This is a genomic window from Aquimarina spinulae, assembly GCF_943373825.1.
Classification (GTDB): Bacteria; Bacteroidota; Bacteroidia; order Flavobacteriales; family Flavobacteriaceae; genus Aquimarina; species Aquimarina spinulae.
In genome coordinates this window covers 1,211,101-1,268,771 of record NZ_CALSBP010000001.1, presented here as the reverse complement: position 1 = coordinate 1,268,771, position 57,671 = coordinate 1,211,101, and the positions used below count along the sequence as shown (strand labels likewise).

Sequence of the window (57,671 nt, the reverse complement as noted above, 5' to 3'; positions counted from 1 at the left end):
AATCACCTGTGTTTTCGTTTTCACGAAATAATTGACAATGGTACATAATCTTATCTACCAACGTAGTCTTACCGTGATCTACGTGAGCAATTATCGCAATATTTTTTATAGCTGTCATAAACGCCTCATTTTTAAGGGTGCAAAGGTACGAGATATTTTGACAGGTTGTATACGAAAGTTTTAATTATTAATAAATAGGGGAATATTATTCAAAAAAAACAAAAATAGCACTATAACTGGTTCACTATCTATTAATTAACATCTTTTCCGAATGTCCATCCTAATCTAAAACCAATTATAGGTCTTAAAAAACTCTCTTCATTATTAAACCCATATCCGAGCCCTAACTCTAATCCTAAATTAAGATTAGAATTATACGTACGCTGAAAACCCCAAACAGGACCTATTCTGGCATAATAATCAATATTAGTTTGTATGTCTCCAATAATAGGATCTCCGCTTGTAAAAAGCGTAGTTAAAGCAATATAATTTGCAGAATTTTTTGATGTGTTCTTGCCTTTTTGAGTTCTTCTTTTAAAATTATAATAATATCGATAAGCCCCCTCTACTGAAGGAAAAATACCATATCTACCATTTCCATTCCTAGACGCATAGGCAAAACCTGTCCCTAATCTAAAATCTAAAGTAGTGTTTTTACCTAATCCTACCTCATATTCTATACCTGGAGTGGTTAGTATATTTATTTTAAACATATGGTCTTTTACAGATACACTATTACTTTGAGCAGAAATAATAATTGTAATTAAAAGGAAAATAGCTGTGAGTGTTCTCTTCATAATTCTTTGTATTTTATTTGAAGGAAAGAATTATTATCAAACTTCTTGCCACTATTACTTTTATTAATAATTCTTTCCTTCAAATCCTAAAAGACTTATCTTTGCCTTCTTAAAAAATACATATGGATCTTTCTGAAATAAAAAATTTAAAAAACCTTGATTCAAATAACTTTTTTCTTCTGGCTGGGCCCTGTGCTATTGAAGGAGAAGAGATGGCATTACATATTGCAGAAAAAGTAGTTACTATTACTTCTAAGCTCAAAATTCCTTATGTGTTTAAAGGGTCATTTAAAAAAGCTAACCGTAGTCGTATTGATAGTTTTACAGGTATTGGTAATGAAAAAGCATTAAAAATCTTACGTAAAGTTGGAGAAACCTTCGAAATCCCAACGGTTACTGATATTCATGAAAATGAGGATGCAGCACTTGCAGCCGAATATGTAGATATTTTACAAATCCCGGCTTTTTTGGTACGCCAAACCGATCTTGTGGTTGCTGCTGCAAAAACAGGAAAAACGGTTAACCTAAAGAAAGGACAATTTATGAGTCCCGAAGCTATGCAACATGCCGTAAAAAAAGTAAAAGATAGCGGTAATGAAAATGCAATGATCACCGATCGTGGAACTATGTTTGGTTACCAGGATATGATTGTTGATTTCAGAGGGATCCCTACAATGAAACAGTACGGCACTACTGTACTTGATGTGACGCATTCATTACAGCAACCTAATCAATCTAGTGGTGTAACCGGAGGAAGACCCGATATGATCGAAACTATTGCACGTGCAGGAATAGTAACTGGCGTAGATGGTTTATTTATGGAAACACACTTCGATCCTGCAAATGCAAAAAGTGATGGTGCAAACATGTTACATCTTGATCATCTGGAAAAATTATTGAGCAATCTGGTTGCTATTAGACAAACCGTTAATCAGTTATAAATTTTTCATTCCTAAAGGTATACGCTTGTTCAAGAACTTCGATAAGTACTTGATCATCGATATCATCTATGCTTTGGTATCGAAGAGATTTTACATATTTTCTTTTATCAGACTCTAGCTTCTCCTGGTGTTTGGTAAAATACTGTGCGCTCCAAAATCCTACGTCTACATACCCTTTAGTTACATTTAGATAACAGATCGGGCTTTTATCCATATAATAAAAAGGAACTCTCCATTTAAACAACAACTCTACTTTGGGTAAAGTCGTCTCAATAATCACCTGTAGATGAAGTACGGTTGATTTAAAAGGCTCTGGTTGTCTTAAAATATATTCTTCTGCTGGATTCATACCATAAATATACTTCTTAATTATTCATGGAGAGCAAAAGTATTACCTCTTGATTCTCTTGAATACGGGCATGATCTAATGCTGTATTTCCTCTAATATCTCTGATGTCTATATTCGCATTATTTTTCACTAACTCCTTTACAATTTCTGCATGACCAAATGTAGCTGCGTAAATAAGAGCAGTTGCATCATTATAATTCTTCAGATTAACATTAGCCTTATATTCTATAAGTAATTGCACTATGTTTTCATACCCTTTAAAGCACGCCCCCATCAGTGCTGTATTCCCTGCACTATCTTGTATATCAGGATCAGCTCCTTGATTTAATAAAAAATGAGCTGTATCTATTTGTCCATAGTAAATAGCCAATATAAGGGGACTATACCCATTACGGTTGACCATATTAATTCCCGACTTATTTGTTTCTAGTATTTCAGCAATTGCATTTACATTTCCCTCTCTACTATATTCAAATATTTGTTCTTGCCCATATACCTCTATTCCCAATATTATGAAATAATATATCGCTATTTTTTTTATCATTGTTTATCATTTAAAAACGTTTTTAATCCTAAAATCAATAATATTATAATAAGCCCGAAACGAAAAATGGCACTAAATAATGACAAACACCACATTATTCAAGAACGTTTCGGGTATTTATTATAATACTAGAAAAACATAAATACAATTCCTTAACCTTACTAATCATCTTTAGCATAATCAAAAAGTACTAAAGAATTCATTTTTTAGATTAATTACTTTCCAAATTGCATAAAATCTTTTTGACTAAACCCAAGAGCTTTAGCTATTCGCATACCAAAATCTCTATCCGATCTATAGAAATAGGTAATCATTTTTTTTTGAATATGAATATTTTTTACCTGCCCTAAATCTCCTTTAAGATTCCTAATTAGATTCGTTTTATCTTTTTCTGATAAACTCCTGTAAAAACTACCTGGTTGGGCAAAATCATTGGTTTTGGAAATCTTTTTTTGTGTAATTTTTATATTATTTAGCTTAGTTTCGGATAATTTATAGCTAGAATTTTCCTTTAACGCAACTTTTGTACTAGGCTGGTAATTGATATCTGCATTTGGGAATTTGGAATTAGAAGCACTAGAATAACTATCAGAATTATAATTTACCACCTCTTTTTTAGGTTGATTTACTTTAATCTGCTGATTATTAGCCCCCAGCCTATGACGTTGGGTATCAAAATAGGAGAACAACCGCCCTTGTAACAGTTTATCCTCTGAAGGCTCTATACCCGGGATGAGATTTCCTGGTGACATCGCAATGGATTCTACTTCTTGAAAATAATTAACAGGATTTTTATTTAATGTCATCGTACCTATTTTTATTTTCTCAATCTTATCTGCCGGCCAATCTTTTGTAGCATCTAAAGGCCAGAAATCAAAACTACCTATATCTTTTGGTTTTATCAATTGAACATACAAATCCCATTGAGGGTAATTTTTATTATCAATATCCATTCGAAGACTAACTGTCGCATGTTGCCAATCCACGGATTGTTGTTTTGCTGCTTGTTCTAAATCCAAATTATGTTCTCCTTGTTTACTAATCCAAGAATATTTGACATAAGTAACTTCTCCATTTTCATTTACCCATTTAAACCCATGAACACTACTTCCGTTCATATACTGATACCCTTTAGGGATACCCAAATCTGTATATAGTCTGGTAATCATATGAGTGGCTTCTGGTACATTAGAAAAAAAATCAAAAAAACGATTGGGATCCTGTTTGTTTGTAACCGGTGAAGGTTTTAATGAATGTACCATATCAGGAAATTTTATTGCATCTCTGATAAAAAATATCGGAAGGTTATTTCCGACAATATCATAATTTCCTTGTTGCGTATAGAATTTTACCGCAAAACCTCTGGGATCTCTTGCAGTTTCCGGAGAACCTTTACCGTGTATAACAGTAGAAAAACGTACAGCTAGGTCAGTACGTTTATTATTCCCATTAAATAAAACTGCTTTTGTATAAGACGACATGTCCTTTGTACTTTCAAAATATCCAAATGCTCCTGCTCCTCTTGCATGAACGACACGTTCTGGAATTCGCTCCCTATCAAATGCCGCTAATTTCTCGATTAGATGTATGTCCTCTAACAATACAGGACCATACTCTCCTACTGTCTTCGAATTTTGGTTGTCCCCGATTGGAGCACCCCCATTAGTTGTCATAATTTGTTGCCCATAAAGAGTTGGCCACATACCAATGACAATTGCAATTAATACAATCTTTTTCATGTGTGAAATTTATTTAAGTTAATAACAAATACAAAGTACGTCGGTTACTCATCATTAATCAAATTAATAATATAAATGACTATATTTATATTATTAATAACTAAATCTTCTATGACACTTCAACAATTAAAATATATAGTAGCATTAGACCTTAAAAGACATTACACTAAAGCGGCAGAATTATGCTTTGTAACCCAGCCTACGTTAACAATTCAGGTAAAAAAATTAGAAGATGAGATTGGCACGGTTATATTTGATCGTAATACAACTCCTCTTACTCCAACTCCTATTGGAAAAATTTTAATTGCCAAGGCCAAAAGTACACTCCGAGAAGCTAATGAATTTAAAGAACTTGCGTATGACAATACATCTAGTATTTCGGGACAGTATACACTTGGTATTATACCAACAATCGCCCCCAACTTGCTTCCTTTATTCTTAGAGAGTTTCTTAAAAAGCAATCCGAAAATCAAATTGGTAATAAAAGAAATGCAAACCGATTTTATTATTGATGCTTTACATAACGGCACCTTAGATATTGGGATTGTTTCAACCCCTTTAGAGGATAAGACGATACGTGAAATAAATTTATATCAGGAACCATTTCTGGTGTATTGTAATGATAAAAATACTTTCGGCACATCAGAAATTGTAAAACAAGATGACCTTACTCCTGATGATCTTCTTATTTTAGAAGAAGGGCATTGTTTTAGAAATCAGGTTCTTAATATATGCCAAGACAATGATAAAAATAAAAACAAAGCTTTTTTATTTGAAAGCGGTTCGATACAAACAATAAAAAACCTAGTTAAAGCAGGTTTAGGATATACCTTGGTTCCTCAATTATCAGTAGTAGAAAACATAGAAAATAAACACATAAAATATTTTGAAAACCCAAAACCTACTAGGGAAATAAGTATAGTGGTAAACAAAAATTTCGCCAAAGAAAAGCTAATCGAGAACTTACTTTTTGAAATAAAAAAAAATATCCCAAGACAAGTTAAAGAGATAGATAATTATATTAAAGTCAGGTGGAAGTAAAAGATATAAAACTGTTTTTAACCAATAAATTAATATCATGTATACTATTAATAGATTTTATTAAATATAATTTTAAAGAGCAACCTATCAATCAAAAAATATAACACCTAGTAAAATTAAATTTGCACAATTCAATATTTTAATTTTACTTTGTATTTCAAAGTACTTTTTAATATGAGCACAGAAGAATACTTAAAAGACATTACAGAGATCAAGGATATGATGAACAAATCATCTCGTTTTTTCTCACTTAGTGGTTTATCAGGAATAATGGCTGGCATCTATGCACTAATTGGCGCTGCTGTTGCGTATTATCTAGTTAGTATTAGCGGAAGAAACTACCTTATCCTAGATGGTAAAATATTTAATTATATCCTATTAGATCTGGTTGTAGTTGCTTTTCTAAGCATTATTACAGCTATCATATTAAGTATTACAAAAGCAAAAAAAAATAACGAAACCTTATGGAATAGTGCTTCCAAACGATTACTTACCGCTTTTTTGATTCCATTAGTTACTGGTGGTATTTATATCATTATAAAAATATCCAGCGATCATTATGGTCTTACCGGTTCATTAATGCTTATTTTTTATGGTCTTGCCCTGGTAAATGCATCAAAATATACAATTGGTAATGTAAAATATTTGGGATATATAGAAATTGTATTAGGTTTGATCTGCGCAATTTATCCTGGATATGGTTTCTGGTTTTGGGTGCTGGGATTTGGTATAATGCATATTATATACGGAAGCCTGATATACTTTAATGAGACTTCAAATTCAAAATCTAAACCATAAAGTAGCAATCTTTATCATATAAATTAGTTTTTGATTTATATAGAAATGTAATTCAATCGGGTTAAACTAAGTATAAAATTTGAAAAGTTTTTTCCTTCACGGGAATAAAGAATGAAAAATATAATTAACAATATAAACAAAGCTTTTGATCATCGAATTCGATTAGGAATTATGTCGATATTGATTGTTAACGAATATGCCGATTTTAAAACGCTAAAAGAGCTTCTGGGAGCTACCGATGGTAACTTAGCTAGCCACACTAAAGCTTTGGAAAAAGAAGAATACATTATGGTAGAAAAATCATTTATAGGTAGAAAACCCAATACAAGGTACAGTGTTACCAAAAAAGGCCGAGAAGCTTTTAAAAAACACGTAGAAGCTATTGAAAAATTACTAAAACAATAGTCATATTTTTTTTATCATTTTACTTTGAAAAACAAAGTACTTTTAAAATAAAAAAATGAGAGCATTTATATTAGAAACAATCTATGAGTTAAGTAAAAGACCGTATCAGAAATGGTTTAAGAGACAACCACCCTGGGATATTTCGGTAAAAACACTTATTACATATCCTAAAGGGAGTCTTGGGTTTCATTTAGGTTGTTTTTTGCTACAACATGATTTTAACCCACAACCCAAATTAGAAAACCATGATGTTTTTCATGTATTAACCAATATTGGTATCTCTGTTTCTGAAGAGGTGGCTATGCAGTATTATCTTTTAGGAAATGGTAAACGCACAATATATCTAATCTCTGTTATAGGACTAGGCACCCTATTCTATCCAGACAAGATTAAACTTTTTAAAAAAGCATACCGAAAAGGCAAAACTGCTTATCCTTTTTACCAACTGGATTACAAAAAGCTTTTACATCAATCTGTACAAACCTTGAAAACCACATTTTTAATCTCATCATTATGAAAATCATACAACCAATTAACAAAAATGCGCTTATCGTAGCAACCATAAGCTTTCTTTTGGGAACTTTACTATTACTATTCTTTTTAATTTCTCAATCCAATATCGTATTAGACATAGGTCTTTTTTATGTGATCATAGCATCAGTTCTTAATGTAATCGTCTTTGTAGGGATCATAACTAATGCCATCATCAATCACCAGTACTACAAAGAGAATTTAACAACGATCATACTGGTCGTTCTCAATATCCCAATTACTATTGGATATATCATTATCGTAATGAACAACCCATTTCTAAAATATTTTTAATCTCATCATTATGAAAATAGCGCACCCTATTAATAAAATTGCGATTACTTTAGCCTTAGTTAGTTTTCTTATAGGAACTTCCCTACTGCTACTTTACATATGTTTTAAATGGAGTACACTATTGCATATAGGAATTAATTATGTTAGAATTGCTTTCCTTGTTAATGCAATTTTTCTGGCATTTCTAATTATTAATGCGCTTTTCTTTTCAAAAGACACCAAAGAGAATCTAATCACAATACTACTCTTTTTACTTAACATCCCTATTACACTTATCTATATCCAAATCGTATAAATATTAATTGTTATGAATATTATAGAAAAACAAATGCCTTTCATAAAACTATTTACGTTTTCAGTTACATTTAGCTTATTATTACTGGCAATCAGAATTTTAAAAACAGAATCTTCTTTTTATCTATTTCTGGTCTGGAATCTCTTTTTAGCATGCATTCCTTATGGCATTACAATGTTACTAAGCATACGCAAAACAAATCAACTCATTTTCTGGTTAGGTTTTGTGATATGGCTCTTATTTTTACCTAATTCTCCATATATCTTAACCGATTTACAACATATCAGATTAAGTAACCTACAATCAGTTTGGTTTGATGTTTTACTTATTCTATCCTTTGCCATTAATGGTTTAATTATTGGTTTTGCTTCTTTATGGATGATGCAAACATTACTTCTTGAAAAATTTTCAAAAAAAATCACAAATCTCTTCTCATACTGCATTCTATTATTGTGTGGTTTTGGGATATATCTGGGAAGAGTATTGAGATGGAACAGCTGGGATATACTTCAAAATCCATCAGGGATTTTATCAGATATCCTAAAAAGAGTTCTATTTCCCACTCAACATATTAACACCTGGGCATTTACGATAGGTTTTGGTGGTTTTCTAATCATCACATATCGAATGATTCAATATTATCAAGAAAAAAATAATTAAAAAAATACAATCACTATAAATATTATATCTATGGAAACCCAAAAACAAAAAAAGTCCTTTGGTCAATGGTTAAAGACCTCTATTACCGTTCGAATGCTAATGGTCGGAATACTAATTTTAGTATTATTAATCCCTTTGTCTTACATTAAAGATTTAATACGAGAACGTTCCTATAGACAAGAAGAAGTAGTTAAGGAGATTAATCAAAAATGGGGAAATGAAGTCCTGCTATACGGTCCGATTCTTAAAATCCCTTATCAGGTACATACCTTAAAAAAAACCTGGGATGACAAAACAAAATCGTATAACGAAGAAGATATTATTACGATAAAACATGCTTTTTTCTTTCCCAACACATTAGATATAAAATCCAATATAGAGTCTGAAACTCTGGGAAGAAGCATCTATGAATCTGTAGTATATACTGCCGATATGAAAATAACAGGTTCTTTTACTACTCCAAATTTCGAAACGCAGGATATCGCAGCAGCAGATATTTTATGGAATAAAGCTACTGTACAGGTGAACTCAACAAACTTAAAAGGGATACGAAGTAATCTGGAATTAAAACTAGGAACAGACCAATATCCTTTACGATCTCGATATGCGCAAAACTCATATACAAATACTCTCGAAACTAAATTTTTAAAAGAAAACTCTTTACCAAAAGAGAGTACTATCGATTTTAGCCTGGATCTCCTGATTAACGGAAGTGAACAGTTACGATTTATTCCTGTAGGCCGTGAAACCAATGTATCCATGACATCAAATTGGGCCTCCCCGAGTTTTAATGGTAATTATCTACCCAATACTAAGACCAAAGAAATCTCAGATCAAGGTTTTAAAGCCAATTGGAAAGTATTACAAATTAACAGAGAGTTTGAGCAAGAATTTTTTGGAGAACTGCCACATATTAATGCTTCTGCTTTTGGTGTAAAATTACTGATCCCAGTAGATGAGTATCAAAAAAGTGAACGTGCTGCCAAATATGGATATCTCGTGATCGCACTTACCTTTCTGGTGTTCTTCTTAATCCAGGCAATAAGTAAAATCCATATTCATCCTTTTCAATATTTGATGGTTGGATTAGCATTAACCATGTTTTATACATTATTGATTTCTATATCAGAACATTCGAGTTTTTTACAAGCATATGCTATAGCAGGTAGCGCAGTAGTTTTACTAATTTCTATGTATTCGAAAGCAATACTCAAAAGCTACAAATTTATGGGATTTATAGCCGCTTCTTTAGCAGCTTTATACGCATTCATATTTGTAATCATCCAATTAGAAAACTATGCATTATTAGTAGGAAGCATAGGGCTATTCCTAATTCTGGGAACTATAATGATGATATCACGTAAAATTGATTGGAAAAACGATTAAATAAGGCATATAAAATTAGCTGGTTAGTTAGTTGATAAAAGTCGTACTTCAGATTTTTGAAGTGCGGCTTTTTTATCTACTTTTAGTTCTTATAAAAAAACTGATGAAAAAAAGCATTTATATTTCAATTTTTGCGTGTGCAACACTAAGTATGTTTTCTTGTAAAACAGAATCTAAAAATGACAAGAATCTGACTAAGGAGATCACATTTACCAAGGAAGGTGAACTTTCTTTGTTTGACCTAAAGGATTCAATCCCTAATCCAATAACCAAATTAGATATCGAAATTGCCGACTCTGATTACGAAAGAGAAACAGGTTTGATGTATCGCAAATCTATGCAGAAGGATCGGGGTATGTTATTTATATTTTCTGAAGAAGCTCCGCATTCGTTTTATATGAAAAACACAAAGTTCCCTTTGGATATCATATTTATAGATGCAAAAAACAAGGTGGTAAGTATCCAAAAAAACGCACAGCCTCTTAATGAATCTTCATTACCATCTGAAGGGCCAGCACAATATGTGTTAGAAGTTAATGCTAAACTTACTGATACCTGGAATCTTAAAGCTGGTGATTCTATTTCTTTCACCAAGATGTAAAAAAACAATCAAACCTCACAGGTTTAGAAAACCTGTGAGGTTTGAAAATATACATAAACAAAAATCCTTTCTAATTGCTTAGAAAGGATTTTTATAATTATAACTTCAAAAGAGATTACTTCTTCTCTTCGGTTTCTTTTTCTTTAGTCTTTAAACCAACTTTACGCACTGTATCATACATTACCGGAGTTGCAATAAATAGTGACGAATAAGTACCTATAATCACACCAATAATTAACGAGAACATAAACCCTCTTAAAGGCACTGCGAATATAAAGATCGCGATCAGTACCAATAATGTAGTTAAAGATGTATTTAAAGTACGACTTAACGTACTATTTAAAGCTCCATTAACGTTTCTATCCAACGGTCTTCCAGTATGCTCGTTGAAGAATTCCCTAATTCTATCAAATACAACCACGGTATCATTTAACGAGTATCCGATTACCGTAAGTATAGCCGCAATAAACGCCTGATCAATTTCCATATTAAATGGCATAAATTTATAGGTTAGAGAGAATATCCCCAGTACTATCAATACATCATGGAATACCGCCGCAACTGCACCTAAACTAAACTGCCATCTTCTAAATCGCAGTAAGATATATAGGAATACAACTATAAGAGACGCAAGTACAGACCAAAATGCTGCTTGCTTAATATCATCGGCAATTGTTGGTCCTACTTTCATAGAATGCATAATACCTACTTGCTTATCGTCCCCGCCATTAGCAAATTGATCATAGGTTAATCCATCTGTTAAATACGGTTTTAAAGCTGTAAATAATTTGTTTGAAATTTCTGCATCTACTTCTTCTCCTGTTTCATCAACTTTATACTTTGTCGTAATTTTTAGTTGATTATTTGTTCCGTAAGTTTTTGCTTGTGCACTTTCAAAAGCAGCAACAAGATCTTTCTCTACTACAGCAGGAACAACATCTTTTGCAAAACGAACAGTATACGTTCTTCCTCCTACAAAATCTACACCTTGATCCAGTCCATTAGTAAATAAAGAACCAATACCAGCTACGATAATAATACCAGAAATGACATACGCAATTTTACGCTTCTTTAAGAAATTAACATTAACGTTCTTAAATAAGTTTTTGGTTGCTCCTGTAGAAAAAGCCAGCTCTTTACCATTTTTACCATAACCATCTATAAATAATCTGGTAACAAAAATCGCTGTAAACAATGAGGTTAAAATACCTATTAATAAGGTAGTCGCAAATCCTTTAATTGGTCCAGTACCAATAACTAATAAAATAAGACCTGTAAGACCTGTAGTTATATTTGCATCAAGTATTGATGATAATGCATTATTAAATCCATCTTTTATAGCATCTACCTGAGATTTACCTTTTGCCAGCTCTTCTTTAATTCGTTCAAATATTAATACGTTTGCATCAACCGACATACCAATCGTTAATACAATACCTGCAATACCAGGAAGCGTTAATACCGCTTTTAATCCTGCTAATACTCCAAAAATAAATAAGATATTAACCACCAAGGCCACATCTGCAAAAAGTCCAGCTTTACCATAGTAAAACACCATCCAGATCAGAATCAATACTAATGCTATTGCAAAAGACATGACACCACTATCAATAGCTTCTTGACCTAATGATGGTCCTACTACTTCACTTTGTATAATATCGGCAGAGGCTGGTAATTTACCTGCTCTTAATACATTTGCCAAATCCTGACCTTCTTCTATAGAAAAATCTCCAGTGATTTCACTTCTTCCTCCACTAATTGCTCCTGTTGTAACACCTGGAGCAGAATATACTATATCATCTAATACAACTGCTATCTGACTGCTTTGATTAAAAGCACGACCAGTCATTTCTTCCCATTTTTTAGCTCCTTTACCATCCATTTGCATGGTAACTGTTACTTTACCTAATTGGCTATATTCTTGTCTTGCATCTGTAATAACACCACCACTTAGTTCTGGCTCATTATCTCTATTTCCTTTTATAGCATATAAATCTAAAAACTCAGAATCTTTTTCTGGTTTTCCCCAGGCAAATTTCATAAAACGTTGCTCTACCGGCAATAAAGCTTTTACTTTAGGATCATTAAGATATGCCATAAATTGATCTGCATTCTTCTTCTCTACAGTAGCCACTACTGGCCCCCCTTGTCTTCCTTGTCCTACAATTAGATCAAACAATGGATTTACCTGCGCTTCAATATCTGTAGAATCTTCTGCATCTTCTAATAAGTTTTCGATAGCTGCGTCAGCATCAGTTGTTGTAGAATCAACTTTTGCCGTATCTACCTGAGTAGAATCTACTAACGTTTCACTAGTTTCTGCAACTTTTTCTTTTATTTCATCTACACCTTCAAGCTCTTCTTTAATCAAATTATTAGCAGCAATAAGATGATTAAAAACTTCTTCCATCTTATATACGTCCCAAAATTCTAATTGAGCTGTACTTGTTACCAAGCTTTTTACTCTCTCTATATCTTTTGCTCCAGGAAGTTCTACCAAAATACGACCAGATTCTCCTAAACGCTGGATATTAGGTTGTGTAACTCCAAACTTATCAATACGCTTACGTAATACTTCGAATGCAGATATTACAGACTCGTCAATCTTACGTTTCAGGATAGGTTTAACCTGCTCATTGGTCATATCATAAGTGATATCATCACTTAGATTTTTGTTTGCAAAAATATCTGGTGATGCTAACTTTGCATCCGGAATTTTTTCAAATTCGGTAAAGAAATCATCAATATAATTATTCTGACTATTTTTCTGTACCTCATCGGTAGCAAGCAAAGCTTGATTAAACGATGGGTCTTTAGATTTATTAGCTAGCCCACTTAAAATATCTTTTACAGAAATTTGCAGAATAACATTAATCCCTCCTTTAAGGTCAAGCCCTTTATTAAGTTCTTTATCCTTTGCATCATTATATGTAATACCGGCAAAAATTTCTTCTTTACCAATAGAATCTAAATAATTACGCTCTGCGGTCTCCCTTAATTTTGAATAGTCTTTTACGCTTTCGGGATACTTTTGCTGTGCATAAATTTCAGCTTCTGCCTCTTTTGTGTAGGCCATGTATGTATATGACAATTGGTAAATACATACCAAGCCAAATAAAATAGCAAATACCCTAACAAGTCCTTTATTTTGCATTATTTATTTATTTTGGTCAAACCTGTTAAAACGAGTAATTATATACTATACTCAAGGCTTGACAATTATTTTTAATTATTTAATACTGTGTGATTAAGCTTTATCAAACTATTGACAAAAGCTCTATTTTAAAATATGGTAGTTTTTAGGAATTTCTTAAAAGCTGTAAATTCCAATCAAGAGATTGGTCCAGCTCTTACTTCTGGAATGTTATGTGAAGTATTATCTATTGCAATTGCAATATTTGTATTTACTTTTTGGGCTATCTTTACAAGCCTATCAATATAATCGGTATCTATTTCTTTAACAAAACTATACGAGTTAGAACCAGAATAGCCATCGCGTTCATGTTTTACTTCTAAAACATACTTTCCATTAAAGTCAGCATCAAAATCTGTACTTTTTTGGATTTCATAAACATCGAGATTATAGTCTTTAGAATTTTTATTTAAAGGAAACTGGTTATCATCTTCATTTTGGTCGTAAAAAACATGATCCAGGGCTACATCATGTGCTTCAGAAAGTATTCTCTTTATGTACTCTACATCTGCATCACTATAGTAAGCAATTTTGAGCTTGCCATTTTTTAGCCCCTTTGATATCCTTGTATGTTGAACCCCTATAGATTGTAGTTGTTTTTTTACAAGTGTTATCGCATTTTGAGCTTCAACAGAAGTAATCTCATTATTAACAAACTCTAATACAATTTCCTGATTAGGTACTACGGTTTGCTGCTGAATAACAACAAGCGTTGCTAAAGCAGAAATTAAAATCCCGAAGTACCATTTTTTCTTCATGCGGCAAATATAAAAAAATTAAAACTGCATTTCTAAAGTCTTCAAATAAATATCTATTGCAATCTTTGAACATCAAAACGTATAAGTTTCAATTTTGGTATTTATCACTATTCAAAAAACATCAAAACCGAGGCTTGTTGTACTGTAAAGACTTCATTAATTAGAGAAAATCATATTTCTACACTATCGTAAAAACAATAAGAGCTGCATAAAGCAGCTCTTATTAAACTTATTTATAAGGATATATTATAACTCTAATAATCCATTTGTTTTCTTAACACCTTCAGCACTTTCTGCAAGTTTAGCTTTTTCTGCATCGTTAAGTTCTATTTCAACAATCTTTTCGATTCCGTTTCTACCTAATACAACTGGCGCACCGATACAAAGATCATTTAATCCATATTCTCCTTCTAACAAAGTAGAACAAGGGAAAATTTTCTTTTGATCACAAGCGATTGCTTGTACTAAACCAGATACTGCTGCTCCCGGAGCATACCATGCCGATGTACCTAATAATTTGGTTAATGTAGCTCCACCAACTTTAGTATCTGCAGCTACTTGCTCTATTCTTTCTTCTGAAATAAATTCTGAAACAGGCACACTATTTCTCGTAGCCAATCTTGTTAATGGCACCATACCTTTATCGCTATGACCACCAATTACCATTCCGTCAACATCAGAAATAGGAGCACCTAATGCTTCTGCTAATCTATACTTAAAACGAGCACTATCTAAAGCACCACCCATACCGATAATTCTATTTTTAGGAAGATTGGTTGTTTTATGTACCAAATAGGTCATTGTATCCATAGGATTACTAACCACAATAATAATAGCATTAGGAGAGTGTTCTATCAAACTTGAAGATACTGTTTTAACAATCCCTGCATTAATACCAATTAATTCTTCTCTTGTCATTCCTGGTTTACGAGGAATTCCTGAAGTAATTACAGCAATATCACTTCCTGCAGTTTTAGAATAATCTCCTGTAGTACCAGTGATTTTGGTATCAAACCCGTTTAAAGAAGCGGTTTGCATGAGATCCATTGCTTTTCCTTCTGCATATCCTTCTTTAATATCTAACACTACTACTTCTGAAGCAAAATTCTTTATTGCTATATATTCAGCGCAACTAGCACCTACTGCACCAGCTCCTACTACTGTAACTTTCATGGTATATTTTTTTGAATGTAATTAAACTTATTTATTTCGCGAAAATACGAATTCTTTGATGAATTAATTAACAAATAGAGTGTTAATTACCAGCCAAAATTAAGTCCTAAAGAAAGGTTATTATAGTTTTGCAATGTATAATCCAGATTCGCTCTAAAAATACCAAACTGTACTTTTGCGCCAATTGATGCTTTAACTCCTTTTGTTCTGTTTTTCACACTTATTGGATCTATTACCGTTTGTGATGTTAGCGGTCCATTCTGGATTTGATAGGTTCCCAATAAATCTGCATCACTCGAGCCAAAATAATATCCTAGCCCCCCATAAAAGTTTAAAACCGGTAATTTGGTAGATACAATACCTGTGATCAACCATGAATTAGTATTTAAGCGCACTTCCTGATCTGCACCTTCTATCCCACTACTGGCATTAATATCATAAAAACCTTTTACATTGGTATATCCTAATAAAGCAGATAGTCTAACGGGCCATCTCTTTAACGGAAAAACCCAATCGGTAAACTCATGCTGAAAAGCAACACCATACAGTTGTATTTCTGCATCTTGTACCGCTTTGATCCTTGGCAAAAATCTAAGTTTTATTTCTGTACTTTTTATTAATCCCATTGATCCTTGAATAAATCCGCTTGGTAAAGAACCAATTTCAGAATCACCTATCCCATTTGGTAAAATAACTTCTAATTCTGTAGCTTGGCCTCGATTTATCACTACTGCTATTTCTTCTCGGTTTACACCTAATGCATTTGCAACAGTCTGACTGGTTTGCCCATTTCTAAATGTTAAATCTGTATAATTCTGCACATTTAGAACAAAGGATTGTTTTTCTTCTCTTACAAAGGAAAGGTTACCTACAATCCCAGCTTCGAAGTGCCACAATTTCTTTGTTTCTGCTGTATTATACCAACCATTTGACATAGCATTTACTAAGGACTCTCCTGCAGATGCAAAATAATCTTCACTAAATCTCTGGGCATTTTCAATTCCTATTTCAAGAATTTGATCGATATCTGTTTGCGAAAACGTAACATGACCTAGAAGTAATGCCAACAGCAAAGTACATTTTTTCATAAGATTTGGGTTTAATAGGCATTGCAATATAAAAAAAATCCGCTATACCTATTATATAGCGGATCTTAAATATACTTCTAAGCTATTGTTTATGCATCAATATTTGCATACACAGCATTCTTTTCTATAAATTCTCTACGAGGTGGCACTTCATCTCCCATTAACATAGAGAATATGCGATCTGCTTCTGTAAGGTTGTCAATTGTAACCTGACGCATGGTTCTAAATTCTGGGTTCATAGTAGTATCCCAAAGCTGTTCTGCATTCATCTCTCCAAGACCTTTATATCGTTGTATTTTCGAATTTTCTCCAAACTCTTTTACAATCATATCTCGCTGATCATCGTTCCATGCATATTGTTTTTTGGCTCCTTTTTTCACCAAATATAATGGTGGAGCTGCTATATAGATATGTCCAGCTTCAATGAGTTCCTTCATATAACGGAAAAAGAATGTCAGGATTAATGTCGAAATATGACTACCATCGACATCGGCATCACACATAATTACAATTTTATGATAGCGTAATTTTGACAGGTTTAGCGCTTTACTATCTTCTTCGGTTCCGATAGTAACACCAAGAGCAGTAAAGATATTTTTGATTTCTTCATTTTCAAAAACTTTATGATGCATTGCTTTTTCTACATTCAATATCTTACCGCGTAACGGAAGAATTGCCTGAAACATACGATCACGCCCTTGTTTTGCTGTTCCACCTGCAGAATCTCCCTCGACTAGAAATACTTCACATAATGCAGGGTCTTGTTCTGAGCAATCAGAAAGTTTACCTGGCAAACCACCAATACTCATTACTGATTTACGTTGTACCATTTCACGTGCTTTTTTAGCAGCGTGACGTGCCTGAGCAGCAAGGATTACTTTCTGAACAATAGTTTTAGCATCATTTGGATTCTCCTCAAGATAATTCTCCAGCATTTCAGAAACAGCTTGTGATACCGCAGAAGTAACTTCTCTATTTCCTAATTTAGTTTTGGTCTGTCCTTCAAATTGTGGCTCCTGAACTTTTACTGAAATAATAGCTGTTAATCCTTCTCGGAAATCATCTCCAGCAATTTCGAATTTCAATTTATCTAACATCCCTGAAGCGTCTGCATACTTTTTAAGTGTAGCAGTTAAACCTCTTCTAAAACCTGAAAGATGTGTTCCTCCTTCATGGGTATTAATATTGTTCACATAAGAATGTAAATTCTCTGCATAAGAGTCATTATAGATCATCGCCACTTCTACAGGAATATTGTTTTTTTCGCCTTCCATAGAAATCACATCTGCTATAATAGCACTACGACTTGCATCAAGAAATCGAACAAATTCTTTTAATCCTTCTTCAGAATGGAAAGTTTCAGTAACATCATTACCTTCATCATCCTGATGACGTTTATCTGTTAATGTAATTTTTATTCCTTTATTAAGATATGCCAATTCACGCATACGACTTGCCAAAGTATCATAATTATATTCCAGAGTCTGCTGAAAAATTGTGGGGTCTGGTCTAAAAGTAACTATAGTACCATTAAAATCTGTATCTCCTGTAGATTTAACAGGATATAATGGTTTACCCTTTTCATATTCCTGCTCCCATACTTTACCTTCTTTATGAACAAAAGCATGCAAGTGAGCTGATAATGCATTCACACAAGATACTCCTACCCCGTGAAGACCACCAGAAACCTTATAAGAATCTTTATCGAATTTTCCTCCTGCACCTATTTTGGTCATTACAACCTCTAAAGCAGAAACACCTTCCTTTTTATGTATACCTACAGGAATCCCTCTACCATTATCACGAGTAGTAACAGAATTATCTTCATTGATAGTTACTTGTATAGCATCACAATGCCCTGCCAGTGCTTCATCAATTGAATTATCTACTACCTCATACACCAAATGATGTAACCCTCGAGATCCAACATCACCAATATACATCGATGGACGCATACGTACGTGCTCCATCCCTTCGAGTGCCTGAATACTATCGGCGGAGTAATTTTTCTTATTAGCTTCTTCGCTCATAAAATCCCTTAATTAATTATTTTATTTTTTGACAACAAACAAAGATAAAAAAAGAGTAAAAGGATCAAAGAGTTTTATCAAGAAGGATTTAACGAGTTATCAACAATTAGTTATAAATAGTACTAGAAAAATAAAAAACGCTCTTAAAAACGATAAAAATGCCCTTAAAATGAATTTAAGATTTATTTATATTCTAGAAAGGATGATTTCAATTTGCAAAATCTGTAGTATTTATAACAGTAAATTATAAGTATTAAAAATCATGTCCCGAGTATGCATACACGCCAAAAATAAGTAGTTTTTGCACAAATCTTATCGGTTTATACCCAATAAATAACATTTTGTTTACTAAAACGACATGTTTATGTAAAAGAAATTAATCTTTAGAATGTTGCATCTATATTTGATAATAACATTTTTACACAAACTTAATATAACAATTATGAAAACTAAAAAAATTAATGCACTTAAGACTCTGGTACTAGGTGTGGTATTACTTTTTGCTTCTTGTCAAAAAGAAAACATTGATGAGAGCATAAATACAAACTCATTATTAACAACTGGAAAAACTATTGAAAAATATTTTCAGGGAGATTTGGTAACTGTCGAAGATATAGGCAATGGAGAATTTCTCTACAACTCAGATATCATTCTTTCTGAAGAAATATTATCAGACACTCCTCCTGCTCCTTTTGATCCAAAAGCTGCCCCGAGTGCTGCTGAAGCTGATCAAAAACTAGCTTTATGGGGTTCTACTAATAAATGGCCAAACAATACCATAGTTTATGTTCTTGGAAACTTAAATAGTAATTTACGTAGTAATCTTACCGAGGCTTTTAGACGATGGACCAGTAAAACTAATATTAAATTCAAAAAAAGAACCAATGAGTCTTACTATGTAACAATTTATGAATCTACCAATGTTTGTTCAGGATGTGGCAGAGCATCCTTTGGTGTACAAGGAACCAGAGGAACTGTACAATTAGGAAATAGAGCTAGCGCCAGTCTTATTGCACATGAATTGGGGCATACTCTTGGGTTTGTTCATGAACAAACAAGATCTGACAGAGATGACTATGTTATTATAAAGTGGAATAATATCCGGTCGGGTATGGAAGGTAATTTCAGAAAAAGTTCAAGTGCACAATTATTAACTAGAAAATTCGATATTAACTCTATAATGATGTATCATCCTTATGGTTTTTCTAAAAATGGTCAACCAACAATTACCTTACTTAATGGGCAAACGTATAATGGAGCTCAAAAAACTATTTCCCCATTAGATATTGAAGGGACCAACAAAGCATATCCATCCCACTCTAGCGACCCATGTGCAGGTGTAAGTCCATGGTCTTCGGGACAATCGTATGCTATAGGAGATAGAGTAACCTACTCTGGTTATTTATACACGTTACAAAGTAATAATAGATGGCTTCGGGGAGAAAGATGTAGCAACTAAATTAGCTCATATTACCTAAAAGTAAAGAAGGCTACAATTAATTTTGTAGCTTTCTTTTGTTTTAATTTTCGACATAAGATATATTACAAAACCCTAAGAAAATATTCTTAGGGTTCTAATCTCAATTAACTCAACTTTCAGCTAGAATAAACTGTAATTTTTATCATATAGTAACATCATCATAAGCTTCTTCGTGTACATTGGCAATAGCTCTTCCACTTGGGTCATTCATATTTTTAAAAGCTTCATCCCATTCTAAAGCAATTTTTGTACTACATGCTACCGATGGTTCTTGAGGAACACTTAATGCTGCAGTATCACTAGGAAAATGTCCTTCAAAAATAGTTCTATAATAAAATTCTTCTTTGTTTTGAGGTGTTTGTATTGGGAACCTAAAATGTGCATTCGCCATTTGCTCATCTGTAACTTCGACCTCAACAATTTCTTTTAATGTATCGATCCAACTGTACCCTACTCCATCAGAGAATTGTTCTTTTTGTCTCCAGACAACGCTTTCTGGCAAATAAGATTCAAAAGCCTTTCGAATAACCCATTTTTCCATTCTCTCCCCGTTGATCATTTTATCTTTTGGGTTAATTCTCATTGCAACATCCATAAACTCTTTGTCCAAAAACGGAACTCGCCCTTCAATTCCCCATGCGGCAAGCGATTTATTTGCTCGTAAACAATCATACATATGTAATTTGTTGAGTTTACGCACAGTTTCCTCATGAAATTCTTTTGCATTTGGTGCTTTATGAAAATATAAATACCCTCCAAAAATCTCATCGGCTCCTTCTCCCGACAGTACCATCTTTACCCCCATAGATTTAATAACTCTAGCCATCAAATACATTGGAGTCGAAGCTCTTATGGTAGTAATATCATAGGTCTCTAAATTATAGATCACATCTTTTATCGCATCAAGACCTTCTCTAATAGTAAATTTTATTTCGTGATGTATGGTCCCTATATGATCGGCTACTTTTTGTGCAGCTTCCAAATCTGGTGAACCTTCTAATCCAACAGAAAACGAGTGCAATTTTGGCCACCATGCATCTTTGGTGTCACCAGATTCTATTCGTTTTTCTGAATATTTTTTTGCTATAGCAGAGGTTACTGAAGAATCTAATCCACCAGATAGCAAAACACCGTAAGGAACATCAGACATTAATTGTCTATGAACAGCGGCCTCTAAAGCATCTCTTAGTTCATCAATACTCGTTTGATTTTCCTGCACTGCTCTATACTCAGACCAATCTCTAACATACCACTTCTTTGGCTCCTCTTCTTCACTTGATAAATAATGTCCTGGAGGAAACAATTCTATTTTGGTACAAACTCCTTCAAGAGCTTTTAACTCAGATGCCACATAGAAAGTACCGTTTTGATCCCACCCCATATAAAGAGGAATAATCCCCATATGATCTCTAGCAATAAAATATGTATTCTTTTCTACATCATATAGTGCAAAAGCAAAAATACCATTAAGATCATCTAAGAAATCTACACCTTTTTGCTTATATAGTGCCAAAATTATCTCACAATCAGATTCTGTTTGAAAATCATAAGTTCCTTCAAATTGTTTACGAAGCTCCCTGTGATTATAAATTTCTCCATTAGCGGCTAGCACCAATTTATTATCTGCACTAAACAATGGTTGTTTACCAGAAACCGGATCTACTATAGCCAATCTTTCATGGGCTAGTATTGCATTTTTGCTGGAGTATATCCCACTCCAATCCGGGCCTCTATGTCTAATTTTTCTTGACATCTCAAGTAATTGAGGTCGTAACATCTCTGAGTCTTGCTTTATATCAAAAGCACAAACAATTCCACACATATTCTTCTTTTTCTATTATTTTGAAAGGTCAAAGGTTGATTTATAGTTACAAAATAAAAACAATAAACCCAATACAGCTTACATATTAAAACAAAAAACACAACAAACTATAACAAAAAGAAACTATAAAAAGGGTGTATTCTTATATATACTATCAAATTGTCATCTCAAACATTTAACACAACTTATAGACTCGATTAACATTTCAATTGTAAGTTCAACAATATCTTTACGTCTGTCATAAAAATTAAAATCAAATTATGAAAAAATCACTCGTATTAGTTGTTATTATGTTTTTGGGTACATTATCAAGTGTAAACGCTCAAAAATTTGCAGGATTACAGAAAAGTCCAACCGATATTTCTTATGCTAAGAAAGATAGAAATGCCAAACCAGAGATTAAAGTTGTTTATAGTCGTCCACAAAAGAAAGGGCGTAAAATTTTTGGTAGTTTAGCGGCTTATGATAAAGTATGGAGAACTGGCGCTGATGAGGCCACCGAAATTAGATTCTCTCAGGATGTAAAAATGGGAGATAAAACTATTAAAGCAGGAACATATTCATTATTCACTATTCCTGGTGAAAAAGAATGGACTATTATTATAAATTCTGATCTAGATAGCTGGGGAGCCTACTCTTATGATAAAAGTAAAGATGTGGCTAGAATTAATGTTCCGGTTGGAAATGGTGATGAATTAGAAGTGTTTTCTATAGCTTTCAAAAAAGTAGACAAAGGATATCACATGGTAATGGGATGGGATACTACTCGTGTAGAAGTACCTTTTTATTTATAGCAAACAAAGAATTTACAATTTAATTCATAAAAAAATAGCTTGAAAATAAATTTTCAAGCTATTTTTTTCCTCAACCTTTGTATTTGTTCTTATCTCTAACAGAGATAATAAGTTCTTGTGTTATCTGTGAATAGCATGACCAGATGCCCCAGGTAACTCTTTTAGAAAATCCATTACAATTCTAAAAGTTAATCTAAATTTTGTGTAAAATAGCCCCATATGTTACGTTTAAAAATTAATGTAATTATTATTCAAATATAATACCGATATAACTCGATGTCAATAAATTTATATATATTTTAGACATAAATCAAGATTTTATCGATAATAAGCACGAAAATCTTAATTCTAATAAGTCTACCCCTAATGCTTTGTTATTTTATACAAGGATAATGGGGTGATTTCCCTCAATTCCTTAACATAAATTTTTCAAAAGCTTATTCTTTTTAGTTTCATTTTGTTTTCAAAATTGTCCCTCAACAATTTCAAAAAATCTTATCTATGGATTGCATTACTGCAAGCCGATGGTAGTTGTCTTAAAAAGGTTTTTAAAGCCTTTATATCAACAAAAAAAATACCGTAAAATAGCTTCATAATCTTTTGATTTAAAATTGTTATACAAAGATAATGTCTATCCCTTTTGACCAATAAAAATTAACATCGACAAAACAAAATTTTAGACATAAAACATTTTAAAACGCCATAACATCAAAAACTAAACTATCCGTGTTAATTTTTGAAGTTTTTTCCTACGAAATAAAGTGGTATTTTAGGGGTTTTCTCCCCCTTTTTTCTTTCATATCCTTTCAATCAAGTTTTCTTAAAACATACAAAACAACCAAAAAGCATAATTATATCTATATAGTATTCTAGAAATACTATTATCCATTCTTTGTTAGAAATGTAAAAAAGAGATTATACTAAATGTAGTATACCCATTTTTTATATTTTTTTTGAATATTGTTTTCTTCGATTGAATGTTATGTTATGAAAAATTAAAGAAAATAATGAAGTCTATTGATCAAAATGATTATAACGTTTATTCGTATAAAAACTTAAAAGTTAATTGATCACTAAATGTAACGAAGAATTTATAAGGAATTGTTAATTATACGGAGAATATGAAGTGTTTTTGTTTAACTTAAATCAAAAAAAGCGATCTTCTAAAAAGGAGTATTTATCCTAAACCAGATATAGTCCTTTTCTTATACACCATATCATCTTTTTCTTACTTATGAAAATTAGTAAGAGACTGTTTCTCAAAACAATCTCTTACTAAGGGTCTAAAAAATAAAATAATCGTTGATAATAAACTAGTGCATTCATCATTATTATTTATTGATTGCATATTGAGATGCTCCTGGAAGATCTTTTAAAAAATTAATTACTACGTTAAAACTTAATCCGAAAATAGAGGTAAAATATTTCATAACTGTTTGGTTTTTAATTACAGTTACAAATTTATCTCATATTTACATTTGTAAGTACAAAAAATCGTTAACTGGTCTAAAAGAATAATTAAAACGACATTTACATTCGACGAAAGGTAAATTTGCGTTCAAAATCAAAAAGTTTATATAATACTTTATGCGATATTTATCTACGCATAGCATATAGAGATGCTCCCGGTAATTCTTTCACAAAACTGATAAAAGCTCTAAAAGTTAATCCAAATGTAGCGTATAAATTTTTCATAAGAAACTGATTTTAAATTGTTCACATAAATTTAAACACTACTAAAATAAGTAGTAAAACAAAAATGATAATTTCGATATAAATACTTAAAGAGCTGGGTAAAAAGTATACAAAATATTGAAAAACCATAAATATCGTAGTCTTTTTCCTTCAAAATAAAAAATGAAATATGGGGAATTATCCCCTAAATTATGGAAAAACCATAATGTATTAATGATTAAATACTTGTATTTTTATTCAAAAAGACTTAATAATCAATACAATAGATCTTTTTAAGGAATATTTAAGTATTTATGAGTTTGAAGAGAAACTTTCCATTTTGGATTTTTCATAACATAATCGACAATCAGAGGAATAATTTTTTCGCGAACACTCCATTCGGGTTGGAGATACAATACACAATTATCGGAAACCTTGTCTGCTTGCTTCTCGGCAAATTCAAAATCACTTTTGTTATAAACAATACATTTTAACTCATTAGCTTTTTTATAAACTTCTTCTTTTGGAAGTTTTACTTTTTTGGGAGAAAGACAAATCCAGTCCCATTCACCTGTTAGAGGATAAGCACCAGATGTTTCAATATGAGTTTTAGCTCCCCTACCCTTAAGTCCCTGGGTTAACAGTGTCATATCCCAGGTAAGAGGTTCTCCTCCCGTAACTACAATTACATCACTATACTTTAGTGCATTTTCTACAATAACATTTGTATCTGTTGGAGGATGCAAATCTGCATTCCAACTTTCTTTTACATCACACCAATGGCACCCAACATCACAGCCGCCGATTCTAACAAAATATGCCGCTGTTCCTTTGTGATAACCTTCTCCCTGAATGGTATAAAATTCTTCCATCAAAGGAAGCATCTTACCATCATTCACCAATTTCTGTATACTCTTCTGCATAAGGCTGCAAATGTAAATAATATTAAATTACGATTTCAGAATAATTACATCTTAAAAAATTCTTCTAATCAAAATTATGAAATACAAACAAAAATGACTTAATCTACCATCTCATAGTAATAGCATATTAGACTATTACCTCTACTCAGACTTAACAGCGATACATTCTATTTCGATCTTAGCACCAACCGCTAATCCTTTTGCGGCAAAGGTAGTTCGTGCCGGTTTTTGAGGGAAATAAGTTTTATACACTTCGTTAAAAGCAGAAAAATCTTCTATATCAGCTAAAATTACGGTACACTTTACCACATCTCCCATATTCATACCATGGTGTTGTAAAACTGCTTTGATATTTTCCAGGGTTTGTTTTGTTTCAGGTTGTATTCCACCTGGCACCAATTTTCTCACACTATGATCCATTCCTACCTGACCAGACAGAAAATATAGATTCCCTACCTGTACGGCATCAGAAAAAGGAGCGGTTGATTTTTTAGGTTCGTGAGTTTTATGAAAAACCACCTCATCTACAGGCTTTATAGTATCTGTTTTACAGCTCATTAAAAAAGTGAAGAGACAAACTATTAGTGTTATTTTTTTCATGGATCCCGAATAATAAAAAATTAGTATTGTGATTTACTTTATATTAAAAGTAACTTATAATTTCTATAGAAAAGTTAAGATTCCTATTTTTATGCAAAATTATATTGAATTATGAGTGATAACCAGGCATTTCTTGAACATATTAACGAAGGTTATAAAACTAAAGGTGATTTCCTAACTATGGGAGCAGCCATGTACAATGGCGAAACAGTAACCGATGCTCATGTAAAAATCCCTTTAAAAACATTAAATCGCCACGGGTTAATTGCTGGCGCTACGGGTACAGGTAAAACCAAGACTCTACAAGTACTAGCAGAAAACTTAAGCGATCAAGGAATACCTGTACTTTTAATGGATATAAAAGGAGACCTCAGTGGGATTGCAGCTGCCAGTCCTGGTCATCCTAAAATTGATGAACGTCACGAAAAAATAGGCATCCCATTCGAAGCCAAAGATTTTCCGGTAGAGATTTTATCTCTTTCTGATCAGGATGGTGTTCGGCTTAGAGCTACAGTAAGTGAGTTTGGACCAGTTTTACTATCCAGAATTCTTGATGTTACTACTACACAAGCTGGGATTATCTCTATCATATTTAAATATTGCGATGATAATAAATTGCCGCTATTAGATTTAAAAGATCTAAAGAAAGTCTTACAATTTTCCACTCAAGAAGGTAAAAAGGAGCTAGAAAAGGATTACGGACGTATTTCTACAGCATCTACGGGTTCTATTTTACGTAAAATAGTCGAATTAGAACAACAAGGAGCGGATCTCTTTTTTGGCGAAAAATCTTTCGAGGTTCAGGATTTATGTAGAATTGATGAAAACGGTAGAGGTATCATCAATATCATTAGATTAACAGATATACAAGATAAGCCAAAGTTGTTTTCTACATTTATGCTTAGCCTTCTTGCCGAAATATATGGTACTTTCCCAGAACAAGGAGACAGCGGGAGACCAGAATTAGTGATCTTTCTTGATGAGGCCCATCTCATTTTTAAAGAAGCTTCTAATGCACTTATGGGCCAGATCGAAAGTATCGTAAAACTAATACGATCCAAAGGTGTCGGTCTTTATTTTGTAACTCAAAACCCAACCGATGTTCCTGATGGAGTTTTAAGTCAATTAGGACTCAAAGTTCAGCATGCCCTTAGAGCATTCACTGCCAAAGACAGAAAAGCGATTAAACTTACTGCAGAGAATTATCCAATTTCTGAATACTATGACACCAAAGAAATACTTACTTCCTTGGGAATTGGTGAAGCTTTGGTATCTGCCCTTGATGAAAAAGGACGTCCTACACCATTGGCAGCAACTATGCTAAGGGCTCCTATGAGTCGAATGGATATACTAAATGATAGTGAATTAAAAACTTTACTTAAAAAATCCAAGCTTATCCCTAAGTATAATGACGAAATAGATAGAGAAAGTGCTTATGAGCTTTTAAATGAAAAAATTGAGAAAGCAGAAGCAGAAGAAGCAAAAGCAGCCGCCAAAAAGGAAAGAGAAAAGCTAAATAGAAGCTCATCTAGTTCTCGATCGAGAAGCAGAAGAACCAGTGCTACAGAAAAAGCAGTAATCAAAGTACTAACTAGTGCCACTTTTATTCGAGGAGCTTTAGGAGTACTTAATAAGTTATTGAAATAATTTACGTTTATAATTTAACAAATCACTAAATCATCTAGTTATGGCAAAGAGAATGTTAAAAATTCTTCTTATTTCACTATTAATGTATAGCTGTCAGAAAGAAAAAAAACAAAACCCTTTTGAGATTACCAATAATAGAATAGGGCTATTAACCAGCGAAATAGAAATCAAAGAATTAGATTCTATCTATGCCAATGATTCTATTGCAAAAAGAACCGCTGGAGATCAGTTCCTTAATGATGTAAATGAAATAGTAATTTATGAAAAAGGAGGAACAAAGCTATTAGTTTTAGAAGCTCATAAAGAATCAGATCCAATGTCTACTATAGAAAATATTCAAATTGTAGATCCCAGATATAAAACTGCTTCAGGTTTATCTTCTAATGGTGTTTTTAAAGATATCAAAGACCATTACAATATCTCAAAAATTAATAATACACTAAGTACAGCTGTAATATTTGTAGATAGCATTCAGGCATATTTCACTATCGATAAAAAAGAATTATCAAAAAAATTTCAATCTACTACCGATATAGAAATAACAGCAACAGATATACCTGATTCTGCAAAAATCAAACATTTCTGGATAAGCTGGGATACAGCTAATTAAAAAACAAAAAAATGAGTAAACAATATCAGATCCAAAAGTCCCCTTTTATTGTTCCGACTACCGATGGAAAACTAATAGAAGAGCATTTTGGTATGGCAACTGATCAAAATTCTCAAATTAGTATCGCACATATGATTGTGCCACCTCACTGGAGCGAACCTTTTCAAACTCCAGAGTTTGATGAATACACCTATATTATTAGAGGTAAAAAACAGTTTATCATTGATGGAGAAAAAATAATATTAGAATCGGGACAATCTATTAAAATTAAAAAACACACGAGAATTCAATATACTAACCCATTTGATGAAGAATGTGAGTATCTTGCCATTTGCCTCCCTGCATTTACTATGGAAGCAGTACATCGTGAAGATGAATGAAAGAAAAATATAAAAAATACTTGCCTCTTATCATTGGAAAATACATCCAGTTTCTTTTCTTTTTTTATCCAAAAAAGGCAATCAATAAAGCATACATCTTATTCTGTACCCCAAGAAAAGGTAAAATATTACCCGAACAAGAAGATTTTCTAGAAGAGGCAGAAGATGAAATGGTTCTTATTGATACTATCTACATTCAGACTTATAGATGGTCTAGTATGGGAGAAACGATTTTATTAGTTCATGGATGGGAGAGCAATACGCATCGATGGAAGGTACTTATACAAAAATTACACAAAAAAGGATTTAATGTAATTGCTTTTGATGCACCGGCACATGGTAATTCTACAGGAAAAATATTAAACGTTCCTTTATACACCAAGTGCCTTCAAAAAATAGTTGAACTCTATCGACCTAATCATATGATTGGGCATTCTGTAGGTGGTATGACAACTATATTTCATCAATATACCTACCCAAATAAAGAAATAGAGAAATTAATAGTACTGGCACCTCCTTCAGAATTGTCCAGGATCATGAAAGGATATCAGGAAATATTAAAGCTTTCTCCAAAATTCATGAAGGCATTAAATCAATATTTCAAAGAAAAACATGGTTTCTATTTTGAAGAATTCTCGATGACAAGTTTTGCTAAAAACCTAGCACTTAATGGGCTTTTAATTCATGATAAAAATGATGATATCGCTCCTTATAGCGAAGCCGAAGGTATTAGCAAAAATTGGAACAATGCCCTATTTATTACTACAGAAGATTATGGTCACTCTCTGTTTTTTGATGAAGTTGATAATATGATTATTGATTTTTTGAAAGTATAGGGACTTAAACAAATTCTAATAGCCTCTTTTTTTAGAAAAAAAGCACTTCCCTCATTTAAAAGCACCGTTTACTCATTACTGTTTTCCTAAAACCCATCTTCAACATAGATTTACGATAAATCTATATCATGAAAAATTTAATTTATATCTTCTTAGTATTCTCTAATTCTTTCGCCTTTGCTCAAATTAAAGGAAACGCAACAATTATTTCCAGACAAAATATAATCGCTCCTGCAGAATTGGCAAATGCTGATATTTATGGAAATCAAATACAACAATTCAGACAAAAGGATTTAATACCAAATCCAGTAATAACAATCGATGCTAAAGTGTTAAACAATATTGTTGCCGATTCGTATACCGCAATTTTTAATATCGTTCAAATTGGAAGAACATCTCAAGAAACCTATACATTAATGAAAGAGAGGGTAGCAAAAGTAAAAGATGGGTTGCGCACTAAAGGTATTTTAGAGGGAGATATTATTATAGATGTCATATCATTTGTTCCTGTATACGAAACTGTAGTAGAAAAAAAATTGTTTAGCAAAAAATACAATGAAGTTCCTAAAGGTTTTGAATTACAACAAAATATCCATGTAAAATTCACTAATGTAAATCAATTTGAAAAAATACTTGCTACCTGCGCAAATAATGAAATTTATAATCTTGTTAAAGTAGATTATTTCATAAACGATATACAAACCGTATACAAACAACTACGTACAGAAATATTGAAAACCCTAAAAGAGAAACAACAATTCTATACAGATTTAGGTTTTGACTTAACATCATATCGTCCAACAATTGCTGACACCAAATATTGTCATTTTCCAAAAGAATTTTATAAAAACTACCAGGCTTTTCATAGCACCTCTTTAGAAACACTTAATAAAAAACAAGGGGTTGTAACTGCAAAAAAACAAACCACATATTATTATGATCCTATCACTTATAAAGATTATGATATGGTTATAAATACGTCAATAGTTGAACCTGTTGTGCAAATAGGTATGGAAATAAAACTACAGTACACACCTATACTAAAAGAGCAAAAACCAATTGAAAAAGAAATTACAAATCCGAAATATTTCTTAATCTCACCAGATGGAAACATTGATATTAAAGAATTAAAATTAAACTAATACCATTTATCATTTTGTTATAACCGTTATCTTTAAATGTTATCTTTGTACACTATTTATATTTTATGCTTGAAAAAACTTTCACAAGACTTAATAAATATCTAAGCGAAGTTGGCTATTGCTCACGTCGTGAGGCAGATAAATTAATCGACCAGGGGCGCGTTACCATTAATGGTAAAGTGCCAGAAATGGGGACCAAAGTTACTCCCGATGATATTGTTCGGGTAGATGGTGAATTAATAAACAAACCTAAAGAAAAACACGTATATCTTGCTTTTAATAAACCTGTTGGCATAGTTTGCACAACAGCACAAAATGAAAAAGATAACATTGTAAATTATATTAATTATCCTAAACGTATTTTTCCTATTGGTCGATTAGACAAACCTAGTGAAGGACTTATTTTTTTAACTAGTGATGGGGATATCGTTAATAAAATTCTTAGAGCGAGAAATAATCATGAAAAAGAATATGTAGTAACAGTAAATAAATTGATTAGTCCGTTATTTATAAAGCGAATGAGTAATGGAATCCCAATTCTCGATACTATAACCCGTAAATGCGAAGTAGAACAAATTAGTAAATATGATTTTAAAATCGTGTTGACTCAGGGGCTTAATCGTCAAATTCGTAGAATGTGCGAATACCTTGGGTATGAAGTGATAAAATTAAAACGAATTAGAATCATGAATGTACCTCTTGATGTTCCTGTAGGAGAATGGAGGTATTTAACAGAAAAAGAATTAGGAGTTCTTAATGCTGATGTTGACGATTCTAGTAAAACAGAAGAGGCTTCTATACTAGATGATACTAAACCCAAAAAAAACACGAATAATTCAAGACGACTTACCTCTAAAAACGATAAAAAAAGGAATTCTGATAAAAGAAGTTCTCGTGGATCAAGAGATAAAAAACGGAGAGATCGAAGAAACTAATCTTTTTTTCGTTGTTAATTATATCTTAATTCCTCCTTTATTAAGTTTTTCCCTTTTCTAAAATACCTAAATTGTCTTACTAATCAATTCTCAATCCCATGATTCGAATACTGTCTTCTTTATTTTTATTGGTAAGTATTGTAGCTTGGAGTCAGTCAGAATACGAACCTTCAGAAGCACATCCTTTTGGACAACCAAATCCTAAAGCACCAAAAGAAATTCTGGATTTTGCACCTCTTATAGGGAAATGCAATTGTATATCACAAACCAGAAATCAGGATCGAACCTGGGGGGAACCAAATAAAATGACCTGGGAATTTAAGTATATCATGAACGGAATGGCTATTCAGGATCAAACCTTAAAAGCAGATGGTCGACACTCTGGTAGTATAAGACAATTTAATGTAGATAGTAGTCAATGGTATGTACATTATTATTCATCTGTAAGAGCCAACCCTGCGCTTTCTTCCTGGAAAGGAAATCAGAAAGACGGAAAAATCATTTTATATCGTAAACAAAAAGCTCCTAATGGTATGGATGGTTTTTCTAAACTTAGTTTTTATGATATTAATGACAATGGATTTAAATGGCTTGGTGAATGGGTAGATACAAATAAGTCTATTTCTTTTCCGACCTGGAAAATTGAATGTGTTAGAGAAGAAAATACAGAACAACTCTTTGATGAAGAACTAATAAGAGCAGAGGCAAAAGCTTTTTCTAATGCTTATCTAAGGCAAGATTATGAAGCTATCGCGAAGATTTATACGGATAATGCAAAAATATTTCCAACCAATGCACCTATCATTAAAGGATATGAAGCTATTAAAAAAAGATGGGAAGGATCTAGTGGCTATACTCCTATCGAGCATGAAATTATTCCTGAAGAAATTATAATTCTCGGAGATACTGCTCATGATTATGGAATCTATAAAGGAAAAAACAAAAATGACGATGGTACAGAGGTAACATATCAAGGAAAATATGTCGTTATCTGGAAAAAAGTTAATGATCAATGGAAAATGTATTTGGACATTTGGAATAGAATAAAAAAATAACCCTAATAATTTTATTAGAAAATGAATACTTTATCTCCTTTTCATCTGGCAATCCCTGTCCATGATTTAGAAAATGCCAGAAATTTTTATAAGGATATTCTAGAACTTGAAGAAGGTCGAAGTAGTGAGCACTGGGTTGATTTTAATTTTTTTGGTCATCAATTGGTAATTCATTACAAATCAAAAACAGATATAGAAGATAATCATAACAATTTGGTAGATGGTAAAGATGTTCCTGTTCCTCATTTCGGGATTATTCTAGAATGGAGTATATGGCAAGATCTTGCAAAAAAACTATCGAATAAAAATATTCAATTCGTTATAGAACCCTATATCAGGTTTGAGGGAGAAGTTGGAGAACAAGCAACTATGTTCTTTTATGATCCTTGTGGTAACGCATTAGAGTTTAAGTCATTTAAAGATACTTCTCAAATTTTTGCAAAATAAACACCTCTTACCTCCTATTATTAAATAAAAAAGTAGCATTTTACAAATAAATTGTAAGTATAATCTTACCTTTTCCTTAAGATCAAAGCTTAAATTACGTATTTTAAAGGATTTTTACTATATTAGGGCTATAAGCAAATTTTTTACTGTTTTTTAACACATTTAACCTAATAATAATTTTGTTTTAAACAATTAATAACCATAATCTCAAAAAGTTTAGTAATGAGAAGAATTATACTTTTTAATATTTTAATGACTTTGATTCTAGTTAGCTGTGGTATTCCTCAGGCTGACTTTGATAAATTAAAGGAAGAAAATGATAAATTAAAAAAAGAAATCGCAGAATGCCAGCTAACTCCTAGTCAAATACTTGAGCAAGCGCAGGAGTATCATGATGCCTTAGACTATACCAGAAGTAAAGAACGACTCGAAACTCTGGTTGATAAATACCCTAACTCTAGCGAAACCAAGAAAGGAAAAAGCTTACTGAAAAAGGTTAAGAAAGAGATTCTTCAAGCTGAAAAAGCACTAAATAAAGATGAGTTAACAGAAAAAAATAATTCTAAAGAGTATCAAAAAGCGATTGCTAAAATGCGGAAGAAGTATGATGCTGTTAATGAAGTGACCTGGTATTCAGACAAATCTTCTATCCAGGTAAATACTAAAAGCTATTTTCAGATTTATATTGGCAAAAAAGATAATCGTAAACCATGGTTAGGATTTTCTATAAACTATTTCACTAAAAAAGATTGGTTATTTGTTCAAAGAATCGAAATAGATGTGGATGGTAAAATTTATGATGTAGAAGAAGACACCCCTGGAGAGTTTAATTCGAAAGAAGAATCTGGAGGTAAAAGAGAATGGATTGATCGTGTTGTAAAACAACTTGAGATGCCTATGATAAAAGCAATTGCTTCAGGAAAAAAAGTTAAAATAACATTTTTCGGTAAAGAAAACGTTGACTCAAGAATTGTAAGTAAGGCAGAAAAGAAATCTATGAAAAATGTCTTGGCAGCCTTTGAGCTACTTAGAGAGCTTCATTAAATCATAAAACAACCTAAAATAAGCGGTTTGAAAAATAGATTGACTAATATGTTCATTTATTTTTCAAACCGTTTCTTTTATACAAACTAATACTAAAATAGGGTTCGTAATCGAATACTTCAATTTTGTGGATGATATCCTAAAAATTCTCCCTATATTCCGCCACTATGGAATAAAACAGAAAAAGAAAAATGGAATTTATTAAACCCTTGACCTATGGAGTGCCTCTTTTTTTGGCACTAATTTTATTAGAGCTCACCTACAGTAAAACTCACAATCACAAGGACTTATATAACTGGAAAGATTTAACTGCTAGCTTAACTATGGGTGTGGGATCTGCAATCTTAGGGCCATTGATCAAAACTATTTTTTCTATTGTACTCTTTCATTTTGTATACGAACTTTTTAACCCAGAAATCGATGGGGTACGAACTAATATTATGGGTTGGAAATCCTTTGGATTTGCATGGTATGTTTGGCTTTTATGTCAACTCGCAGATGACTATACCTATTATTGGTTTCATAGACAAAATCATATGGTAAGAGCTTTATGGGCTGCACATATTGTACATCATTCTTCGGATAATTTTAACTTGGGTACTGCAGTAAGAAATGGATGGTTTACTCTTCTTTACAAACCATTGTTTTATATGTGGTTACCCGCAATAGGATTCCCTCCTGGGATGGTAATAGTTTGCCTGGGTATTGAAGCCCTATGGCAATTTCAACTTCACTCGGTATATATTCCTAAAATGGGAATAATTGAAAAAATATTCAATACACATACCATGCATCAGGTACATCATGCCAAAAACATAGAGTACATGGATAAAAATCATGGAGGATTTCTTAATATTTTTGATAAAATATTTGGAACCTGGAAAGAACTAGACGAAGATATAGAAATAAAATATGGTGTTACACATGCTCCTAATTCATATAATCCATGGGTGATCCTCACTCATGAATACAAGGACATATGGAATGACACCAAAAAATCAAAAAACTGGTATCATAAATTCATGTATATTTTTGGCCCTCCAGGGTGGAGTCATGACGGTAGTACTTTGACTGTAAAACAGATGCAACGAGAACTTAAGCTTAAAAAGTAAAAAGCTTAATAAAAATCCTTATTTTTAAGATTCTCAAGAATATTTATCATTATGGATTACCAAGGTGTCATAGATCAACAACGTCTATTTTTTAATACAAATACGACAAAAGACATCTCTTTTAGAATTAGAGAACTAAAGAAGCTAAAAAATGTTTTACAAAAAAATGAGAAGCTACTTTATATGTCTATCTATACAGATTTTAAAAAGTCTGAATTCGAAACTTATGTTACCGAGTTATCCATAATCTATCACGAAATTGATCTTGCTTTAGTAAAAATTAAAAAATGGGCTCGAAAAAGAAAAGCTTCTACAGGATTAGCAAATCTTCCTGGGAGAAGCTACATTATCCCAGAACCATATGGGAGTATTCTTGTAATCGGAGCATGGAATTACCCATATCAATTATCACTTTGCCCGGCAATAGCAGCAATTGCCGCTGGGTGTACTGTTATTCTTAAACCAAGTGAGATCCCATCTCATACCTCTAAGGCAATCGCTTCGCTTATCAATCAAAATTTTGATCCTGCTTTTTTTAAAGTTATCGAAGGCGGGGTACAAGAAACGTCTGATCTTTTAAAAGTTAAATTCGATAAAATATTTTTTACAGGAAGTGTATCGGTAGGAAAAATAATCTACCAGGCAGCCGCAAAACACCTTACTCCGGTTACCCTGGAATTAGGAGGTAAAAGTCCTGCAATTGTTACTAAAGATATACATATCAATATGGCAGCCAAAAGATTGGTTTGGGCCAAATTTCTTAATGCCGGACAAACTTGTATTGCCCCGGATTATGTCTTGGTCGAATCCTCTATATACGATCAATTTTTGGCAGCGATGCGAAATCACATTAATAAAGCTAATTACAAAGTAACTCACCATAATTATACGCAGATCATTAATGATAAGAATTTTGATCGACTTAATAGCTTAATAGATCCTGATAAAATATATGTAGGTGGCCCGGGTGATCCAGAAGAGCGAGTAATACCACCAACAATTCTAAAAGATATTTCTTTTTCTGATAAAGTAATGCAAGAAGAAATCTTTGGCCCTATTTTACCAGTGCTTTCATTTGATTCTATCGAAGAAGCTATCACAAAAATCAAAACACTATCCAAACCTCTCTCTTGCTATGTTTTTACCAAAAACAAAGCGGTAAAAAACAAAATTCTAAACGAAATATCCTTTGGAGGTGGCGCTGTAAATGATGCTGTAATGCATTTTGCAGAACAATCTCTTCCTTTTGGAGGTGTTGGTGATAGTGGCATCGGAAATTATCATGGAAAATATGGATTTGATACTTTTTCCCACTTCAAGAGTATTCTTCAAAAACCATTTTGGATAGAGCTTAATTTAAAATATGCTCCGTATAGTGCAAAAAAATTGAAATGGTTAAAACGAATTATCGGGTAAATACATCTTAATTAGTCAGAATGATTTTCAACAATTTGATAAAAAAGTTGTTCTAATGCATAAAATCGCTTACCATCAATATCTTCTTTTATCAACTTTTGGCTATTAGTTTTTATATTTATTTGAGCCTCTTCACCATTTAGGTTAATAGTTCCTTTAATTCTTTCACTATACCCATATTTATTTAAATATTTGTCCTTTAACTCCTTATCAATTGTCTGGGTCAGTTTATTTTTTGAAAGAAAATTTGAGATTTTTTTAATCTCCTTTTCTGTAAGGTCAATACTATTTGTGTATTGTTTATCGTGTGCATCTATCCAATACTCTAGAAATTTTCCTTTCAAGTTCCAAACACGTTCTTTAGTATCAAATTTTCGCTCAGCGTGATCATTGATATAAATACCATATACAAGATTAATCTCAAGTTTCTGTTGGGCAATTATTACACTGGGAAAAAGAATAATAAAAATAATTTTATTCATAACTAACATAGTGAAGTGTTTTTCATAAAAAGCAATTAAATCTATAGTTGGGCTTTGATCGCGAAGATTAGTGGATATAATTTCTCTTTTGTAGCAAACATCTTGTTTTCATCCTTAATTAAACCAGGGAAAACCTCATAAGGCGATCCGTCATATTCATTTAAGTATTCTATAGTTAATCCAGCTTCTGTAAGAGATGACACCACTTCTCCTAATCCATGATTCCACCCGTACTCTTTACTAATCATATTAGATTCTGGATTAGCATATGTTCCTTGATATTCTTCATAGATGACATCTTTTTGATGATATCCATATTTCATTATAGGCTTCTCTTCTAAATAATCAAACATCCATACTATAGGATGAAACTCAACTATATAAAAAACACCGCCAGGTTTTAGTCGCTGAGCTATCATTTTGCCCCAGGGTTTTAGATCAGGTAACCATCCGATGACTCCATAACTGGTAAAAACAATATCAAACTTATCATTAATATATTCTGAAGTATCCAACACATTACAACATACAAACTTTGCGTCCAGATCCAATTCTGTATTTAAGCTTTTGGCCAATTCGATTCCTTTTTCTGATAGATCAACACCAGTACATTTTGCTCCTAACCTACTCCAGCTTAAAGTATCCTGTCCAAAGTGACACTGAAGATGTAATAATGACTTACCAGACACATCTCCTAGCGCTTCTAGTTCATATTGTTTCAATGAAGTTTTTCCCTTTTTAAAAGCTTCTATATCATAAAAATCACTTCTGGCATGAATATCAACTTTTTTATTCCAGGTCTGTTTATTGGTTTCAAAATAATTGTGTAGTTCTTTAGACATTATGAGATTAAATTAACCAAGTATACTTATTTTTCATAAATATAATAAAGTCAATTCTATTAAGGTATATGATAAAAAAAACAATGGGATATATTAAACAAATACAAAACCGTAACTTTGAAAAATCAGTTTTCAACCTATTACTATGAATAATTTCTCTACTACATTTTTTGTTTTTTTTGTATGTATTTCATTTTCAGGAAAATCGCAATCTTTTAATAGTCCAGAAAGTATAACATTTGATGAGGCAACAGATTCTTACTACGTTTCAAATATTGGTAATGGAGAAATCCTTAAAATAGATAAAACAGGTGCAAAAACATCTTTTGTATCGGGATACACTTCGTTTCTTGGTGTAAAACTACACAACGGAGTTATTTATAGCGCAGAAGACAATAAATCTGGAGATGATTTTATTAGAGGATTTGACATATCGACAGCTGAGTTAGTATTTTCATTACGAATACCAAACACTAAACAACTTAATGATATCGAGTTTGATGATACAGGAAATTTATACATTTCGGATCGTGAAGGAAACACAATCTTTAAAGTATCGATCAACAATAAATCTTATGAAATTCTAGATAATACTATTAATACTCCGAACGGACTTTATTTTGATATTAAAAAAAATAGGCTATTAGTCTGTAATACGATAGACAAAAGTGCAGTATACGAAATAGATTTAGAAAGCAAAAAAACCACATTAGTTGTCAAAACCAATTACCCACATTTAGATGGGGTTACAATGGATAAAAGTGGATCAATTTATCTTACTAGTTGGTCTATTGATTGGAAAAAAAGTGTCCTTTTAAAATATGACAGTAAAGAATTTATCGAAATTGTAACGAATAGCAATGGGATGGCTGACATAGAATATAATCAAAAAACGAATGCAATAGATGTTGCGCAATTATTTGACAACTCTATACTACACTTTAATCTTTCGAATAAAAAATAGTATAATTTATATATATAATCCTCTAACCTGATTTTTATTTACAAAATAAGCACACCTCGCATAAATAAGAGATTTTGTACAATTCAAAAGTTGTTTACATCCATAATTCAATTCAAAAAATAAGATTTTTTCTGTTTTTTTTTGATAGGTTGAGGTTTCCCGTAAGAATTCTAAAAAAATCTGTACTAAATTAGTAATAGAGAAAAAATAGCACAAAATACACTTCTCATTATACGTCAGTTTACCGATCAATAATTGCTTATACTTACTATAACTAACTATGAATGACTTAATTTTAAAAGACACAAATATGAGTTTAAATAGAATAGCTAGAAAAAGTGGTGTAACATTAAACACACTTAGAGATCTTACTGAAGGAAATGTAAGATCTGGCATAGCAAATAAACTTGGGGTTACAACCTCTTCATTACAAACATTTATAGATGGAGGTACGAGTAATGCACTTGCTACTAAAATAGAAATAACCTCATCGAGCTTACAAGAACTTAGAAATATGATTGGACAACGAGGTGCAATTGGATTAATCGTTAGATTATTATTAGTTTGAACCTCTAGCTACCATAATTCATTATAGTCGATCTTCTTTATACGAATATCGATAACTCCCATATTGTTTCTCTGTTTCGAGAAAAACACATTCTACAAATTTCCAATACTCTAAAAAGCTTACCAATAAGGTAAAAACCACGAGCTTAAATCTTTTACATTAATTTGTAATACAATCATATAAACAACGACCTATCCTATATGATAAAAGAATTTAAAGAATTTTCGACCGGTGCTGTATTAAAAATTGCCAACGAAGAATTATTACAGTCCTATGCAACATCAAAACTTGTAGGATTATATACTTTTATCTGGGTTAGAGGTACTGATATTAGTATAGAGATTGATGGAATTTCTACAACAGTCAAAAAAAATAAAATTATAGTGTTAACTCCTAATCAATATTTTAAATTTATTGATGGATCAGATATCTTAGTATATCAGTTTAACAGGGATTTTTATTGTATCAAAGATCATGATAAAGAAGTAAGCTGTGTCGGAGTACTTTTTTATGGTAACACCACTATCTCTATTGTAGAATTAAATGTAAAAGAACAAAATAAATTAGATCAATTACATAAGGTTTTTCTGGATGAATTAGATACAGTAGATACAATACAGGCAGAAATGTTACGCATGCTAATGGCAAGATTTATAATAACGACTACACGTCTTATCAAACAACAAAGCAATTATAATAATCTTGGAGATCAGGTAGATTTGATCAGAAATTTCAACATCCTGGTTGATACCCATTTTAGAAAAGAACATGCAGTTGGTTTTTATGCTCAACAACTATTTAAATCCCCTAAAACGTTATCAAATAATTTCGCGAAATTTGAGAAAAGTCCTCTGCAAATTATTCATGATCGAATAATCTTAGAAGCCAAACGCCTACTTATCTATACTGATAAATCTGCTAAAGAGATTGCATATGAAATCGGTTTTGAAGATGCATCTCATCTTAGCAGAATGTTTAAAAGACATACATCTCTTTCTCCTTCAGAGTTTAAAAAACAATTAAAACCAGAATCCGAAGGGAAATATTGACAAGAATATGGGAAAAAAATCCATATATTAGTATTCGTTTTTGCCCCAACTTTGTATCCTAAAAATAAAACAACTTACCGAAGTGTTTTCGGATAAAGTATATTAGATATGAAAAGTTCAATTCGCGCAATCAAAACAGCAATATTTAGCATTTTATTTCTCTCTCTCTCGATAAGTAATGCTCAAATAATATATGAAGACCAATTAGAGACTGTATACCTCAATAAAAATGCAGAAGAAGTTGTGTATACAAATAGCTTTAGCAATTTTAATAATGATCTTATTGCTACAAACGAAATTAGTTTCAAGAATCAAATTCAAAAAGCAAACCAAAACAACGATCATTTATTGTTTCTTTCAGAGAGAAGCAACCTGCAAATTCTAACTTCAACTTACTTAAAAACTATACGTAGAGGAGCCAATCAAAGCAATGATCCTAAGTCTTTTAAAGCTTTTCTTAATGAGAAGTTACCAGAGTTAATTCATCAATTTAGAAAAGATAATAATCTAGAAGAATTGTATATTATCTCAAGAAAGAATACTTTTAATGGGAAAATCGACGCTTTACCCGGTGTTTTGTAACGTGTTTACCACACTATGAAGCTAACAAATAACAACCTAACATGAAAAAGATTCTACCCCTCTTGTTACGAATCGTCGTAGCATTGATCTTAATTCAAACACTAAGATTTAAATTTACTGCTCATCCAGATAGTGTGTACATATTCACAAAAGTCGGATTAGAACCTTATGGACGAATAGGAACAGGGATAACCGAACTAATCGCCGGAGTTTTATTATTAATACCCAAAACAGCGTGGATTGGCGCAATGTTAACCCTTGGTATTATAGGAGGAGCCATCATGATGCATTTAACCAAACTAGGCATTGAAATTAATAATGATGGCGGAATTCTCTTCATTACGGCTGTAGTGACTTTTGTATTAAGTGCTGTTATTCTTTGGATGAGAAGAAAAGAAGTCAAGTTTTTTTAACTCTAAAGTGATTAGATACTAATCTATAGTATTCAAAAAAAAGTACCCAACACCTCTTTATAATAGAGGTGTTTTTTTATGTCCGGGAAAAATCGACAAGTCTCAGGGAAAAACTACCATTTCTTTCCCTTCTTCTATGGCGCATCTTTGCATTGTTAATTTAAAACACTATAAAAATGACAGTACAACATAAATCAATTTTCAATTTAATTGAAATTTTTAGCCAAGGAAGAAAAAAAATAGCCGCTGCTATTCATCCAAAAACACATTGTGAGCAAAAAGCTATTCATGATTTTTATTGTGATACCAAAAAATCTTTCGCGAAAAGATAAGTATTAAAATAGATCGGGAAAATTTGACAAGCAATCGGGAAAAACCACTATTCTATCCCGCTTATTTCAACACGATCTTTGCCTCAGTAATTTAAAACAAAACAACAGAAACCCAAAAAGGTTTCAATTTCAATAAAATAACTTAAAACAATTATATTATGAGCACATTTAATGTACCAACAAGAGAAGAAGTAAATGCTGGTAATCAAGCAATATTTGATAATCTAAATAAAGCACTAGGATTCGTACCAAATCTATATGCCACTTATGCCCATAGTGATACAGCACTAGAAAATTACCTAAACTTTTCAAATGCAAAAACATCACTCTCTGCTAAAGAAAAAGAAGTAGTGAATTTAGCCGTAAGCCAGGTAAATGATTGTATTTATTGTTTATCTGCCCATACAGCTATAGGAAAAATGAACGGATTTACCGATGAGCAAATTTTAGAACTTAGAGCTGGTCGTGCTTCTTTCGACACTAAACTGAATGCATTAGCTGGATTAGCCAAAAATATTACAGAAAATAGAGGTAGAGCTAATCAGGGTGTTGTAAATAATTTTTTAAATGCTGGATATTCTAAAGGAAACTTAATAGATACTATCGTATTAGTAGGAGATAAAACAATTTCTAATTATATACATAGCACAACCCAGGTTCCTGTAGATTTTCCAGTTGCACAACCACTAGAAACTACCGAAGTCTAATTACCCCCGATTGAACCTCACAGATCGATATCAAACTCGATCGGTATCTCTGTGGGGTTTAAAAAAATAATTTCAAAACAATTTAAATTCAAGTATCAAAATCATGAAAAAGTTAATTACAGTATTCTCATTTATTTTAGCAATCACCTTTAGTGCACAAGCACAAAAAGTAAAAAATGTTTCTTTAGAGCAGACTAAAGGGGAATTCACTCAAAAAGAAATAAAACTATCAGAAGGAAGCTATGTATTCAATATTACCAACAACCAAGCAGGAACAGATGTTGGTTTTGTACTAGTTCCAGAAGGAAAGGATGCTTCTAATGCCGAAAATCATATCAAAACAGCATATGTAACTAAAGTAGTAGCCGAAGGAAAAACTGAAAGTTCTCAAACAGTTGCATTACAAAAAGGAACTTACAAATATTTTTGTCCTTTAAACAAAACCCCTCAATACACTTTGGTTGTAGAGTAATTTTCTCTATCTTTTTAAAACCTAAAACCTTGTTAATCTCGATTAGCAAGGTTTTTCTTTTTATATTTTAGCCAAAAATAACCCACAATGAAAAAAGCCTTAATAGTATTATCATCTATTTTATTATGTGTCGCATGTAACAACAACACTAAAAAAGAAAATACATACGAAGAGGATATAGAAGTTAGAGACCCAGAGCCTGTGGTAAATAAGAATAAAAAGAAAATACCAACAACGGCAGAAGCAATTGCTAATGCCAATGGTTTACAGCATTGGGATAAGGTAAAAGAAATTAAATTCACCTTTAATGTTGATCGAGACAGTAGTCATTATCATAGATCCTGGAGTTGGAAACCCAAAAATGATATAGTGACCTTAACCTCTGAGCAGGACACCATAACCTATAACAGAACTCAATTAGACAGCACTTCTGCTAAAGCAGATCAAAGATTTATTAATGATAAATACTGGTTATTAGCTCCTTTCAATCTTGTTTGGGATGCAGCAAGTTTTACTTCAAAACATGAAGTAAAAGCCATCGCTCCTATAAGTAATATCGAAATGCAAAAATTAACCATAGTGTATAACAAAGGAGGATATACCCCTGGGGATGCTTATGATTTTTATTTTGAAGGAGATTTTAGCATCAAAGAATGGGTATTTCGAAAAAATAACCAACCAGAACCTTCTATGATCACGACCTGGGAAAATTATCAGAATTTTAATGGTATTAAAATTGCTAAAACTCATAAGCTGCATGAAGGAAATCGAAAACTTTATTTCACAGAAATTGAAGTAATTGCCGACTAAAAACCGTAAGTAATCATCACGCCTCTTCGAAGTCTTTTGTAATACTTCGCATACCTTATTTTAATATTTCTTTTACAGAGTTTAATTCTAATTGAAGAATACATAGTATTTCTTCTAATTTGATCTTATACATATCAAAATTAAATTTATTGCTTTTAGTATCATTTTATTTTTGTAAATTAGTGAAACACTGTTTCAATTATTAAAACACTCAAAATGACCATAGCATCAAAAGCTAGTTTAGTATACGCAAAAGAGCTTGATCAAAAAGATAAAATAGCACAATACAGAGATCAGTTTCATATTCCAAAAGACGATAACGGAAACGATTGGATATACATGTGCGGTAACTCTTTGGGGTTACAACCAAAAACTACAAAAAAGTACATTGAGCAAGAACTTGAGGATTGGGCTAATTATGGTGTAGAAGGCCATTTTGAGGCCAAAAACCCCTGGATGCCATATCATGAGTTTTTAACAGATACTATGGCAAAAGTGGTCGGTGCAAAACCTCTAGAAGTAGTTATCATGAATACGTTAACTACCAATTTACATTTGTTAATGGTATCTTTTTATCAACCTAATAAAACTAAATATAAAATTGTAATAGAGAGTGATGCATTTCCTTCCGATCGATATGCAGTAGAGTCTCAATTACGATTTCATGGTTTTGATCCCAAAGAAGGATTAGTAGAATGGAAACCACGCCTTGGTGAAGAATTATTGAGACTAGAGGACTTAGAAACTATTCTTGATCAACAAGGCGACGAAATTGCTTTATTATTAATTGGAGGCGTTAATTATTATACCGGTCAATATTTGGATCTCAAGAAAATTGCCAATCTAGGACATGCCAAAAACTGTATGGTTGGTATTGATCTGGCACATGGTGTTGGCAATATCCAACCAGAATTACATGATTCTGGAGTTGATTTTGCTGCATGGTGCACCTATAAATATTTAAATTCTGGTCCTGGAAGCCTTGGAGGTTTATTTGTTCATGAAAAACATGCATATAATAAAGATCTAAAACGTTTTTCCGGTTGGTGGAGTCACAATAAAAACACTCGTTTTAACATGCGTCAGGAATTTGATGTTATGCCTGGCGCAGAAGGATATCAATTAAGCAACCCTCCTATTCTATCTATGGCAGCGATTAAAGCTTCTCTAGATATTTTTAATGAGGTAGGAATGGATGCTTTAAGAGAAAAGTCCAAAGCACTAACAGCTTATTTCGAATTCTTAATTAACGAGATAGATACCCATAGAATCAGAATCATTACTCCCACTAATCCAGAGGAAAGAGGATGCCAATTATCTATTCAGGTTAAAAATGCAGATAAAAGTTTACATCAACAACTTACTGATCATCATATTATTACAGATTGGCGAGAACCCGATGTTATTCGTTGTGCTCCCACACCGCTATACAATAGTTTTGAAGATGTATATCGAATGACCGAAATATTAAAAACATTGGTATGACGCAAAAAGAAGAAAATATACTCATCATTGGTGCAGGTCTATGCGGCTCTCTCTTAGCATTAAGAATGGCACAAAGAGGATACAGGGTAACTGTATATGAAAGCAGGCCTGATTTAAGAACTACCGATATCTCTGCAGGGCGTTCTATCAATCTCGCATTATCTGATCGAGGTTTAAAAGCCATGAAAATGGTTGGTATTGAAGATAAAGTAACTCCGTTTTGCATCCCGATGTATGGTAGATTAATTCACGATATTGAAGGAAATACATTTGCCTCTAACTATTCTGGAAGAAAAGGAAAATACATCAATTCTATTTCTAGAGGAGGTTTAAACGGGTTACTGCTAACTGAAGCAGAAAAATACGAGAATGTAACTATACATTTTAACAAAAAATGCACTGGTGTCGACATCGAAAATACAGTTGCAAAATTTAAATGTTATACGACCAAAGAAAAGTCTGAAGTACATGCAGATATTATCTTTGGAGCAGACGGTGCAGGTTCTGCTCTTAGAAAGAGTTATTATCTCGAAAAAAAATTCCTGTTCAGTTACTCTCAGAATTATCTAACACATGGTTATAAAGAATTAGAAATTCCCGCAGGCAAGATAGGAAACCATCAAATAAGTAAGGATCATTTGCATATCTGGCCCCGTGGTGAATATATGCTTATAGCTTTACCAAATTTAGATGGCAGTTTTACGGTAACCCTATTTTTATCTTATGATGAAGGTGAATACAATTTCAATAATCTAACCAATATTGAAAAAGTTACCGAATTCTTTAAAACACAATTCCCTGATGCTCTTGATTTAATTCCAGATATTGACCACGAGTTTTTTAACAACCCAACAGGAGCATTAGGCACTGTAAAATGCTCTCCGTGGTGCTACAAAGGGAAAACACTATTAATTGGGGATGCTGCCCATGCAATTGTACCATTTTATGGTCAGGGAATGAACGCTTCTTTTGAAGATGTTGTGGTTTTTGATGAAATTTTAGAACAACATCAGGGAGATTGGAGTGCTACTTTTAAAGCATATCAAAAAGCACGAAAAGAAGATACAGATGCTATTGCAGATTTAGCAATCGATAATTACTTCGAGATGCGAGATCATGTAGCTAATCCCTTGTTTAAAGAAAAAAGAAAATTAGAAATGGATTTAGAAAAAACATTTCCCGACATCTATTTCTCAAAATATTCTATGGTCACTTTTGATGAAAATATTGGGTATGCCAAAGCCATGAAAATAGGGAGAGCACAAGACAAAGCTTTACTAAATCTAATTGCAGATCATGAAATTAACACTTCAAAAGATTTAAAAAGCATATTTGATCAAGTACAACAAGAAACTAGTGAAATACTTGAAGAAGATAAAATTGCAGGATTAAAATAAGTATGATACTTAAAACAAGAACCGGAAAACGTAAGTTTTTCTAAACAAAAAACGAAAATTATAGATGCACTATACGCAACATTAATATTTCAATACTATTAACCATGAACAAAGGAAAACTAATACAAGGTAAAGCCACTCCAAGAGGTAAGTTTCCACATGTAAAACGTGTTGGAGATTTTATATTTGTTTCTGGCACAAGTTCCAGAAGGCCAGATAATTCATTCGAAGGAGTAGAAGTAGATGAATTTGGTACGACAAATTTAGATATCAAAGCACAAACAAAAGCTGTTTTAGAAAACATTAATGATATTTTAAAAGAAGAAGATGCAACCCTAAAAGATATTGTTGATGTCACTTCTTTTTTAGTCAATATGAACGATTTTGGAGGGTATAATGAGGTTTATGCTCAATATTTTGATTATGACGGCCCAACAAGGACTACTATAGCCGTGCATCAATTACCTCACCCTCATTTATTGATAGAAATAAAGGTAGTTGCCTATAAAAAACAAAACTAAATAGTTTGTAATCTCTAAAAAATCAAGATAATCATGAGTAATGCCATAGAAAAAAAAATTCTAAACACTTCGGTTGAAAAAGCATTCAATATTCTAGACTGCTTTTCGACAGATACAATAGAATTAGGTGTTACCGAAATTGCAAAACTAATGCACACCAATAAAAGTGCGGTATACAGGATGTTAGCAACTATGGAAGCCCTTAATGTAATTCAACAAAACACAGAAAACGGCAAGTATAGATTGGGGCTTAAATTATTCGAATTAGGGCAAAAAGTAAGCATTAATCAAAATTTCATATCCAAGGCAAGACCTTTTATGGAAGAATTGGTAAAACGTGCTGGTGAGACCGCTCATTTAGCTATTTACAAAAATCAGAAAGTATATTTCTTAGACAAAGTTGTAGGAAGGCATGATTTACAAATCAACTCACAAATTGGCACAGAAAAACCTCTTCATTGTACTGGATTAGGAAAGATTATGCTTGCATTTGTAGAACACGATTACAAAAAAATTATTAAAAATCTTGATTTAGAGTCAGTCACTAAAAACACAATAACCGATAAACAAAAATTAATCACCGAAGTTGAGAATATTAAAAACAATGGTTTTGCTTTGGATCTGGAAGAAAATGAAATAGGACTAGTATGTGTTGCTGTTCCTGTTTTTAGTATAAAAGGAAAGTTTATTGCCGCAATAAGTACTTCTGGTCCCTCGGCTAGATTTAATGAAAATGAAATTCAAACTTATACGGGAGATTTAAAACAAACTGCCGAGCAACTAAAATACATTTTCAGTTAATTAAAAAAATTGAGAACGCATGAAAAAAATTAAAAACTATATTAACGGGGAGTTCAAAGCTCCTGTTCAAGATCAGTGGATTGATAATTACAACCCATCTACTGGTGCTATATATAGTTTAATTCCTAATTCTTCGGTAGCAGATGTACAGATCGCTTATGACGCTGCAGCTCAAGCATTTCCTACCTGGTCAGAAACCCCATTACAACAACGTAGCGAAATCTTAGCTAAGATAGCATCATTGATAATAGAAAATCTGGATCAACTTGCCCAAGCAGAAGCTATTGATAATGGCAAACCTTTAAGCCTATCTACCAGTGTAGATATCCCAAGAGCATCTTCTAACTTTCAATTTTTTGCTAATGCAATTACACAGTTTGCAAGCGAAGCGCATGAAAGCACAGGTTTAAATGCTATTAACTTTACCCTAAGACAATCTATCGGTGTAGTGAGTTGTATTTCTCCGTGGAATCTACCACTCTATTTATTTACATGGAAAATTGCTCCGGCATTAGCAGCTGGTAATACTGTAGTAGCCAAACCTAGTGAAATTACACCAATGACAGCTTATTTACTTGGCGATATCTGCACTAAAGCAGGTTTACCAAAAGGTGTTTTAAACATTGTTCATGGATTAGGAAATACTACCGGGCAAGCCATTATAGAACACCCAAACATTAAAGCTATTTCTTTTACAGGAGGAACGGCAACAGGAGCACATATTGCCAAAACTGCTGCTCCTATGTTTAAAAAATTATCTCTGGAGTTGGGAGGTAAAAACCCTAATCTCATTTTTGCAGATTGTGACTATGATAAAATGCTTAATACAACGCTAAGATCATCATTTGCAAATCAAGGACAAATATGCCTTTGCGGCTCCCGAATATTTATAGAAAGAACGATTTATGATAAATTCAAAACTGATTTTATTGCAAAAACCAAAGCATTAAAAGTTGGTGCTCCTCTTGATCCCGAAACTAACTTAGGCGCACTAGTTTCAAAATCACATTTGGAAAAAGTGAAATCATATATCGATATAGCAGAAGAAGAAGGTGGTACTATTCTCTGCGGTGGTAATTATGTAACGGTAAATGGATATGAAAAAGGGTATTATTTACAACCAACCATTATCGAAATTAATACTACAGATTGCAGATTGGCACAAGAAGAAATTTTTGGACCCGTTGTTACGATTATGCCATTTGATAATGATGATGAAGCTCTAGCCATGGCAAATAATGTTCGCTACGGATTATCGTGCACAATTTGGACAAATAATTTAAATAGAAGTATGTATTTAGCAAAGCACATACAAGCTGGTATTGTTTGGGTAAACACCTGGATGATGCGTGATTTACGTACCCCATTTGGAGGTACAAAAGATTCTGGTGTAGGTAGAGAAGGTGGATTTGAAGCGCTGAGATTTTTTACTGAACCTAAAAATGTTTGTATACAATATTAAAGAATAATATAAATTTTAAAAATATCCATAATGAATCTAGGTCTAACTCATAAAAATGCATTAGTTTGTGGGAGTACTCAAGGTATAGGAAAAGCATCTGCTAAACAATTGGCCGAATTAGGAGCTAATGTTACCTTAGTTGCCAGGAATGAAGAAAAACTTCAACACGTTCTAACAGAATTAACAACAGATCAAGGGCAATCACATACTTATATCGTTGCAGATTTTCAGAATCCAGAAAGCCTACAGCAAAAAATTTCTGCTACAGGGCGAGCTTTTCATATTTTAGTAAATAACACAGGAGGGCCTGCCGGGGGGCCAGTATTTAATGCCTCTCTAGAAGAATTCGAACGTGCCTTTACACAACACTTGAAATGCAATCATATCTTGGCGCAAACTGTAGTACCGGGAATGAAGAAAGAAGGGTACGGAAGAATAATCAACATTATTTCAACTTCTGTAAAACAACCATTAAATGGACTAGGTGTTTCTAATACCATTCGTGGCGCAGTAGCAAACTGGTCAAAAACATTAGCTAATGAACTTGGTGCATTTGGAATTACCGTAAATAATGTGTTGCCCGGTGCCACGGCAACAGAACGACTAAATGAAATCATTAATAATAAAGCAACAAAACTAGGGAAATCAATAGAAGAAGCTTCTGATACTATGAAAAATGAGGTGCCGGCAAAACGATTTGCCAAACCGCAGGAAATAGCTTATGCTGTAGCATTTTTGGCATCCGAAGCTGCATCCTATATCAACGGAATAAATCTTCCTGTTGATGGAGGAAGAACAAAGTCTTTATAGTTAACTATTTGTTATTACAAAATAACAATCAAAATAATTAAATTTAATACAAAATACTAATCAATAGTGTAGATTATAATGATAGTATTTATGCTATAGAATAAACAACACATCTAAATTAAAACAAGCATATGAGCAATCTAGTTTCACCATTAAATTTTAAAGCCTGGATAGACGAACATCGCCATTTACTAAAACCTCCTGTTGGTAATAAATGTGTATGGAAAGACGGAGATTTTATTGTAATGGTTGTTGGGGGACCTAATAACAGAAAGGACTATCATTATAATGAAACACCAGAGTTTTTCTATCAGGTAGAAGGAGATATGGTTTTAAAAATAATAGATAATGGTGAACCCAAAGATGTTCATATCAAAGAAGGTGACATTTATCTATTACCACCCAAAGTCCCTCATTCTCCACAACGAGGAGCAAACACCGTAGGTCTGGTAATTGAATATCCTCGAGAAGAAAAAATGCTGGATGCTCTGGAGTGGTATTGCGAAAACTGTAATACCCAACTATATAGAGAAAAATTTGCATTGGATAATATAGAAACTGATATGCCTATAATTTTTGATACATATTATAGTGATAAGACAAAATGCACTTGTTCGAATTGTGGAAGTGTAATGGATGCCCCAAAAAAGAAAAAATAATAACCTAATTAAAAAGATTCCTGTACAAACAACAGGGATAACATCTATAATGAAAAGAAAACTTCGCATAAACGGTCATTCACATTTACTGCCATACCCAGAAGAGATTCCTCAGTTTATGAAAGACAAAGAGATTTTTTGGGTAGATGATGAGCGTAAGTACATGTTACAAAAAGGGTGGAAACGCCCGGTTACTCATTCTAGTTTTTTCTTAGATGAAAAATTAGAGTGGATGGAGCATAACAAAATTGATCATGCAGTAGTATTAAACCTTTCTCAATTATATGGTAACGGTTTACGTCTAGAAGAAATGAAACATGCATTACGATTTCAAAATGATTTTAATGCCCACGTACAACAAGATCACCCAGATAAGTTCTCTTGTGGTTTTGTTATACACCCCGGATTCATTAACGGAGCACTATGGGAAATGGAGCGTTGTGTAGAAGAATTAGGAATGCATGTACTATGCTTACCTACTCACTTTATGGATTCTATCGGGCAGTGGCGATGTATTTTTGATGAAGAAAATGATCCGATTTTTGAACTAGCAGACAAATATAAATTAGCTATAGAAGTTCACCCTTATGATGGTGATAAAATGATTAAATTAGAAAATGTTTCCTGGCGTTTTCATTTGGTCTGGATGCTTGCACAATGTGGTGACGCTTATCATTTTTATACTCTTAACGGAATGCAAAGTCGCTATCCCAATATAAGAACTTGCTTCGCGCATGGAGGACAATTAGCACAAATGAATTTAGGAAGACGTATTCAAGGATTTGACGGAAGACCAGACTTGTTTGAGGGGAAACAACATCCTCGAAAAGCTGTGGGACATCCTAACATTTATTTTGACACCCTAGTACATGACACAGATTCATTAAAACTAACTGTAGACCGACAAGGCAGTAATCAAGTAATTATGGGACTAGATGACCCTTACCCATTGGGAGAAATGGAAAGTGCACCTCAATCATCCTATCCAGGGAAAATTCTGGATTTAGCACTGGATCGTAATATTATAACTACAGAAGAATATGACGACATCTGGGAAGATAATGTTTTACGCTGGTTATTTGGAGATAATGAAAAAGCGAAACAGGATTTAATAGATAAAATTTTAAAGTAAAGTTATTCAAAAAATACATCATTTATGTTTTGTAATAACAAAACATAAAAACAAACATTAAACACTGTAAATCTGATTGTTACACCCTACACAACATACTAATTTTAGAAAAACATCGTTATTTTCATGTAGTAAAGACATAAACCTTGAATGTCTATAATAGCTTAAGGAAAAAATCTTAAAACCTTTTCACATGAAAAAAGAACTTTTAAAATTAGCAGGAGCAAAACAATTAGCAAAAGAAACTCAAAAAACTATTCATGGAGGTAAACCAAAACCAGCATCTGATTGTGGAGGTCGCGGTGATATCGAATGTTGTGGTGATGGACCAGGACAATGTGGATCAGATCCTCACTGTAGTGGAGGTATGTTAAGTGGTGGTCGTTGCGTTTGCTTCTAAGCTAATTAGTAATACTATATACAAAAGGCAAAACAATTTGTTAAAACATACAAATTGTTTTGCCTTTTGTATTTTATAAAATCATTTCAAAATCATGTAAAAAATAAATTCTAATGTAACATTTAGGCTATCCAGGACATTCATTGTATAAATACAATAGTTTGATAATGAAAAGCTTTTGAAGGGATTAAAAAATTAAACAAAAATGCACAATCATCAATTCTTGGTGGAGATGAACATGGTTCTTCCGAATGCAACAGTGATTCAGCATGTCAATCAGGAAATGGGCATCAGAATGGGTTTTGCGTAGATGGAGCTTGTATGTATATTATGCATTAGTATTATCCCTTAGATTTGGTTTTCAATATATACTAAATCAATTTCGTGTATGGCTAGTATTTAAGTAATCAAATAAATACTAGCTTTTTCAATTTAACAAGAGATCTCATCTTAATTTTCTAGATTTGCAAGAAAGCGAATCATATGCATTTTATTCCCGAAGAACTGGATACTTACGTAGTAGATCATACTCAAAAAGAACCCCAATTATTACAACAACTAAATCGTGAAACGTATCAAAAAATATTACAACCCAGAATGCTTAGTGGCCCATATCAAGGACGTGTTCTTAGTATGTTATCCAAGCTTATTCACCCAAAAAACATATTAGAAATAGGAACATATACAGGGTATTCTGCTTTATGTCTGGCTGAAGGAATTCAAAAAGATGGAGAATTACACACCATTGACATTAATGAGGAGTTAGAAGATTTTCAAAGAAAATATTTTGACCTTTCTGATTATGGAAAACAAATTCATCAACATATTGGTGATGCTACCAAAATTATCCCAAATTTGGATATCAAATTTGACCTGGTGTTTATAGATGCCGACAAACCTAACTATCCTACTTATTTTGAATTGGTTATTAATAAAATGAATTCTGGCGGTGTAATTTTATCAGACAATGTATTATGGAATGGTAAAGTAATCGAAAAAGTTGAAGAAGAGGATATTTCTACCAAAGCTCTTTTGGAATACAATACGCTTTTGATCGAAGATAAACGAATAGAAACTGTATTATTACCCATTAGAGATGGGTTAACGATTAGTAGAGTACTATAACTTTTACAAAAACACAAGGCTATGGCATCTAAATACCACAGCCTTATGTTTTATATTTCATCTGTTTTATTGAACCGCTTTTAAGGCATCAATATTACCATATCCAAATTTACTATTACGATTAGGGTAAAACTCTCCTGCTCTTTTTAACTTATCAAGCACTTGAGCTCTGGTCATATTAGGATTACGTGCCCATACCAAAGCAGCAATTCCTGCTGTGGTAGCCGTTGCTACAGAAGATCCTCCTACATAAGTTTGTATTCCTGTATTAAATCCTAATACAGGTACATTTCTATTAGAGTTTCCTGCTCTCTCCATCACAATAGTAAAATCAATTTTACTACCATCATGACAGATGTTACAACGATTATATCCATTATCTTTTATTCCCGTAACTGCAACAGTTTCAGACATACTTGCGGGAAAAATAACTCCGTACCAATTTGTAAAGGTGGTAGATGTTCCACCTGCAGCAACAATCATTTTACCCTTGCCATAAGCATACCTTACAGCATCTTTTACATTACCAATAGACCAGGGATACCCAACAGACATAGAAATAATCTTAACATCTCCCCTATTTCCTAATGCTTTTAAAGCATTACTTACTCCTTTACGCTCATGATAATCATTTAGTACAACATCTTCTGTTCCTCTATAGGCAACCAAATTACAGTTATACGCTACTCCAACTGGCATAAAATCGTCATTACGAGGTGATGCAATTGCTGATGCCATAGAAGTACCATGCCCACACTTATCATTTGGGCCATCTAAGTTATTAGACCACCACCACGGAGAGTCGATAAAAGTACCAAATCGTTGTACAAACCTTCCATTAGAAGCCCCATCATTAAATCCACTACCAAGTAAATTCTGACTTGCAGAAATTCCGGTATCAATCAAACCAACAGTTATACCTGCCCCAGTACTATAATTCCAAGCCTGTGGTACTTTATGAATGTCAAAATTCCAAGGTAATCGTGCATTAGGTGAAATTACTCTATAATCCCCGCTATTTATAGATTGTCCACTTTTACTACATCCCGCAGATTTCTGTTGGTTTGAATTATCTTCTTGTAGATAAAAACCATAACCAATTGGGTCTAAGTAACGAATTTGATGTGCCTTTTGTAAAGCTTTTATGGTTTCTAAACTAGTAACTTTCACATCGGTTACATTAAGTATTTCATCGGCAGATATTACAGAATTAGACTTACTTGCTCCTTCTTTAGACTGTATAATATTATATACATTTTCTCTAGCATCATTTAGTCTTGATGATCTTTGGATAGAGAAACTTTCTCCTTTTTCTCCAAAACCAACACTTAACACTTCTCCACCGTGTACTACAGCACTCCATAATACGGTAGAAGGTGCTTTCATCCAGTTTACATCACCATTTTGTTTTAATTCACCTTCGATATACCTATTAACTTGTGATACAGAAAGTAATTTTTGAGATTCAGAAATTCCTGAATTTGGTTCTACAATTTCATTAGGGTTTTCTTTAGAGCAAGAAAACACAAGAATTAGTCCTAAAGTTAGAAGAGTAATCTTTTTCATTTTTAGAATAAGTTTTAAGAGTTTGTGTGTAAAAAGTTGATAAATGACAATTTTGCAAAAATTACAAATAATTATCATTTTAATGATTTCTCAGCTAATGTATTAAATTATATTTAAATATTTAGCAATTAAATTATCATATAATCAGAAAAAAGATCAATATTATGCTTGCATAAGACTAAAAAAAGTTACTAAAGCCTTGTAAAAAGTCAGTGTTTACGGGGTATTTAATCTTTTGTTATTAAAAATGAAAATGTTTCAAAAAAATATTCATTTTTTTGAATATTAATCAGAATTTACAAGGAGAAATAAACAAAAAAACAAGTTTATGAAAGGATATTGCAATTTAGAATTTGCGTTTTATTGGACCAGTAACTTTATCAATGTCATCTTTGACCTGGTCGATCTCCTTTTTTATATCAGATGTAATAGAAGTAGGAATATCGGTATCAATACCATGTTTTTCTGCACTTTTGGTAATTTCGGTTTTGATATCATTGGTTGCATCTTTAACGATACGCATTCCTTTACCCAATCCTCGTGCAATCTCAGGAATCTTATCTGCTCCAAAAACCATAACCAATATAAAAACAATAAAGGCAATTTCGGTTCCGCTAATAAATAAAGGTAGAGTTGTCATAACAATGCAAATATAATCAATATTGTGTAAAAAAGCCATCCCGAAAAGACTTCCGGGACGGCTTTTATTTATCTTTTGTAAAACAACAGATTACTGCCCTTTTACTTTGTTTTTAAATTGTTCAAATTTCCCTAGCTTCTTTCTTTGAGGCCAACTATTATTAGAGGTGTCGATATCTGCCGTCTCTTGTTTAGGATCAACTACTATCTTAGAAATTGCTTTCTCAGAAGCTACTGCTCTTTTTACCTCAACATCATTTTTTCTCCATATTTCTGCAGGGTATGTTATTGTCTCTGTTGTGCCATCTTCATAGGTATATTCTACGATTAGTGGCATTACAAGTCCACCTGGTTTTTCAAAGGTAATCTCATAGAAAAACTTAGGTTGTTTAAGTTTTTCACGATCTTTAACAGAAAAATTATCCATTAGATATGCTTTTAAGGTTTTAGCATCACTAATAATATTTCCATTCTTTTTAATCGTTTCATATTCTTCGCTTCCCTCTTTAACCATATATACAAGTGGTCCAAGGTCTTCCACTTTAGCACCTACAGATGCTGCATATTCTTTTACTCTTTTATTTGGTTCTTTAGAAACTACAAATTTCTTCACTTCTTTTACTCCAATATCGGTATAATCTGTGGTATAGAACCATCCTCTCCAAAACCAATCTAAATCAAAAGCAGAAGCATCTTCCATAGTTCTAAAAAAGTCTTCTGGTGTTGGGTGTTTAAACATCCATCGTTGAGAATATGTTCTAAATGAATAATCAAAAAGATCTCTTCCCATTACGGTTTCTCTTAGGATATTTAAGCCTGTTGCTGGTTTTGAGTATGCATTAGGTCCGAATTGGTGAATATTATTAGATTGAGACATAATTGGAGATAAGAAATTTTGATTTCCACTCATATACGGTACAATCTTTTTTGCTGGCCCACGACGAGATGGGTATTTTTTATCATTCCCTAATGCTTTTGGATACCATTCTCCAAAATCTTGTTCTGCCACATATTGCACAAAAGTATTAAGACCTTCATCCATCCAGGTCCATTGGCGTTCATCACTATTCACAATCATTGGGAAAAAGTTATGGCCTACTTCGTGGATAATTACACTCATCATTCCATATTTTACACGATCGCTATAGCTCCCATCAGGCTTTGGTCTTCCGTAATTCCAGCAAATCATAGGGTATTCCATACCTTGATTTTTTGCATGTACAGAGATGGCTTTGTGATATGGGTAATCGAAGGTCATTCGACTATACGATTTTAATGTACTGGCTACTACTTTTGTAGACCAATCTTCCCAAAGAGGATTTCCTTCTTTTGGATACATCGATACCGCCATTATATCTTTTCCTCCTATTTTAACAGCCATCATGTCCCAAATAAACCTTCTGGAAGTAGCAAAACCAAAGTCACGTACATTTTCGGCTTTTAGTTTCCATGTTTTCTTTTTTTCTGAAAATGTTTTTTCTTTTGCTATAGCTTCCTTTTGGGTTACAATAACAACTGGCTCATTATATGATTTCTTTGCTGCTTCATAGCGGCTCATCATGTCTTTTGTAAATACTTCTTTTCTATTTACTAATACTCCGGTTCCGTCTAAAATATGATCTGCAGGAACAGTAATATTTACTTCGAAGTTACCAAATGGTAATGCAAACTCTCCTCTACCCCAAAACTGGTGATTTTGCCACCCTTCAACATCGTTATACACTGCCATACGGGGGTAAAACTGAGCGATAACATATGCTCTATTTCCATCCTCAAACTCTTCATATCCAGATCTACCTCTACCATTTACATGATCATTAATATTATACCACCAATCAATTGAGAATACAAATTTCTCGCCAGATGCTAAATCTTTAGACATCTCTACACGCATCATGGTTCTATTGATTGTA

General features: G+C 32.6%; 60 protein-coding genes (2 of these 60 only partly in view). 42 read left to right on the top strand and 18 right to left on the bottom strand.

Features of this window, described 5'->3' with window-relative positions:
• A protein-coding gene (gene typA, locus NNH57_RS05545; protein ID WP_108808413.1) for a translational GTPase TypA crosses the window boundary here: on the bottom strand, window positions 1-118 show its 5' end (the start). Its footprint begins 1,682 nt before the window's first position; 118 of the gene's 1,800 nt are visible here — the first part of the coding sequence; the start codon lies at window positions 116-118; the stop codon falls past the left edge of the window.
• Between the two features lie 133 nt (window positions 119-251).
• Complete coding sequence (locus NNH57_RS05540; protein WP_074408293.1) at window positions 252-797, bottom strand: DUF3575 domain-containing protein; 546 nt, start codon at window positions 795-797, stop codon at window positions 252-254.
• Window positions 798-919: 122 nt separating this feature from the next.
• On the opposite strand from NNH57_RS05540, the gene kdsA reads away from it, so the two are divergent.
• Window positions 920-1,738 carry a 3-deoxy-8-phosphooctulonate synthase gene (kdsA, locus tag NNH57_RS05535; RefSeq protein WP_074408294.1) on the top strand — a complete coding sequence of 273 codons (819 nt, stop codon included), beginning with the start codon at window positions 920-922 and terminating at the stop codon, window positions 1,736-1,738.
• On the opposite strand, the gene NNH57_RS05530 is transcribed toward kdsA, so the two are convergent.
• The 3 genes from NNH57_RS05530 to NNH57_RS05520 form a co-directional block, all read right to left on the bottom strand.
• The gene (locus tag NNH57_RS05530; RefSeq protein WP_074408295.1) at window positions 1,725-2,087 is read right to left on the bottom strand and encodes a DUF1801 domain-containing protein; all 363 of its coding nucleotides are present in this window, start codon (window positions 2,085-2,087) and stop codon (window positions 1,725-1,727) included. The genes kdsA and NNH57_RS05530 overlap by 14 nt on opposite strands.
• 16 nt (window positions 2,088-2,103) lie before the next feature.
• The gene (locus NNH57_RS05525; protein ID WP_234423398.1) at window positions 2,104-2,595 is read right to left on the bottom strand and encodes an ankyrin repeat domain-containing protein; all 492 of its coding nucleotides are present in this window, start codon (window positions 2,593-2,595) and stop codon (window positions 2,104-2,106) included.
• A gap of 251 nt (window positions 2,596-2,846) precedes the next feature.
• Window positions 2,847-4,370: a catalase gene (locus NNH57_RS05520; RefSeq protein WP_074408297.1), complete on the bottom strand. Its 1,524-nt coding sequence runs from the start codon at window positions 4,368-4,370 to the stop codon at window positions 2,847-2,849.
• 75 nt (window positions 4,371-4,445) lie between these two features.
• On the opposite strand from NNH57_RS05520, the gene NNH57_RS05515 reads away from it, so the two are divergent.
• The 9 genes from NNH57_RS05515 (at window position 4,446) to NNH57_RS05475 (ending at window position 10,381) form a co-directional block, all read left to right on the top strand.
• Window positions 4,446-5,411, top strand: coding sequence for a LysR substrate-binding domain-containing protein (locus NNH57_RS05515; protein WP_082994902.1), 966 nt, complete (start codon window positions 4,446-4,448; stop codon window positions 5,409-5,411).
• 174 nt (window positions 5,412-5,585) lie between these two features.
• Window positions 5,586-6,209, top strand: coding sequence for a hypothetical protein (locus NNH57_RS05510; RefSeq protein WP_074408299.1), 624 nt, complete (start codon window positions 5,586-5,588; stop codon window positions 6,207-6,209).
• A gap of 111 nt (window positions 6,210-6,320) precedes the next feature.
• Window positions 6,321-6,614, top strand: a complete 294-nt coding sequence (locus tag NNH57_RS05505; RefSeq protein WP_034242778.1) for a winged helix-turn-helix domain-containing protein — start codon at window positions 6,321-6,323, stop codon at window positions 6,612-6,614.
• Between the two features lie 55 nt (window positions 6,615-6,669).
• On the top strand, window positions 6,670-7,131 hold the full coding sequence (locus NNH57_RS05500) for a Coq4 family protein (RefSeq protein WP_074408300.1): 462 nt from the start codon (window positions 6,670-6,672) through the stop codon (window positions 7,129-7,131).
• Window positions 7,128-7,439, top strand: a complete 312-nt coding sequence (locus tag NNH57_RS05495) for a hypothetical protein (RefSeq protein ID WP_108808411.1) — start codon at window positions 7,128-7,130, stop codon at window positions 7,437-7,439. The genes NNH57_RS05500 and NNH57_RS05495 overlap by 4 nt, the downstream gene beginning before the upstream one ends.
• 10 nt (window positions 7,440-7,449) lie before the next feature.
• Window positions 7,450-7,734, top strand: coding sequence for a hypothetical protein (locus tag NNH57_RS05490; RefSeq protein ID WP_074408301.1), 285 nt, complete (start codon window positions 7,450-7,452; stop codon window positions 7,732-7,734).
• 12 nt (window positions 7,735-7,746) lie between these two features.
• Window positions 7,747-8,394 carry a DUF1361 domain-containing protein gene (locus NNH57_RS05485; RefSeq protein WP_108808410.1) on the top strand — a complete coding sequence of 216 codons (648 nt, stop codon included), beginning with the start codon at window positions 7,747-7,749 and terminating at the stop codon, window positions 8,392-8,394.
• Window positions 8,395-8,424: 30 nt separating this feature from the next.
• Window positions 8,425-9,780: a cell envelope integrity protein CreD gene (gene creD / locus NNH57_RS05480; RefSeq protein ID WP_108808409.1), complete on the top strand. Its 1,356-nt coding sequence runs from the start codon at window positions 8,425-8,427 to the stop codon at window positions 9,778-9,780.
• A gap of 103 nt (window positions 9,781-9,883) precedes the next feature.
• Window positions 9,884-10,381 carry a DUF192 domain-containing protein gene (locus NNH57_RS05475; protein ID WP_074408303.1) on the top strand — a complete coding sequence of 166 codons (498 nt, stop codon included), beginning with the start codon at window positions 9,884-9,886 and terminating at the stop codon, window positions 10,379-10,381.
• A 115-nt stretch (window positions 10,382-10,496) separates the two neighbouring features.
• Here NNH57_RS05475 and secDF read toward each other — a convergent pair whose 3' ends face one another.
• From secDF to gyrB, 5 genes are all read right to left on the bottom strand, one after another.
• Window positions 10,497-13,535 (bottom strand): protein translocase subunit SecDF, encoded by a 3,039-nt coding sequence (secDF, locus tag NNH57_RS05470; RefSeq protein WP_108808408.1) that lies wholly within the window; start codon window positions 13,533-13,535, stop codon window positions 10,497-10,499.
• A gap of 176 nt (window positions 13,536-13,711) precedes the next feature.
• The gene (locus NNH57_RS05465; RefSeq protein WP_074408305.1) at window positions 13,712-14,332 is read right to left on the bottom strand and encodes a hypothetical protein; all 621 of its coding nucleotides are present in this window, start codon (window positions 14,330-14,332) and stop codon (window positions 13,712-13,714) included.
• A gap of 246 nt (window positions 14,333-14,578) precedes the next feature.
• Window positions 14,579-15,505 carry a malate dehydrogenase gene (gene mdh, locus NNH57_RS05460; protein ID WP_074408306.1) on the bottom strand — a complete coding sequence of 309 codons (927 nt, stop codon included), beginning with the start codon at window positions 15,503-15,505 and terminating at the stop codon, window positions 14,579-14,581.
• A gap of 86 nt (window positions 15,506-15,591) precedes the next feature.
• Window positions 15,592-16,593: a DUF6588 family protein gene (locus NNH57_RS05455; RefSeq protein ID WP_074408307.1), complete on the bottom strand. Its 1,002-nt coding sequence runs from the start codon at window positions 16,591-16,593 to the stop codon at window positions 15,592-15,594.
• Window positions 16,594-16,682: 89 nt separating this feature from the next.
• The gene (gene gyrB / locus NNH57_RS05450) at window positions 16,683-18,623 is read right to left on the bottom strand and encodes a DNA topoisomerase (ATP-hydrolyzing) subunit B (protein ID WP_074408308.1); all 1,941 of its coding nucleotides are present in this window, start codon (window positions 18,621-18,623) and stop codon (window positions 16,683-16,685) included.
• A 442-nt stretch (window positions 18,624-19,065) separates the two neighbouring features.
• Here gyrB and NNH57_RS05445 point away from each other — a divergent pair, with 442 nt between their 5' ends.
• Window positions 19,066-20,082, top strand: coding sequence for a M12 family metallopeptidase (locus NNH57_RS05445; protein WP_159099265.1), 1,017 nt, complete (start codon window positions 19,066-19,068; stop codon window positions 20,080-20,082).
• A 163-nt stretch (window positions 20,083-20,245) separates the two neighbouring features.
• Here NNH57_RS05445 and asnB read toward each other — a convergent pair whose 3' ends face one another.
• Entirely contained in the window at window positions 20,246-21,925 is a 1,680-nt protein-coding gene (gene asnB / locus NNH57_RS05440; RefSeq protein WP_074408310.1) for an asparagine synthase B, read from the bottom strand.
• 260 nt (window positions 21,926-22,185) lie between these two features.
• Here asnB and NNH57_RS05435 point away from each other — a divergent pair, with 260 nt between their 5' ends.
• On the top strand, window positions 22,186-22,719 hold the full coding sequence (locus NNH57_RS05435) for a DUF2911 domain-containing protein (RefSeq protein ID WP_108808406.1): 534 nt from the start codon (window positions 22,186-22,188) through the stop codon (window positions 22,717-22,719).
• A gap of 1,967 nt (window positions 22,720-24,686) precedes the next feature.
• On the opposite strand, the gene NNH57_RS05430 is transcribed toward NNH57_RS05435, so the two are convergent.
• On the bottom strand, window positions 24,687-25,316 hold the full coding sequence (locus NNH57_RS05430) for a 7-carboxy-7-deazaguanine synthase QueE (protein WP_074408312.1): 630 nt from the start codon (window positions 25,314-25,316) through the stop codon (window positions 24,687-24,689).
• Window positions 25,317-25,457: 141 nt separating this feature from the next.
• Window positions 25,458-25,874 (bottom strand): RidA family protein, encoded by a 417-nt coding sequence (locus tag NNH57_RS05425; protein WP_234423397.1) that lies wholly within the window; start codon window positions 25,872-25,874, stop codon window positions 25,458-25,460.
• A gap of 153 nt (window positions 25,875-26,027) precedes the next feature.
• On the opposite strand from NNH57_RS05425, the gene NNH57_RS05420 reads away from it, so the two are divergent.
• The 11 genes from NNH57_RS05420 (at window position 26,028) to NNH57_RS05370 (ending at window position 36,540) form a co-directional block, all read left to right on the top strand.
• Entirely contained in the window at window positions 26,028-27,563 is a 1,536-nt protein-coding gene (locus NNH57_RS05420; RefSeq protein ID WP_108808405.1) for a helicase HerA-like domain-containing protein, read from the top strand.
• A gap of 40 nt (window positions 27,564-27,603) precedes the next feature.
• Complete coding sequence (locus tag NNH57_RS05415) at window positions 27,604-28,173, top strand: hypothetical protein (protein ID WP_108808404.1); 570 nt, start codon at window positions 27,604-27,606, stop codon at window positions 28,171-28,173.
• An 11-nt stretch (window positions 28,174-28,184) separates the two neighbouring features.
• Window positions 28,185-28,553: a cupin domain-containing protein gene (locus tag NNH57_RS05410; protein WP_074408316.1), complete on the top strand. Its 369-nt coding sequence runs from the start codon at window positions 28,185-28,187 to the stop codon at window positions 28,551-28,553.
• Window positions 28,550-29,389 (top strand): alpha/beta hydrolase, encoded by an 840-nt coding sequence (locus NNH57_RS05405; RefSeq protein ID WP_108808403.1) that lies wholly within the window; start codon window positions 28,550-28,552, stop codon window positions 29,387-29,389. The genes NNH57_RS05410 and NNH57_RS05405 overlap by 4 nt, the downstream gene beginning before the upstream one ends.
• 128 nt (window positions 29,390-29,517) lie before the next feature.
• Window positions 29,518-30,531 carry an SIMPL domain-containing protein gene (locus NNH57_RS05400; RefSeq protein WP_074408318.1) on the top strand — a complete coding sequence of 338 codons (1,014 nt, stop codon included), beginning with the start codon at window positions 29,518-29,520 and terminating at the stop codon, window positions 30,529-30,531.
• A 65-nt stretch (window positions 30,532-30,596) separates the two neighbouring features.
• Window positions 30,597-31,466 carry a 23S rRNA pseudouridine(2604) synthase RluF gene (gene rluF, locus NNH57_RS05395; RefSeq protein ID WP_108808402.1) on the top strand — a complete coding sequence of 290 codons (870 nt, stop codon included), beginning with the start codon at window positions 30,597-30,599 and terminating at the stop codon, window positions 31,464-31,466.
• A gap of 98 nt (window positions 31,467-31,564) precedes the next feature.
• A complete protein-coding gene (locus NNH57_RS05390; RefSeq protein WP_074408320.1) occupies window positions 31,565-32,521 on the top strand; it encodes a YybH family protein in 957 nt (318 codons plus the stop codon).
• Between the two features lie 21 nt (window positions 32,522-32,542).
• Window positions 32,543-32,968 (top strand): VOC family protein, encoded by a 426-nt coding sequence (locus NNH57_RS05385; protein WP_074408321.1) that lies wholly within the window; start codon window positions 32,543-32,545, stop codon window positions 32,966-32,968.
• Window positions 32,969-33,190: 222 nt separating this feature from the next.
• The gene (locus NNH57_RS05380) at window positions 33,191-34,012 is read left to right on the top strand and encodes an outer membrane protein assembly factor BamD (RefSeq protein WP_132066105.1); all 822 of its coding nucleotides are present in this window, start codon (window positions 33,191-33,193) and stop codon (window positions 34,010-34,012) included.
• A gap of 191 nt (window positions 34,013-34,203) precedes the next feature.
• Entirely contained in the window at window positions 34,204-35,124 is a 921-nt protein-coding gene (locus tag NNH57_RS05375) for a sterol desaturase family protein (RefSeq protein ID WP_074408323.1), read from the top strand.
• Window positions 35,125-35,175: 51 nt separating this feature from the next.
• Complete coding sequence (locus NNH57_RS05370) at window positions 35,176-36,540, top strand: aldehyde dehydrogenase (protein WP_074408324.1); 1,365 nt, start codon at window positions 35,176-35,178, stop codon at window positions 36,538-36,540.
• An 11-nt stretch (window positions 36,541-36,551) separates the two neighbouring features.
• Here the strand turns inward: NNH57_RS05370 and NNH57_RS05365 are convergent, their stop codons facing one another.
• Together NNH57_RS05365 and NNH57_RS05360 are read right to left on the bottom strand one after the other, a co-directional pair.
• Window positions 36,552-37,022 (bottom strand): hypothetical protein, encoded by a 471-nt coding sequence (locus tag NNH57_RS05365; RefSeq protein WP_132066103.1) that lies wholly within the window; start codon window positions 37,020-37,022, stop codon window positions 36,552-36,554.
• Between the two features lie 41 nt (window positions 37,023-37,063).
• Window positions 37,064-37,864 (bottom strand): class I SAM-dependent methyltransferase, encoded by an 801-nt coding sequence (locus NNH57_RS05360; protein WP_074408326.1) that lies wholly within the window; start codon window positions 37,862-37,864, stop codon window positions 37,064-37,066.
• A 145-nt stretch (window positions 37,865-38,009) separates the two neighbouring features.
• Here NNH57_RS05360 and NNH57_RS05355 point away from each other — a divergent pair, with 145 nt between their 5' ends.
• The 19 genes from NNH57_RS05355 (at window position 38,010) to NNH57_RS05265 (ending at window position 53,553) form a co-directional block, all read left to right on the top strand.
• A complete protein-coding gene (locus NNH57_RS05355) occupies window positions 38,010-38,828 on the top strand; it encodes an SMP-30/gluconolactonase/LRE family protein (protein WP_074408327.1) in 819 nt (272 codons plus the stop codon).
• Between the two features lie 310 nt (window positions 38,829-39,138).
• Window positions 39,139-39,396, top strand: a complete 258-nt coding sequence (locus NNH57_RS05350; protein WP_108808400.1) for a hypothetical protein — start codon at window positions 39,139-39,141, stop codon at window positions 39,394-39,396.
• Between the two features lie 200 nt (window positions 39,397-39,596).
• Window positions 39,597-40,445 carry a helix-turn-helix domain-containing protein gene (locus tag NNH57_RS05345; protein WP_074408329.1) on the top strand — a complete coding sequence of 283 codons (849 nt, stop codon included), beginning with the start codon at window positions 39,597-39,599 and terminating at the stop codon, window positions 40,443-40,445.
• Between the two features lie 108 nt (window positions 40,446-40,553).
• Window positions 40,554-41,027 (top strand): hypothetical protein, encoded by a 474-nt coding sequence (locus NNH57_RS05340; protein ID WP_074408330.1) that lies wholly within the window; start codon window positions 40,554-40,556, stop codon window positions 41,025-41,027.
• Between the two features lie 41 nt (window positions 41,028-41,068).
• The gene (locus tag NNH57_RS05335) at window positions 41,069-41,440 is read left to right on the top strand and encodes a DoxX family membrane protein (protein WP_025666564.1); all 372 of its coding nucleotides are present in this window, start codon (window positions 41,069-41,071) and stop codon (window positions 41,438-41,440) included.
• A 176-nt stretch (window positions 41,441-41,616) separates the two neighbouring features.
• The gene (locus tag NNH57_RS05330; RefSeq protein WP_159099264.1) at window positions 41,617-41,772 is read left to right on the top strand and encodes a hypothetical protein; all 156 of its coding nucleotides are present in this window, start codon (window positions 41,617-41,619) and stop codon (window positions 41,770-41,772) included.
• A 158-nt stretch (window positions 41,773-41,930) separates the two neighbouring features.
• Window positions 41,931-42,479, top strand: coding sequence for a carboxymuconolactone decarboxylase family protein (locus tag NNH57_RS05325; protein ID WP_074408331.1), 549 nt, complete (start codon window positions 41,931-41,933; stop codon window positions 42,477-42,479).
• Between the two features lie 103 nt (window positions 42,480-42,582).
• Window positions 42,583-42,951: a cupredoxin domain-containing protein gene (locus NNH57_RS05320; RefSeq protein ID WP_074408332.1), complete on the top strand. Its 369-nt coding sequence runs from the start codon at window positions 42,583-42,585 to the stop codon at window positions 42,949-42,951.
• An 87-nt stretch (window positions 42,952-43,038) separates the two neighbouring features.
• Window positions 43,039-43,761, top strand: a complete 723-nt coding sequence (locus NNH57_RS05315; protein WP_108808399.1) for a hypothetical protein — start codon at window positions 43,039-43,041, stop codon at window positions 43,759-43,761.
• Between the two features lie 216 nt (window positions 43,762-43,977).
• Entirely contained in the window at window positions 43,978-45,246 is a 1,269-nt protein-coding gene (gene kynU / locus NNH57_RS05310; RefSeq protein WP_108808398.1) for a kynureninase, read from the top strand.
• Entirely contained in the window at window positions 45,243-46,643 is a 1,401-nt protein-coding gene (locus NNH57_RS05305; RefSeq protein WP_074408335.1) for an FAD-dependent oxidoreductase, read from the top strand. The genes kynU and NNH57_RS05305 overlap by 4 nt, the downstream gene beginning before the upstream one ends.
• Window positions 46,644-46,747: 104 nt before the next feature.
• Window positions 46,748-47,164 (top strand): RidA family protein, encoded by a 417-nt coding sequence (locus NNH57_RS05300; protein WP_108808397.1) that lies wholly within the window; start codon window positions 46,748-46,750, stop codon window positions 47,162-47,164.
• A 33-nt stretch (window positions 47,165-47,197) separates the two neighbouring features.
• Window positions 47,198-47,965 carry an IclR family transcriptional regulator gene (locus tag NNH57_RS05295; RefSeq protein ID WP_074408337.1) on the top strand — a complete coding sequence of 256 codons (768 nt, stop codon included), beginning with the start codon at window positions 47,198-47,200 and terminating at the stop codon, window positions 47,963-47,965.
• Between the two features lie 19 nt (window positions 47,966-47,984).
• Complete coding sequence (locus NNH57_RS05290) at window positions 47,985-49,427, top strand: aldehyde dehydrogenase (protein ID WP_108808396.1); 1,443 nt, start codon at window positions 47,985-47,987, stop codon at window positions 49,425-49,427.
• A gap of 30 nt (window positions 49,428-49,457) precedes the next feature.
• A complete protein-coding gene (locus NNH57_RS05285; RefSeq protein ID WP_074408339.1) occupies window positions 49,458-50,237 on the top strand; it encodes an SDR family oxidoreductase in 780 nt (259 codons plus the stop codon).
• Between the two features lie 131 nt (window positions 50,238-50,368).
• Complete coding sequence (locus NNH57_RS05280; protein ID WP_074408340.1) at window positions 50,369-50,896, top strand: 3-hydroxyanthranilate 3,4-dioxygenase; 528 nt, start codon at window positions 50,369-50,371, stop codon at window positions 50,894-50,896.
• A gap of 49 nt (window positions 50,897-50,945) precedes the next feature.
• Window positions 50,946-52,028, top strand: a complete 1,083-nt coding sequence (locus NNH57_RS05275; protein ID WP_082994928.1) for an amidohydrolase family protein — start codon at window positions 50,946-50,948, stop codon at window positions 52,026-52,028.
• 193 nt (window positions 52,029-52,221) lie between these two features.
• Window positions 52,222-52,428 (top strand): hypothetical protein, encoded by a 207-nt coding sequence (locus NNH57_RS05270; protein WP_074408341.1) that lies wholly within the window; start codon window positions 52,222-52,224, stop codon window positions 52,426-52,428.
• A gap of 483 nt (window positions 52,429-52,911) precedes the next feature.
• The gene (locus tag NNH57_RS05265) at window positions 52,912-53,553 is read left to right on the top strand and encodes an O-methyltransferase (protein ID WP_074408342.1); all 642 of its coding nucleotides are present in this window, start codon (window positions 52,912-52,914) and stop codon (window positions 53,551-53,553) included.
• A 66-nt stretch (window positions 53,554-53,619) separates the two neighbouring features.
• Here the strand turns inward: NNH57_RS05265 and NNH57_RS05260 are convergent, their stop codons facing one another.
• The 3 genes from NNH57_RS05260 to NNH57_RS05250 form a co-directional block, all read right to left on the bottom strand.
• A complete protein-coding gene (locus NNH57_RS05260; protein WP_074408343.1) occupies window positions 53,620-55,119 on the bottom strand; it encodes a S8 family peptidase in 1,500 nt (499 codons plus the stop codon).
• Between the two features lie 346 nt (window positions 55,120-55,465).
• Entirely contained in the window at window positions 55,466-55,759 is a 294-nt protein-coding gene (locus NNH57_RS05255) for a Sec-independent protein translocase subunit TatA/TatB (protein ID WP_024768994.1), read from the bottom strand.
• 90 nt (window positions 55,760-55,849) lie between these two features.
• On the bottom strand, window positions 55,850-57,671 hold the 3' portion of the coding sequence (locus tag NNH57_RS05250; protein ID WP_074408344.1) for a M1 family metallopeptidase. The gene runs 488 nt beyond the window's last position; 1,822 of the gene's 2,310 nt are visible here — the last part of the coding sequence; the start codon falls outside the window, past its right edge — the gene reads right to left on this strand; it ends in the stop codon at window positions 55,850-55,852.

Bases quoted from the DNA above. Each gene is read 5' to 3' on its own strand.
- NNH57_RS05540 (WP_074408293.1), bottom strand. From the start codon at position 797: ATGAAGAGAACACTCACAGCTATTTTCCTTTTAATTACAATTATTATT.
- kdsA (WP_074408294.1), top strand. From the start codon at position 920: ATGGATCTTTCTGAAATAAAAAATTTAAAAAACCTTGATTCAAATAAC.
- NNH57_RS05530 (WP_074408295.1), bottom strand. From the start codon at position 2,087: ATGAATCCAGCAGAAGAATATATTTTAAGACAACCAGAGCCTTTTAAA.
- NNH57_RS05520 (WP_074408297.1), bottom strand. From the start codon at position 4,370: ATGAAAAAGATTGTATTAATTGCAATTGTCATTGGTATGTGGCCAACT.
- NNH57_RS05515 (WP_082994902.1), top strand. From the start codon at position 4,446: ATGACTATATTTATATTATTAATAACTAAATCTTCTATGACACTTCAA.
- NNH57_RS05510 (WP_074408299.1), top strand. From the start codon at position 5,586: ATGAGCACAGAAGAATACTTAAAAGACATTACAGAGATCAAGGATATG.
- NNH57_RS05505 (WP_034242778.1), top strand. From the start codon at position 6,321: ATGAAAAATATAATTAACAATATAAACAAAGCTTTTGATCATCGAATT.
- NNH57_RS05500 (WP_074408300.1), top strand. From the start codon at position 6,670: ATGAGAGCATTTATATTAGAAACAATCTATGAGTTAAGTAAAAGACCG.
- NNH57_RS05495 (WP_108808411.1), top strand. From the start codon at position 7,128: ATGAAAATCATACAACCAATTAACAAAAATGCGCTTATCGTAGCAACC.
- NNH57_RS05490 (WP_074408301.1), top strand. From the start codon at position 7,450: ATGAAAATAGCGCACCCTATTAATAAAATTGCGATTACTTTAGCCTTA.
- NNH57_RS05485 (WP_108808410.1), top strand. From the start codon at position 7,747: ATGAATATTATAGAAAAACAAATGCCTTTCATAAAACTATTTACGTTT.
- creD (WP_108808409.1), top strand. From the start codon at position 8,425: ATGGAAACCCAAAAACAAAAAAAGTCCTTTGGTCAATGGTTAAAGACC.
- NNH57_RS05475 (WP_074408303.1), top strand. From the start codon at position 9,884: ATGAAAAAAAGCATTTATATTTCAATTTTTGCGTGTGCAACACTAAGT.
- secDF (WP_108808408.1), bottom strand. From the start codon at position 13,535: ATGCAAAATAAAGGACTTGTTAGGGTATTTGCTATTTTATTTGGCTTG.
- NNH57_RS05465 (WP_074408305.1), bottom strand. From the start codon at position 14,332: ATGAAGAAAAAATGGTACTTCGGGATTTTAATTTCTGCTTTAGCAACG.
- mdh (WP_074408306.1), bottom strand. From the start codon at position 15,505: ATGAAAGTTACAGTAGTAGGAGCTGGTGCAGTAGGTGCTAGTTGCGCT.
- NNH57_RS05455 (WP_074408307.1), bottom strand. From the start codon at position 16,593: ATGAAAAAATGTACTTTGCTGTTGGCATTACTTCTAGGTCATGTTACG.
- gyrB (WP_074408308.1), bottom strand. From the start codon at position 18,623: ATGAGCGAAGAAGCTAATAAGAAAAATTACTCCGCCGATAGTATTCAG.
- NNH57_RS05445 (WP_159099265.1), top strand. From the start codon at position 19,066: ATGAAAACTAAAAAAATTAATGCACTTAAGACTCTGGTACTAGGTGTG.
- asnB (WP_074408310.1), bottom strand. From the start codon at position 21,925: ATGTGTGGAATTGTTTGTGCTTTTGATATAAAGCAAGACTCAGAGATG.
- NNH57_RS05435 (WP_108808406.1), top strand. From the start codon at position 22,186: ATGAAAAAATCACTCGTATTAGTTGTTATTATGTTTTTGGGTACATTA.
- NNH57_RS05430 (WP_074408312.1), bottom strand. From the start codon at position 25,316: ATGCAGAAGAGTATACAGAAATTGGTGAATGATGGTAAGATGCTTCCT.
- NNH57_RS05425 (WP_234423397.1), bottom strand. From the start codon at position 25,874: ATGAGCTGTAAAACAGATACTATAAAGCCTGTAGATGAGGTGGTTTTT.
- NNH57_RS05420 (WP_108808405.1), top strand. From the start codon at position 26,028: ATGAGTGATAACCAGGCATTTCTTGAACATATTAACGAAGGTTATAAA.
- NNH57_RS05415 (WP_108808404.1), top strand. From the start codon at position 27,604: ATGGCAAAGAGAATGTTAAAAATTCTTCTTATTTCACTATTAATGTAT.
- NNH57_RS05410 (WP_074408316.1), top strand. From the start codon at position 28,185: ATGAGTAAACAATATCAGATCCAAAAGTCCCCTTTTATTGTTCCGACT.
- NNH57_RS05405 (WP_108808403.1), top strand. From the start codon at position 28,550: ATGAAAGAAAAATATAAAAAATACTTGCCTCTTATCATTGGAAAATAC.
- NNH57_RS05400 (WP_074408318.1), top strand. From the start codon at position 29,518: ATGAAAAATTTAATTTATATCTTCTTAGTATTCTCTAATTCTTTCGCC.
- rluF (WP_108808402.1), top strand. From the start codon at position 30,597: ATGCTTGAAAAAACTTTCACAAGACTTAATAAATATCTAAGCGAAGTT.
- NNH57_RS05390 (WP_074408320.1), top strand. From the start codon at position 31,565: ATGATTCGAATACTGTCTTCTTTATTTTTATTGGTAAGTATTGTAGCT.
- NNH57_RS05385 (WP_074408321.1), top strand. From the start codon at position 32,543: ATGAATACTTTATCTCCTTTTCATCTGGCAATCCCTGTCCATGATTTA.
- NNH57_RS05380 (WP_132066105.1), top strand. From the start codon at position 33,191: ATGAGAAGAATTATACTTTTTAATATTTTAATGACTTTGATTCTAGTT.
- NNH57_RS05375 (WP_074408323.1), top strand. From the start codon at position 34,204: ATGGAATTTATTAAACCCTTGACCTATGGAGTGCCTCTTTTTTTGGCA.
- NNH57_RS05370 (WP_074408324.1), top strand. From the start codon at position 35,176: ATGGATTACCAAGGTGTCATAGATCAACAACGTCTATTTTTTAATACA.
- NNH57_RS05365 (WP_132066103.1), bottom strand. From the start codon at position 37,022: ATGAATAAAATTATTTTTATTATTCTTTTTCCCAGTGTAATAATTGCC.
- NNH57_RS05360 (WP_074408326.1), bottom strand. From the start codon at position 37,864: ATGTCTAAAGAACTACACAATTATTTTGAAACCAATAAACAGACCTGG.
- NNH57_RS05355 (WP_074408327.1), top strand. From the start codon at position 38,010: ATGAATAATTTCTCTACTACATTTTTTGTTTTTTTTGTATGTATTTCA.
- NNH57_RS05350 (WP_108808400.1), top strand. From the start codon at position 39,139: ATGAGTTTAAATAGAATAGCTAGAAAAAGTGGTGTAACATTAAACACA.
- NNH57_RS05345 (WP_074408329.1), top strand. From the start codon at position 39,597: ATGATAAAAGAATTTAAAGAATTTTCGACCGGTGCTGTATTAAAAATT.
- NNH57_RS05340 (WP_074408330.1), top strand. From the start codon at position 40,554: ATGAAAAGTTCAATTCGCGCAATCAAAACAGCAATATTTAGCATTTTA.
- NNH57_RS05335 (WP_025666564.1), top strand. From the start codon at position 41,069: ATGAAAAAGATTCTACCCCTCTTGTTACGAATCGTCGTAGCATTGATC.
- NNH57_RS05330 (WP_159099264.1), top strand. From the start codon at position 41,617: ATGACAGTACAACATAAATCAATTTTCAATTTAATTGAAATTTTTAGC.
- NNH57_RS05325 (WP_074408331.1), top strand. From the start codon at position 41,931: ATGAGCACATTTAATGTACCAACAAGAGAAGAAGTAAATGCTGGTAAT.
- NNH57_RS05320 (WP_074408332.1), top strand. From the start codon at position 42,583: ATGAAAAAGTTAATTACAGTATTCTCATTTATTTTAGCAATCACCTTT.
- NNH57_RS05315 (WP_108808399.1), top strand. From the start codon at position 43,039: ATGAAAAAAGCCTTAATAGTATTATCATCTATTTTATTATGTGTCGCA.
- kynU (WP_108808398.1), top strand. From the start codon at position 43,978: ATGACCATAGCATCAAAAGCTAGTTTAGTATACGCAAAAGAGCTTGAT.
- NNH57_RS05305 (WP_074408335.1), top strand. From the start codon at position 45,243: ATGACGCAAAAAGAAGAAAATATACTCATCATTGGTGCAGGTCTATGC.
- NNH57_RS05300 (WP_108808397.1), top strand. From the start codon at position 46,748: ATGAACAAAGGAAAACTAATACAAGGTAAAGCCACTCCAAGAGGTAAG.
- NNH57_RS05295 (WP_074408337.1), top strand. From the start codon at position 47,198: ATGAGTAATGCCATAGAAAAAAAAATTCTAAACACTTCGGTTGAAAAA.
- NNH57_RS05290 (WP_108808396.1), top strand. From the start codon at position 47,985: ATGAAAAAAATTAAAAACTATATTAACGGGGAGTTCAAAGCTCCTGTT.
- NNH57_RS05285 (WP_074408339.1), top strand. From the start codon at position 49,458: ATGAATCTAGGTCTAACTCATAAAAATGCATTAGTTTGTGGGAGTACT.
- NNH57_RS05280 (WP_074408340.1), top strand. From the start codon at position 50,369: ATGAGCAATCTAGTTTCACCATTAAATTTTAAAGCCTGGATAGACGAA.
- NNH57_RS05275 (WP_082994928.1), top strand. From the start codon at position 50,946: ATGAAAAGAAAACTTCGCATAAACGGTCATTCACATTTACTGCCATAC.
- NNH57_RS05270 (WP_074408341.1), top strand. From the start codon at position 52,222: ATGAAAAAAGAACTTTTAAAATTAGCAGGAGCAAAACAATTAGCAAAA.
- NNH57_RS05265 (WP_074408342.1), top strand. From the start codon at position 52,912: ATGCATTTTATTCCCGAAGAACTGGATACTTACGTAGTAGATCATACT.
- NNH57_RS05260 (WP_074408343.1), bottom strand. From the start codon at position 55,119: ATGAAAAAGATTACTCTTCTAACTTTAGGACTAATTCTTGTGTTTTCT.
- NNH57_RS05255 (WP_024768994.1), bottom strand. From the start codon at position 55,759: ATGACAACTCTACCTTTATTTATTAGCGGAACCGAAATTGCCTTTATT.